Here is a 57671-nt window from a genome sequence, read left to right as displayed (position 1 = left end):
ATGCATTAATCACAGCGCTTAAGTTAAAGAAGGTACACTTGGTTGGTCATTCTATGGGGGCTATGGTAGCAGGGCTGTTTGCTAGTTGTTTTAGTGAATACGTAAAATCTGTTTCTTTTATTGAAGGTATAGGCTGTGTTACTACCGATAGCGATGAAGTGTGTTCTCAGCTAAGAAATGCCATACTAAACCGAGCAAGGTTTAGTACAAAAAAATCACGGGTATACACTTCAAAACAACAAATTTATCAAGCGCGTGCAAAAACAACTGATTTAAATGATGAACTAATCGCGTTGTTGATGGACAGAAACATAAAACAAAAGCACAGTGGGTTTGAGTTAACGACTGATCCTAAGCTTAAAAATCACTCAGGTTTTCGATTTGATGAAGTGCAATGTATTGGTGCAATAAAAGAATTAATTGCACCATGTCAATTAATATTAGGTGATAAAGGTTATCCATTTGTAAAACAAAATCTAGACAAGTATAGTAAATATTACAATAACTTGAGTGTAATAGATGTGCCTGGTGGGCATCATTGCCATATGCAAAGTAGTGGACTATGTTTTGAACACATTCACGCATTTATGGTGCAAAGTAGTGCATGTTAATTGTATATTACCGATAAATGTGGGATTATCTCTAGATTAGAGTATTTGCTCAATTGTGAAAGTGCCTTACTTAGATTAAGGTTAATAAAAATATAATTATAAACAGGGGCTAAGAGTGGAAAAAATCTGGCTTAAGCGCTACCCAGAAGGTATGCCTGAAACAATCGATCCTGAGCACTACAACTCGTTACTCGAAGTGTTTGAAAAAAGTTTTAATGATTACAAAGATTTACCTGCATTTACTAATATGGGTAAAACATTGTCATATAACGAAATTGACGCGGCAACAAAACGTGTTGCGGCTTATATTCAAAACGATTTAGGGTTAAAAAAGGGCGATAAAGTCGCTGTTATGATGCCTAACTTGTTGCAAACCCCAATTGCTATATTAGGTATTTTACGCGCAGGGTGTGTGGTGGTTAACGTTAATCCGCTATATACCGTTCGTGAGCTAGAGCACCAATTAAAAGATTCTGAAACATCAGCAATATTTATTCTTGCTAACTTTGCTGTCACGCTTGAAAAAGCACTGCCTAATACTGACGTTAAACACATTGTGGTTACGCAGGTTGGTGACATGATGGGCGGACTCAAAAAGCATTTAGTCAATTTTGTTGTTAAGCATTTCAAAAAAATGGTACCAAGCTATACGTTGCCTAACACGATTAACTTTTGTGATTTATTAAAAGCTGATCTGAATGGCTATAAGCGCCCAGAGGTTAACTTAAGCGATTTAGCATTTTTACAATACACCGGTGGTACAACCGGTGTATCTAAAGGGGCAATGTTGAGCCACGGTAATATGGTGGGTAACCTTGAGCAAGTATCTGGTTGTTTAGATAACGTGCTTGAGCGTGGTAGAGAAGTGGTTATTACCGCGCTACCGCTCTATCATATATTTGCATTAACAGCGAACTGTTTAACATTTATGAAATACGGCGGCTTAAACGTTTTAATTACTAATCCACGTGATATGCCTGGATTTGTAAAAGAGCTTAGTCAGCATAAATTTACTGCTATCACAGGGGTGAACACTTTATTTAATGGCTTATTAAATACCCCTGGTTTCTCTGAGCTTGATTTTAGTCACCTTAAAATGTCATTAGGCGGCGGCATGGCAGTACAACGCCCTGTTGCAGAAAAATGGCAAAAGGTCACTAACAGCAAACTAATGGAAGGCTATGGCCTGACAGAATGTTCTCCTTTAGTCACAATTAGCCCGTATGATTTAGAAGCTTATAATGGCTCTATCGGTCTACCTGCGCCAAGTACAGACATTAAATTAATGCTCGATAACGGTGAAGAAGCTGCTAAAGGTGAGCCGGGTGAACTGTGGGTAAAAGGTCCGCAAGTGATGCTTGGTTATTATAATCGCCCTGATGCAACGGCTGAATGTTTAAAAGATGGCTGGTTTGCAACTGGTGATATTGCCACTTACGATGACGAAGGTTTTTTCTACATTGTTGATCGTAAAAAAGACATGATTATTGTTTCAGGCTTTAATGTTTTCCCAAATGAAATAGAAGAAGTGGTTGCCATGCACGAAGGCGTCCTTGAAGTGGCTGCGGTTGGTATCCCTCATGACATTAGTGGTGAACAAGTTAAAGTTTTTGTTGTGAAAAAAGACCCTTCTTTAACTGAAAAAGATATAATAAAACATTGTCGTGATAATTTAACTAATTACAAGGTTCCTAAACTCGTTGAGTTTAAGGATGAGTTACCCAAAACTAACGTGGGTAAAATTCTCAGAAGAGCCTTAAAAGATTAGCAACTATAAAAAAGCCGACATCAGTCGGCTTTTTTATTGTAGGAGATTCAGTGCACTACCAATTGATCCAAACTCAAAATGAGCTTAATACGTTTGTAGAACAAATTAAAAACAAACCCATTCTTGCTATTGATACCGAGTTTATGCGCCGCCGTACTTTGTATCCAGAAGTTGCACTTATTCAAGTTTATGATGGCGAACATTTAGCGCTTATTGACCCGCTTACCGAGCTTTCCTTGTTTGATTTTTGGCAAATACTTAAAGATCCTAAAGTGCTAAAAGTACTCCATTCACCCTCAGAAGATATTGAAGTTTTTCAAAAGTACGCAGGGTTTGTTCCTTATCCTTTATTCGATACCCAGTTTGCACTTCAGCTATTAGGTGAGGGCAACTGTATGGGGTTTGCCTTAATGGTGAAAACATTTTTGAATATTGAGATTGATAAAAGCGAATCGCGCACTAATTGGTTACAACGCCCCCTTACTCAAAAGCAACTTGAATACGCTGCTGCTGATACGTATCACCTGCTGCCTTGTTTTGAGTTAATTATAGATAGCATTAAAGCCGCTGATTTATTTGATATTGTGATAAATGAAAGTGAATTAGTTGCCAATAAACGTGCTTTTCAAACACCAGATGAGTTACTTTATAAAGAGATTAAAAATGCATGGCAGCTTAAGCCGCATGAATTAGCGGTACTTAAAGAGTTAGCAGTATGGCGTCGAAATAAAGCTATTCGTAAAAATCTAGCGCTTAATTTTGTGCTTAAAGAGCATAATATGACCGAAATTGCCAAACGAGGCCCTTCAAGTTTAAATGCTCTGAGACAAATTCCTGGGGTAGAACCCATTGAAGTGAATCGTTCTGGGGTTGAAATTTTAAAGTGTATTGAGCAGGCCAAAGCCATTCCAGCTGAGCAACACCCGCAAGTATTAAAGCGGTTAATTGATTTTCCTACCTATAAAAAAGTAGCGAAGGAGATCAAACAAAAAATTACTAAAGTTGCTAAAGAGCATAACATTCCAGAAGACGTTATGGCCTCTAAAAAGCAAATAAATCAGCTAATTAGTTGGAACTGGAAGTTAACTGCTCAGCAAAAAGAAAAACACATAAAACCAGATTTACTCAGCTCATGGCGATATGATTTTGTTAAAGATGCGCTAAAAGAGTGGGATAATTAGAGTATTAAATAGCTTGATGTAAAAAATAAAAAAGGGCGCTTAGCGCCCTTTTTTATTATTTCTTTTCTTCGTCAGGTAATGTGACATTGAGCTCGAGTACCGCTAAATCGTCTTCATTTTGATCAAACTGAACTTGAACCGCATCGGCGCCTACATTAACGTACTTACGAATGACATCAAGAATATCTTGCTTTAATTGTGGCAAGTAATCTGGTGTTCCACGCTGAGAACGCTCGTGCGCGACAATGATCTGCAATCGCTCTTTTGCTAATGACGCACTGTTTTTCTTTTCTGAGCGGAAGTAGTCAAGTAAAGACACATTAACCTCCAAATATCCGTTTGAATAAACCCTTTTTCTCTACATCTAAAAATCTAAATTCAACCGTTTCGCCTAATAAACGACTGATCGCATCAGCATAAGCTTGACCTGCGTCTGATTCACTATCAAGAATTACCGGTTGTCCAGAGTTTGATGCACTAAGCACTGCTTGAGATTCAGGAATGACACCTAGTAAGTCTATGGCTAGGATGTCCTGGATATCTTCAACAGATAGCATTTCACCTTTTGTTACACGATCTGGATTATAGCGTGTTATTAGCAAATGCTCTTTAATGTTTTCTAAACCTTCTTCGGCACGTTTCGATTTACTGTGTAAAATGCCTAGAATACGATCCGAATCTCGTACTGACGAGACTTCAGGGTTGGTTGTAACTATAGCTTCATCAGCGAAGTACATCGCCATCATAGCTCCGGCTTCAATACCTGCAGGAGAATCACAAACAATATAGTCAAAGTCTTCTTTTAACTCGTTCAATACGCGTTCAACACCATCACGGGTGAGTGCGTCTTTATCGCGAGTTTGTGAAGCAGGAAGTAAAAATAACTTTTCTACACGTTTGTCTTTTATGAGTGCTTGATTAAGGTTAGCTTCGCCATTGATCACATTAACAAAGTCATACACTACGCGACGTTCACAACCCATGATGAGGTCTAAATTACGTAAGCCGATATCAAAATCGATGATAACAGTTTTGTAGCCTTTTAATGCTAAGCCTGTACCAATTGCTGCGCTTGATGTTGTTTTACCAACACCCCCTTTACCCGAGGTAACGACAATTATTTTTGCCATGAGATTTATCCTTTAACCAAAGCTGAAATTTCTAAAGATTCATTTTTTTGTTGTATTTGAACTGCGTTACCCCAGTGTTCACCTTGCAGTGAGTCACTGATCCAGTAATTACCATTGATTGAAACGAGTTCTGCTTCTAATTTATTACAAAATATGTATGCGTTTTCGAGCCCTTTTGCGCCGGCAATTGCACGCCCTCGTAGGGTTCCGTAAATATGTACATTGCCATCGGCAATCACTTCTGCGCCATGGCTTACCGCGCCTAACACCACCAAGTCGCGGTCTTTGGCGTAAACTTGTTGGCCTGAGCGCACCGCACCATTAATAATTTGCGCTGGTAAATACACGGTTTTTTCTACAACCGAAGTATTTGGCTCTACTCTTGCGGGTTCACTCTTAACGTCTTGTGAATAGTTTAAAACAGATAACCCTGCGGCTTTTGCCTGTTTATGCTGTTCATCCGAACCATTACATACACCTACAGCATTAAAGCTCATGCGTTCAATAAGCGATTTTAAGTGAACAAAGTCGATTGCGCTGTTTTTTACTTCAATTAAATTGACGACAATGGGGGCACCCTCAAAGAACTTTGGGGCTTGGGCAATTTTTACATACAGTTGTTCTGCTAAAAGGTTAATATCAGTACTATAAAGATGTAAAACTGATAACGTAAAAAGGTTGCCTTTTAGCTCAAAAATTTGGTCCGACATAGATGCTCAACTGGATTGTCTAGTTAGCATGTAACTTTATATAAACCTAGGCTGAACAAGGCTTTTATTACAGTTTCCACACTAATTTTTATAACTTATTATTATTGCCATGTTATAGTGTGTAGCACTGTTAAGCAAGATTTTATAGGGCCATAATGCTAACTGCGGTATATAAAAGTAAGAAAAAAGCAGATACTTTCTTATTTATTGAAAAAAGAGACGATTTTAGTAAAGTTCCGGAACCTTTAATGACCATGTTTGGTCAACCTCAGTACGTGATGATCATTAACTTAGCGAAGCGGACTCAATTAGGCGTAGCGGATTTAGACACTTTAAAACAGTCGCTTAGCGACCAAGGCTATTATTTACAAATTCCGCCACCAGAGGAAAACTTGCTAAGTCAATTAAGAAAACAAAATGGAGCAGATAGTGATTAAAAAATTAGCGGTTGTATTGTGTGGTGTGTGTTTAAGCTCATCGGTGATGGCAAAAACACAAGCTGAGTTTCAACAATATCTTACTAATTTAAAGCAAGAGGCAATAGCAAAAGGCTACGATACTCAGTTAATTGAGCAAGCATTTGCCACTGCATCTTATAAAGAAAAAGTCATTTCAGCAGACAAAAACCAGCCAGAAGTAAAAGAAACGCTGGAAACGTATTTACCAAAACGAGTACCGCAATGGAAAATAGATCGTGCGCGTAAATTGTATAAAGAAAACCAAGAAGTCTTAGAAAAAGTAGCAAAAGACTTTGGTGTTCAAGCGCGTTTTATTGTGGCTATTTGGGGTTTAGAAAGCAATTTTGGCGCTATTCAAGGCGGCCACAATGTTATTTCATCCTTAGTAACTTTAGCATTTGATGGACGTCGTGAAGCGTTATACAAACGCCAATTGTGGGCAGCACTGGATATATTAAAGTCGGGTCATATCACGCTTGATAAATTTAAAGGCTCATGGGCGGGTGCTATGGGGCAAACCCAGTTTATGCCAACCTCATTTAATGCCTATGCTGTAGATTACAACAACGATGGTCGCAAAGATATTTGGACAACCAAAGAAGACGCGTTTGCTTCAATTGCAAATTACTTAAAGCAAGAGGGTTGGAATGATAATTTAACCTGGGGTCGCCAGGTACAATTGCCCGCTGACTTTGATAAGCAGTATATATTAAAGCGCGGTACTAAAACCCGAAAGCAATGGCTAGAGTACTGGGATAAATCAGAGCGCTCTTTAGCAGATTGGCAAGCATTAGGTGTTCGTCGTGTTGATGGCAGTGATTTACCTACGGTTGCTGTAGATGCAGCACTGGTGATGCCGGATGATATAAATGGACGCATGTATTTAGCATACGATAACTACAAAGTATTTATGCACTGGAATCGTTCATACTACTTTGCAACCAGCGTAGGCTATTTGTCAGATAGAATTGCTTACCCAAAAATTTAAGCTAAAGCGAATAACTAAAAAGCCGCTCATTGCGGCTTTTTTAATGGTTTACTGCTCTTTTTTGAATATTTTATCTTTAAGGTCAATGACTTTGCCAATGCCTGAACCTAGCTTCATTAGTTTGTTGAGTTGCTCTGGGGTTAAGCGTTGTAACTCTGACGACCATTTAGTCACTGTTTCAAGTAAGTTATGAATTTCGCCCATTTGTTTTTGTGCATAAATTTCATCGTCGTTACTTGCTTCATCTAATAAGTTATCTCTGAGTAAGCTAAGCGTAGGTTCTACTTCACGCTTTTTACGTTCTTCAAACACGCGATTAGCCATATCCCAAATATCGCCTGCAGGGGCATAGTATTCTTTTCTATCTCCTGGGATATGCATTACCTTGATCAGCTGCCAAGATTGTAATTCTTTAATTCCCATACTTACGTTACCGCGTGAAATACTCAGTGCATCTGCGATTTGGTTTGCCGTCATTGGATCTTTGGTAATAATAAGTAATCCGCACATTTGGCCGATTGTACGATTAAATCCCCAGCGGCTGCCCATCTCGCCACAATGCATTACAAAGGCAAAGTTTTTTTCTGATAATGTCATTGTTACAAGTTTCAAAAATAAATGAAATCTATGCTAGCACGCTGGTTAAGTATGGCAAGCGTTTAGCTTGGATAAAAAACCACGTTTTACGACTAATGATTGATATAGATTAATATTCAAGCATTTATAGTGGGTTATGTTGCGGGTATGCAACATGACATTGTTGTTTAACGCCTTTGTTAAATAGCATAAATTTTTTATAAACGATGGAATGACTATGAAAGCAGCAATAAATACAGAATATAAAGGCAAGTTAGCGATCACCGATTTACCAATCCCAGAGGTAGGTCCTAACGATGTGCTGGTTAAAATAGCCGCTTGTGGTGTATGTCACACCGATTTACATGCGTGTCATGGTGATTGGCCGGTAAAACCAAAAATGCCATTGGTACCAGGTCACGAAGGTGTGGGTGTAATAGAAAAACTAGGCAGTAATATTAAACATTTAGAAGTGGGCGACCGAGTGGGTGTACCTTGGTTGTATAGCGCCTGTGGCCATTGTGAATTTTGTTTAGATGGACGTGAAACCCTGTGTTTATCGCAACATAATACCGGTTACTCAATTGACGGTGGTTATGCAGAATATTGTTTAGCACATGGTGATTACATCATCAAAATACCGGATGGATTAGGCTTTGCTGAAGCTGCCCCGTTATTCTGTGCCGGCGTAACAACGTATAAAGCATTAAAAGTATCAGATGCAAAACCGGGTCAATGGGTTGCTATTGTTGGTGTGGGTGGCTTAGGGCACTTAGCAGTGCAATATGCAAAAGCAATGGGCTTTAATGTTATTGCGGTAGATACTGGTAAAGAGAAAATGGCGCTAGCTAAAGAGTTGGGTGCTGATATTACGCTTGATTTTAAAGAAGTGGTGCCCAGTGAGGCTATTTTTGAGCAAGTAGGTGGCGCGCATGCTGTTGTTTGTACAGCAGTATCAAAACCTGGGTTTGAACAAGCGTATAAAAGTGTTCGTCGTGGGGGTAAATGTGTATTAGTTGGTTTACCACCTGAAGACATGCCACTGCCAATTTTTGATACCGTATTGAATGGTGTTTCAGTAGTAGGTTCTATTGTAGGTACGCGCAAAGACCTGCAAGAATGTCTTGAATTTGCTGCGCAAGGCAAAGTAAAAGCCATCATTGAAGAGAAAAAGCTTGAAGATATTAATGAAATTTTTGATGACATGCTTAAAGGCGAAATAAACGGCCGCATAGTTGTTACGATTTAATATTAAGTTTTTACATGAAAAAAGCACGGTATCTCAATTGAAATACCGTGCTTTTTAAATTATTAAACTATTAAAGTGTGTAACTAAAGCTTAGCTTTGCATTACGTTCTTCACCTGGCATTCCGCCTAAAAACATGGCTTTAGAATAGTATTTTTTATTAAACAGGTTATTAATGTTTAATTGCATTTGCCAGTTGTCTGCTTTATAGCTAACTGCAGCATCATACACGGTATAAGCAGGGACGTAGCCGTTATCAATACCGAACGAACTTGAGTTAGTACTGCGCTTATCAACAAACGTTAAGCCTGCGCTTAAATCTACTGCGTGAGGTAATTCAAATAACGCCGCAGAGTAAGTTACCCATGAGCTAGCAGTTACATAAGGCACGCCTTTTTGGCGAGTATCAAAGCTTGTGCTGTTTGGGTTAGTTTTATCTCTAGCATCTTGATAAACACCGTTGAAGTTAACTTTCCATTGATCGTTCAAATACGCATTTAAGTCAATTTCTACACCTTTGGTTTGTTCTTCACCATCAAAGAAGCTCTCCACTACGTTTGGTGCAGACACGCCTGCTTCATAAAGTGGGTTGGCGTACTCTAGGTTTGTACGTGCACTTTCAAATACTACAATTGAAGCCAGTAATTGGTCATCAAACGCTTTAAAACGAAATCCTAAATCGTTACTAACAGATTCTGAGTCTTCTCTATCGGCTTCATTACCAGCAACAGAGCCAAGTACACTGTAGGCAGTACGACCTTTTGAGTGATTTAAAAACAAAGCCATATCAGCGTTTACTTGATAAGTAGCACCTAGGTTATACGTTAAACCACTGTCTGAGGTATTTGCTTCTGGCGTTGGATTTGCGCGGCTTTTGCTATAACGAGGGTCAACACCAAAGTGCTCGTAACTTTGTTTAATACGATTATGAGCAATCCCAATACGGGTGGTGATTTTATCGTTAATGTAGGCAACATGCTGAAGGCCTACCCCCCATGCTTGTACTTTTTTATTGTAATCACTGGTTTTAAGCGGATCATAATCAGCAAATTCATCCGTTGGCCAATTTGGCTGGCGTATATCAAAAATATACGGTAGTGCACCTTGATAAATCACTTCACCGGCTTTGTTTTTAATGACCTTATCGGCATCATAAATTGAATATTGTTTAAAACGAATATCACGGTCTTCGTAGTTGGCATTAACCAGTAATTCGTTTTCTATATTGCCCAGCATAAAGTCATAACGTAAATCTAAAAAGTATTGCCATGATTTCTCATCTGCTTCTACTTGGCGATACTCTTGGCGTCTGGCTGCAAAAGGGTATAACACGTCATCAACAACTAGCGGTGCGCGTGGGTCTTGGTTGATCACGCCGTTACGTTTCCAGTAAACGTAGTTGTAAGCACCTGTTTGGCGGGCAAAACTTGAGATGTAATTACGGTACTGTAGCTGTTGATTTAAAAATAAATCATCACTAATGTAATAATTATGGGCTAATTTAAAACGCAGCTCTTCTCCTTCGTTATCCTTTGCCATCGGTGATATTATGCCATTGGTGCCAAAGTTAAAGGGTGTTAAACCATCATTGCTTGCCAAAGAGTTAGCTAGTTCATCTCGTTGTACTTCACTCAATTGTAAGCCACTTGCTGTAGGGTCATTCACTAAATCGGCGCCTGATACTTCACCAGCAGTTAAACCGTTAACCGATTCACTGTTAAAAATACGAATAGGGTGGCCAATAGAATCCACTGCAATAGCGTCTTTAATATATGCCCCAGACAATACAAAAGATTGTTGGTCATTAAGCACATATTTTAAAGACGAGTAAATTTCATCACGTTGTTTTTTTAAATCACGAAAGCCATCACTAGAGGCGGTTTTGGCCATTACTCGATAAGCTAAATCATCAGTTAGTGCATTGGTGCTATCGAGTGCAAGCGAATAACTATCCCACTGACCGATATCCATTTCTAGGGTATGTTGCTCGTTAAACTGTGGTTTTTTTTCAATCAGGTTGATCACACCACCGGCACTACCCATACCATACAGTCCAGTTGCAGGACCCTTTAACACTTCAATCGAATCAACATTGGCTAAAGAACGCGTTGGATTAAAGGTATTGCCTAAGCCTGCGCCGCCATACATGCCATCATAGGTATAATTAGCGCCCAAGCCACGAATAACTAAGTTGTCACCAATGCCATAGTTATTACCGGCTTGCGTTAGGCCACTCACATTGCGGATCACATCCTGAAGACTATCAATACCTTGTGATTCAATCAGTGCTTTATCAACAATAACCACGGGTGCAGGGGTTTCCATTAGTGACATGTCTGATTTAGTCGCTAAACCTGAATTCATCACTACTCGGTTTTGTTGCTCATAAACGCTAATTCGTTCAATATCTGAATTAACTTGTGACTCGTTAGCCATTGCTAAACTTGCGTTTAAGCACGCTAGAGTGAGGAGAGAGTATTGAAACCTTTTCATAAACTGATAACCATTCGCATTTGTTAATTTGCGTGAATGATAATGATTATCATTTTAAAATAAAATAAAAAGTTCAAACTTTTTTACTTTAATGGGTGTGTTTGCTTGATAGTTATACAATGTGATTTAAAAACAATCACATTTAAAAATATTAACGGGGTATTGCAGTCGCTAGTTGGCTTTACCAAGAGAGAATTTAAAAAAAGTGTTGATGATTAAATGGGCAGTTTAGCTACATTAGCTAAAAAATTGTTAAGGTTGAGCTGAGCTCAACCTTATAAAGATGTATCGGGTTTACTGCTTGTAAACGACACCGGCTTTCATTACAAAAGGGATACGCTCTAGTGTAGAAATATTTTTAAGTGGGTTAGCACTCACCGCTATAATATCAGCAGCAAAACCGGTTTTAATTTGCCCCAGTTGTGAATCTGCCTTTAATAATTTAGCACTATTAATGGTCGCGGCTTGAATAGCTTGTAATTCACTCATACCAAATTCAACCATACGGGAAAACTGTTTGGCATTATTACCATGTGGATAAATTGCTGCGTCAGTACCAAACACCATGTTTACCCCCGCTTCAACAGCGCGTTTAAAACTATCGCGTTGTTTTTTTGATACCAGACGTTCCTTATTTAGGTTTTCTTCATCAACACCATTTTGCTCACCAAAGCTCAGCGTATACTCTGTATTATAAATATCCATAGAAAGCCAAGTTCCATGCTCTTTTGCAAGCGCGATTGCTTCATCGTCTAAAAAGCTAGCATGCTCTACGCTGTCTACACCGGCTTTAATGGCTGTTTTAATGCCGTTAGTGCCGTGTGCGTGAGCCGCAACAGGTAATTCTCGCATGTGCGCTTCATCCACAATGGCTTTCATTTCTTCAAATGCGTATTGTTGTATGCCCACCTTTGTGCCTTTAGAAAATACCCCACCAGTTGCACATAATTTAATTGCATTAGCGCCATATTTAATATTTTCACGTACTTTAATGCGAACAGCCCATGGGCCATCAGCAACCCCCGAGGCGGTATATTTCATTTCTGGAGGCAAACGATTATTGTCACAGTGTCCGCCAGTAATCCCCAAAGAAGGGCCTGCAGCCCAGATGCGAGGGCCAATAATATCACCTGCATTAATGCCGTCGCGAACCGCAATAACACTAAAGCCTTCTGCACCTAGGTTACGCACTGTGGTAAAGCCGGCTTCTAATGTTTTTTTAGCAAAGTAACTGGCTTTAATAGCCATACGCGGTACTGATTGGCCTATACGTTCACTGCGCGAAACGGTTGGATCGCTGGTTAAATGCACATGCATATCCATCAACCCCGGCATTACGGTGAGTTCAGGTAGGTTAATCAGTTCATCATTACTGGTAAGCGTTGGCTTTTTATTAAATTGGATTTGGCTTATTACACCCTCGTCAATCGCGATTAACGGATTAGCTTTTAGCTCTCCAGTTTTTACATCAAGCAAAGCTTTGGCCGATATATAGGTGGTTGCCAGTGTACTTGCGCTGGTTAAGCTCAGTAATGCGATTGATGTAGTTAGTAAATGTTTTGTTATTTTGATCATTTTTATTATTTAATTATTTAAATTTACCTGAATGTAGCAATCATTAGCTATTGAGTAAATTATTTAGCGACGAATCCCACTCACCGTAATTGCTTTATTTAAGGCATTTAAAACCGCATAATTGGCAGGTAAAAACTAACAAGGATCTTTATGAAAGTTACTAAAATAGCACTGGTTGCCAGTAGCGTTATGTTTGCCTTAAGTGGTTGTATGAGCACCAGCTCACAATTAAACACAAATCAGCCGGTCGCACCTGTAATAAGCGAATTATCAGCCGAGCAGCAATTAGATGTGCTCGTTGCTCAGTACTACGATGAGTCATTAACCTTTAATCCCTTAAGCGCTACTTATAATGGCCGCCATGAATTTGATGATCAATTTTTGCCTGAAATATCGCAGCTTAATCGCGATAAAAAAGCCGCATTTTACAAAAAATATCAACAACGCTTAACGCTGATTGATGAATCACAACTGACCGGTCAAGCGCTACTGAATTTTGAAGTATTATCCCGAGATTTAGCCCTGAAGCTTGAGGGCATGCAATATAAAGATTATTTGTTACCGATTAACCAAATGTCGGGAGCACATAATACCTTTGCTGGATTTGGTTCAGGGCAAAGTGCACAGCCCTTTAATACTGTTGCCGACTATGAGCAATTTATTAAACGTGCTGATGGTTTCGTTAAATGGCTTGCAAGTGTTGAACAATCAATGGCGCAAGGCGTTAAACAAGGCGTGGTATTGCCTATGCCATTGGCTAAAAAATTATTGCCTCAGTTTAAAGTGCACGTAGTAACTAACGCAGAAGATTCATTATTTTATTCACCAATAAAGGCCATGCCCGACTCATTTTCTAATGCACAAAAACAGCAACTCACTGAGCAGTATAAAACGCTTATTTTAGATAAATTAGTGCCTGCTTATCAGCGAATGAGCGATTTCTTACTTAACGATTATATTCCTTATGCCCGCGATTCTGTTGGTTATGCTGATTTACCCAACGGTAAAGCGTGGTACGACTACCAAATAAAGAAAAATACTACATTAAGTTTATCAGCGGATGAAATTCATGACATTGGCTTACGTGAAGTGTCTCGAATTTTAAGTGAAATGAAAACGGTTAAAAATACCGTGGGATTTAAAGGAGAATTATCAGCCTTTTTTAACCACTTACGTGACTCAGATGAGTTTTATTATAAAACAGCCGATGAGTTAATTGCCGCCTATGAACAAATTAAAGTAAAAATAGACGCTCGCTTACCAAAGTTATTTAATATTGAGCCTAAGGCTCCTTATGTTGTTAAAGCGGTTGAAGCCTATCGTGCGCAATCGGCTGCAGGAGCGTCGTATGCAGGGCCTGCACCAGATGGTTCTCGTCCGGGTATCTTTTACATTAATGCTTACAACTTAAAAGCGCAGCCTAAATTTTTACTTGAAACGCTATCTATTCATGAAGCAGCACCAGGTCATCACTTTCAAATTGCACTGCAACAAGAAGTGGAAAGCCTGCCCGATTTTCGTAAATTTGGCGGCTACACTGTGTTTGCTGAGGGCTGGGCATTATACGCAGAGAGTCTTGGCAAAGAGCTTGGCTTATTTACCGATCCGTATATGTGGTATGGGCGTCTTAACGATGAGCAGTTAAGAGCGATGCGATTAGTGCTTGATACAGGTTTTCATGCCAAAGGTTGGACACGTCAACAGGGCATTGATTACATGCTAGCAAATTCTTCAATGGCAAAAAGTGATGTTATTGCTGAAGTTGAGCGCTATATCGCATGGCCTGGGCAAGCATTATCGTACAAATTAGGTGAGTTTAAAATTAAAGAGCTCAGAGATTACGCCCACCAGCAGTTAGGTGAGCAATTTGATATTAAAGCCTTTCATACGCAAATATTAATAGATGGCGCATTGCCTATGCCTATCTTAGAGCAAAAAATTAAACGTTGGGTTAAATCTCAGCAGTAACATAATCGCGCAAAGTCATTATTTGAACAGGGATTGGCTTTGCGCGCTTTGCTGCAATACGTTAGAATGCGCGCTCTTAAAAGGCGCGAGAACACCATGTTTGATCAACAATTAGCAAAAACCCAATTTTGGCTTAGCAAAAATCTCAATGAAATGAACCAGCAAGAATGGGAAGCCATTTGTGACGGATGCGGAAAGTGTTGTTTAAACACCTTTATTGACAGCGAAGACGAAGATGACTTTACCGCCACCGATCAGCTAAGAGAAGGTGAGCAACTTATATTTACCAATATTGTTTGCCAATACCTTGATAATGCAACCTGTGGTTGTAGTGAATACGAAAACCGCCAAACCTTAGTGCCTTCTTGCGTTAAGCTTACCAAAGAAAACCTCAAAGACATTTTCTTTATGCCGCAAAGCTGCAGCTATCGCCGACTTCACGAAGGACGTGGATTAGCAACGTGGCATCCGTTACTTAATAACGGCGATAAAACTAAAATGCACGAGCTAAACATTTCTGTTAAAGATAAAACCGTAAAAGACTGTGACGTAAAGCTAGAAGATTTTGATTTGTATATAGCCGAGTGGCCAACCAAGGATTGCAACTAATGAGTAAATTACAAGCAAGTATTGGTTTAATTAATCCTAAAAGCCCGACCAACGTGGGGGGCGTATTACGCGCTGCAGGCTGTTATGACGCACAGCAGGTTTTTTTTACTGGCAACCGTTATTTAAACGCACAGAAATTTCATACCGATACTAAAAATGTAGTGCAACGTATTCCATTAACCGCCACTGATAATTTAGCATCAAGTAAACCTGAAGGTGCTAAAGTGGTGGTGATAGAGCTAATAGAAGGGGCGACTCCCTTGCCTGAGTTTACCCACCCTGAGAACGCATTTTATGTTTTCGGCCCAGAGGATGGTTCAGTGCCAAAAGACGTTTTAAAGTGGTGTGATGAAGTTGTTTATATTCCAACCATAGGCTGTATGAATTTAGCAGCAACCTGTAATGTTGTTCTTTATGACCGACTCGCCAAGCTTGGCGGTATTCAAAGTAGTGATGAAACCATTATCACTTCACGCGATACCAATAATAAAATGAAATGGCAAAAACAACCTTAAACATATTTGCTGTTTAAGGTTTATCCCTTGCTAAATGTAAATGAAAACATAATCTGTCGATGTCAGCTATTTAACTAATTTTAATCAGGTTAAATAGCGCTTTGTTATAATAAGAAAGCTTAATTTATCACCGCCCTAGACGTTACATATCTCAGTATTTATTATTATTTTTGTTCTTTAATTTCATTGAAATCATATTTGCTAAGACATTCAGTTAAAAATTTGTTAAAAAGACACTGATAATAATGATTAATACTTAAGGTACTTATGTTTAGCTCGCTTAAATTCACCTCCAAAATCACCATTGCTGCATCATTAGTGTTAGTTTTAGTTTTAGGTGTTTTCACCATAAATAATTATTTTTCAATGCGGCATCAAACTCAAGAGCAGTTATCGCTGGTACTAGAGCAAAACTCTGAGTCTGTCTCTAAAAATATTGCAAGCTGGCTAAATAATAAATTAGCGATTGTGATCTCTATCGCAAAAACATACCAAGATGACGATGCCAAGTCTTTAACGCTTTCGCAATTAAATACCGCTGAGCTTGCGGGGGATTTTAAAAATACCTACATAGGTAAATCATCGGGTACATTTATTTTAAATGATCAAAGTGTTGTACTCCCCAGCGATTTTGACGCGACAAGTCGCCCTTGGTATAAATTAGTAGAAAATAAAACAACAACGGCTTTTACAACGCCTTATATCGATGTAACGACCAACGAACTGACAATTTCTGCGGTTGCCCCTATTAATAGTGATGGTCAATTTAAAGGGGTAGCGGGGGCAGATATTGATATGCAAACCGTCGCTGAAATTATTGGAGATATTGATTTTTTAGGACTCGGTTATGGTTTTTTGCTTGATAATAAAGGGCAAATATTAAGTCACCCTGATAGTAAATTAAATTCAAAAACAGTCGCTGACTTAATTGGTAAAAATGCACCGTTAGCAAGAGAATTCACCGAGTATCAAGTAGCAGGTGAAACCTCGCTGGTATCCTTTACTAAAATTCGTGGTATTGAAAACGTTGATTGGTATTTAGGTGTAGTAGTCAATAAAGATAAAGCGTATTCAAGTGTTTCTTCGTTTGGGCAAAAGGCAATTGTATTTTTAATTATTGGTATTTTAGTGATTGTTGCGTCACTGGAATTTTTACTGCGTTATTTGATGCGCCCTATGTATCGTCTCAATGATGCCATTAGAGATATAGCGCAGGGTGAGGGCGATTTAACCTGTCGGTTAAGCGTAGAAAACGATGACGAATTTGGTCAATTGAGCAATTCGTTTAATATTTTTATAGAAAAAATCCAAAATTCAATAATTCAGGTTAAATCTTCAACGCAGTTACTGGAAACGGCAGTTGCTAAATTGGTTACGCAGACAGACTCAACATTAACTATGTATGATGACCAAAGTGAGCGCACCAACAGTGTGGCGTCGGCAATTAATCAGTTTTCAGCTACCTCAACAGAAATTTCAACCAGCGCCAGTAATGCCTCGACGCTTGCCAAAGATGCAGATCAATACTGTGCTAAAAATCAACAGACCCTCACAAACAACGTTTCAAGTATTCATCAACTGTCACAAAATATAGAGCAAGCGCAAGAAACCATAAATAGTTTAGACTCGCATACCGCTAATATAGGAAATGTATTGGCAGTAATAAAAGGGGTGAGTGAGCAAACCAATTTGCTGGCTTTAAATGCGGCGATAGAAGCGGCTCGTGCTGGTGAAGCGGGAAGAGGATTTGCGGTTGTTGCCGATGAAGTAAGGCAACTAGCACAGCGTACTCAGCAATCAACCCAAGAAATAGAAAACACCGTCATTGAATTACAAAAAGGTTCAAGCTCTGCCGTTGAGCTTATGAAAACCAGTTTAGAAGAAAGTGAAAAAAGTGTTCAGCAAGCGGATGCGGTTGGCGATGTAATGAAACAAATAATCAGCGCGATAAAGCAAATAACCGACGCTAATCATAGTGTCGCTAATGCTACGGATGAGCAAAACCAAGTCGTTAAGTCATTACATAGTGATATTCACGTTATCAGCGACTTATCGATTCAAGGCCAATCAAACCTAAATCTTACTTTGGAAGAGTGTACCAAACTTAAGCATCAATTTAGTGACTTAGAGCGCATGGTTAAAAAATTCAAAGTATGATCAGTAAAACAAAAATAAATAAGCCAAGCTGGCTCAATTTAATCAATATTGACAGCGTTTATAGCTTTGATAAACAACGCCAAGTATTTTCGTTTATAAGTGAATATTTTCGTCACCGCAGTCATTTAGCAATTGCTGATATCACCTTAGAGCAAAAACAGCATGCTCATACCGATCAGCTTACCGGGGCGCCTAATCGTCGCTTTATTACCTCACATTTTTTAAAGCTTGCTGCTTCACGGCCAGCGCATTATTTACCGCTGTCTATTTTACTCATTGATTTAGATAAGTTTAAACAATTAAACGACACCTACGGACATGATTTTGGTGATACGGTTTTAATTGAATTTACTAAGTTATTAGAGTCTCAGTTTCCTGCAACAGCGCTTAAAGCACGTTATGGCGGCGAAGAGTTTGTGGTTATTTTACCGCAACAAACAACCCTTGAGGCCAGCATTTTGGCCAACCGTTTTTACAGAATGTGTGCAAAACCATGTGACGCTAACCGACAAACATCAGCGAGTATCATTAACGTGTAGTATGGGTATTGCTCAGACTAACAGTGTAGATGATTATAATAATGCGTTAAAGCAAGCGGATCAGTATTTATACAGCGCTAAGGCGCAAGGTAGAAATAAGGTGGTATCTGTACATGATCAACACGCCTCAGAGTAAATTAATATATGTACACGACCCTATGTGTAGCTGGTGCTGGGGTTATGCACCGACTTGGCAAAAGCTTGAGGCTGCCTTGGTAAACAAACTTCCCATTGAATACAGAGTGGGTGGTTTAGCTGCAGATACTGACTTGCCAATGAGTCAGGATATGCAGTTGCAACTACAAGCCATATGGCAAAAAATTAGCAGCCAGTTAGGCACAGAGTTTAACTTTGATTTTTGGCGAGACTGCCAACCTCGCCGTTCTACCTATCCCTCTTGCAGGGCCGCTTTAATTGCCCGCAGCTTCAACAAAGAACCACAGATGATAGCGGCAATACAGCAGGCATATTATTTACAGGCACAAAACCCATCGGATGAAGCGGTTTTAATTAAACTGAGCGAAAAAATTGGTTTAGATCCCTGTTTATTTACTCAGCAGTTACACTCTAAGGAACTTAAGCGTCGCTTTGATGATGAGCTTAACTATGTTCGCAGTTTACCTATTCAAGGTTTTCCGTCGTTAGTATTAATACATAACAATCGCGCTTACCCTATTGCTATTAACTACACAGATTGGCGACAAACCCTGATTGAAATACAATCCTACCTGTAAACTTAATCCCACTATTTTCATCCCTGAATTGTAAAATAGGCCAATAAGGCTAATTTATTACCGTTGTCATAAAAGCGACTTTTTTACGCAACACGCTTGTCATTTTTAATCTATACACTTTCGCTCATTGAAACTATCTCGCTTTAAATTGTTTTTTATAAACGAGCTAAAGCGATTAATAAACACTAGCAAATCCGCTAATTAACGAGCAAAGGTGTATACGATGAAAGGCGTTAAACCATTAATTTTAGCTGGTATTGTAGCCGCAAGTGCAGCAGTCCACGCCAATGATTTAAACACGGTAATTGATAAAAGCAGCGAAATTAATAATTTAGCTGCGCAATCACAAACAAAAATAGACAAGATTGCAGATTCAATGCAAGGGCGTTTACAGCAATTCAAAACCCTAAATAAAGAAATAGATGGTTTAGCCGTTTATAACGCACAGCTTACCAAACAGTTAAATAATCAAATAGAAGAGATGGAATCGCTTAATTTATCGATGGATCAAGTATCGATTATTGAGCGCCAAATAACCCCTTTAATGCTTCGTATGATCACTGGGCTTGAACAGTTTGTTGCCTTAGACGTGCCGTTTTTAAAGCAAGAGCGAAAGCAGCGTCTTGCATCATTAAATGCAATGATGGATCGCGCTGATATTACATCAAGTGAAAAATTTCGTCGTGTCTTAGAGGCTTATCAAGTTGAGGTTGACTACGGACGCACTATTGAAGCGTATACCGCATTGCTTGATGTGGACAATAAAGAACGTGAAGTCGACTTTCTGCGCATTGGCCGTTTAGAGCTAATTTACCTTACCCGCGATGGCAAACAAGCAGGTAGTTGGGATCAAAAATCACAGTCGTTTGTTGCACTGCCTGATTCAACCATTAGCCAAATTAATAAAGGGCTTCGCATTGCTCGCAAACAACTAGCCCCCGATATGTTAACACTGCCAATTCATGCTGCAGAATAAGAGGTTTACCATGAAATTATTAACGAAAATGACAAAAATGGCCGTGTTTGCAGCCAGCTTAGGTTTTTCAGGTGCGATGTGTGCCGCTGAACCAATGAACTTAGATGCCTTATTAAAAACGTTAGAGCAGGGTAAATCAGCGCAATCAGAACAAAATAAACAACGCGAACAAGAATTTGCAGCACGTCAAAATGAACAAGTGCAAATGCTTAAAAACACCCAAGCTAAACGAAATCAGATGCTTAGCGAGTCAGAGCGTTTAGAAACGCAGTTTGAAGAAAACGAAATTAAATTGGCTAACCTGACCGATACTTTATCAAAGCGTATGGGTTCATTAAAAGAGCTATTTGGTGTGCTACAACAAGTTGCTGGAGATTCTAGCAATAAGTTTGCAACCTCGGTGGTATCGGCTCAGTTACCTGGGCGTAGTACTTTTATGGACGAATTGGCGCAAAAAATGGGTTCTACCTCAAAGCTTGCGTCTATTGAAGATATCGAAAAGGTTTGGTTTGAGCTACAACGCGAAATGACCGAACAAGGAAAAGTAAGCCGCTTCAATACTGATGTAATTGTTGACGGTGGCAATAAAGTACAAAAAGAAGTGGTACGTGTGGGTGCATTTAACCTTATTAGTGACGGTCAGTACCTAGAGTATACGCCTTCTACCAATACTATTAGCCAGCTTACTCGCCAACCAAGTAGCCGCTTTACTGCGACTGCGGCTGATTTGCAGCAAGCAAACACCGGTGTGGTGCCGTTTGCGCTTGACCCAACTGGTGGTTCAATTTTAGGTTTGTTAGTACAAGCCCCTGATACCAGCGAGCAAGTTCATCAAGGTGGTGCAGTTGGTTACGTTATTTTAGGCGTTGGCTTATTAGCGTTATTAATTGCGTTAGAGCGTTTTGTATCGCTCCTGCTGATGGGTGGAAAAATCCGTCGTCAATTAAAAGACGATACAGCTCGTGATGACAACCCGCTAGGGCGCGTCATGAAAGTGAAAGATCAATACCCAAATGTGGCGTACGACACGCTTGAACTTAAGTTAAGCGAAGCCATTTTACGCGAAATGCCAAAAATCACCCGTAATTTAACGCTTATTAAAATTATCTCTGTGGTAGCGCCACTGCTGGGCTTACTCGGTACGGTAACCGGGATGATCAACACATTCCAAGCTATCACTTTATTCGGTACTGGCGACCCTAAACTAATGGCGGGCGGTATTTCTCAAGCACTAGTGACTACCGTGCTAGGCCTTGTGGTTGCTATCCCTACGGTGTTTTTATACACCTTATTGAATACCCGCTCGAAAGGTTTACTACTTATTTTACAAGAACAAAGTGCAGGTATTATTGCCGAGCGAAGCGAGAAAGGAGCCTAAACCATGGTGCTATTGATTGATTCAATCAATGCTATCCGTGATTTTCTCGACACGGGTGGCCAAGTGCTTTTGGTCATTGCCGTGTTAATTTTCGCGATGTGGTTATTGATACTCGAGCGATTTATGTACTTTTTTAATGGCTATCGTTACTACAAAAAAGACGTTAAAAATACGTGGAAAACGCGCAGTGAACGCAACAGCTGGAACGCAGAGCAAATACGCCAGGCCATGGTGTCACGCGCCAGTATGCGATTAAACGCAAACTTACCGCTGATTAATGTAATGGTAGCGCTGTGTCCACTATTAGGATTGCTTGGCACAGTTACAGGGATGATTGAAGTCTTCGATGTAATGGCTATTACAGGTACAGGCAGCGCACGCTCTATGGCATCGGGAGTGTCAAAAGCAACCATACCGACAATGGCAGGAATGGTCGGTGCGTTATCTGGGGTGTTTGCCTCAACCTATTTACAGCGTAAAGCAAAGCGTGAAGTTGAATTGTTGCAAGACACTATGGTGTTGGACCACTAAATAATTATTGAAAAGCGGTGAACATAATCACCGCTTGTTCTAGGAGATGTAAAATGAGAGCCCCATTAGGTAATTTATTCCAAGAAGATGAAGCAGAAGAAATAAACATGACTCCTATGCTGGATGTTGTATTTATTATGCTTATTTTCTTCATTGTTACAGCCTCGTTTGTAAAAGAAGCCGGTATTGATGTAAACCGCCCAGAAGCGGCAACTGCAGTTAAAAAAGAGCGCGCCAATATACTAGTGGCCATTTCAGATCAAGGCGAAATTTGGATCAATAAACGTCAAGTTGATGTACGCGCTGTACAAGCCAACATTGAGCGCTTAAAGGCGGAAAATCCACAAGGTAGTGTGGTTATTCAAGCCGATAAAAAAGCCACCACAGAAACCTTGATAAAAGTGATGGATGCCTCGCGTGCAGCGGGTGTATTTGATGTTTCAATAGCGGCTCAAGAAGGGTAACGAGTGATGCGTTATGTACTTGCGTTAATTATAGCGGGTGTGGTGACCTTTATGCTTTTTTTAGGTATGCAGGCATTGATCACCGGTAGCGAGGGCGCCATGACGGAGCCTGCAAAAGGGAATGTGTTGGATTTTGTCCGTTTGAAAAAAGAAGAAACGGTACAAAAAAAGGAGCGTAAACCACAAAAGCCACCGACACCTAAAGAGCCACCACCGCCAATGGAATCGCCACAAATGCAAAGTAGCGATAACAACGCTGCTAGCAACAACTTTGATTTTGCTGCCAATGTTGATGCTGATGTAAATCTAGCGGGTGGATTAGCGTTAGAAACCAGTGACGGTGAGTATTTACCCATAGTAAAAGTGGCACCGGTATACCCAAGACGTGCGTTATCGCGTGGTATTGAAGGCTATGTCATTGTTGAATTTACAGTGACCAAGCAAGGCACAGTGAAAGAGCCACAAGTTATTAAAGCCGAGCCAGAGTCATTGTTTGACAGAGCCGCGATGGATGCAGCCCTTAAATTTAAATATAAACCGCGCGTGGTTAATGGTGAAGCCGTTGAAGTAGCCGGTGTGCAAAATAAAATTTCTTTCCAAATTAATGGTTAATTCTGTTAAGTAAGCAAAGAGTGAACGTGAGGCAATTATGAAATTAAAACTAACAACCAAGCTATTAAAGCTGAGTATATTGTGCACTGTTGCAATCAGTGCCAGTGTTGTTACACCAAGTGCATTAAGTGTACTTCCGGGTGTAAATTTGGCGACAGTACAGGCCGCTGAACAGCAAAAAACAACACGAGTACCCGCACTGCGTGAAAAAGTATACAGCCAATTAGCTCGCGCCCAAAAACTTGCGGATGATGGCGACAGTAAAGCGGGCTTGGCTGCGCTTGACAGCATACAAGCGCGCTCATCAAGTATGAACTCTTATGAAATTGCGATGATGCATAACTTTTACGGGTTTATTTATTACAATGAAAACGACCTTGTAAAAGCGATTGCTTCATTTGAAAAAGTGATTGGCGAAGATGGCATTCCAGAAACGCTTCGTTTGAGCACGACATTTAGCCTTGCTCAGCTTGCTATGGCTAACAGTGACTATAAAAAGGCGATTGCATTTTTAGATAAATGGGATGCCATTAATACTAAGCCTAAAACCGACGCCTATTATTTATTAAGAGCGCAAACCTACTATCAATTAAAAGACTATGAGCAAGGCCTGAGTTACATTACCCAAGCCATTAACTTAAGTGATAGCGAAGGCAAAGTACCAAAAGAAAACTGGCTGGTACTGCAACGTGCTATGTATTACTCACTTAACCAAACGGATAAAGTAGTCAGCGTACTTGAGCGTATGGTAAAGCTATACAACAAACCTGAGTATTGGGTGCAATTAGCCAGTATGTACGGTGAAACTGGGCAAGAAAAACAGCAGCTTAGTGTTTTAGAAGCGGCTTACCAGCAAGGATTTTTAACCTCTAAATCTGACCTAAGACAGCTTGCACAGGTATATTTATATAATCAGCTTGCTTACAAAGCCGCCAGTGTAATGAGTAAGGCAATAGAGCAGGGCATTGCTGAACCAACAGCTAAAAATTATGCCTTTGTAGCCGAGGCCATGATACAAGCTAAAGAAGATGCTAAGTCGATTAGTTACTTTACCAAAGCTGCAGAGCGCTCAGAGCATGGTAAATACGATCAGCGCTTGGCTGAAGTGTATGTAAATACAGAGCAGTATGACGAAGCTACCGATTCAGCGCGAATGGCACTGGATAAAGGCGGCCTTGATTTTGAATCAAATGCGTTTGTTGCTTTGGGAATGGCACAATACAATTTACAAAATTTTGATGCGTCTATTCTTGCGTTTGAACAAGCTGAAAAGCACAAAAAATCGCAACGTTTAGCCCAGCAATGGATCAAATATGTAAAACGCGAAAAAGTGCATGCGCAAACATTAAAAACAGCACTGCTTTAATTTTTATAGTGTGATTATTAGCTCTTAATTGACGCACTAAAAACCATTTCATAATTGCACTACTCAAACCACACTAACATTCGGTTAGTGTGGTTTTTTACTTGCCTTTTAAAAGCAACCAATTGATTTTTAATTAATTAACATTGTCATTTTATGTTTATTAAAGTGTAACTTCATTGTCATATCACTCCCGTATTGTACTTCGTATTCGATAACTCAAGTGACCTTAATGCATGAGTATCGTGCCTTAAAGTGACTTAAGTTATTACTTAAAGCGCTAACACAATAATTAAATACTTTTACGGAGTGAACAATGAAATTATCTGGCTTATTCAAAATCAGCTTAGTGGCTACAGCAATAACACTGGCTGGTTGTGGTGGTGGAGATATTAACGTTACACCTACAACAGTTGATAATAGTGTAGACAATTCAGTGACTAACCCTGGTGGTGATAATGGTGGCGATACAATAAGTTGCGCCACATACACATTAGATGGAGCTACATTTACAGGTGAAGCAGAAGGCGTAAACTGTTTATACAGCCAAGCATTTGCAAGTAATGCAAAAGAAATTACTAGCTCTTTTGTTATCCCTGCGCTAGACGATGGCGGTGCCCATGTATTTGAAGGTGCTTTATTTATAGGTGACGATGTAGACACATCTACAGGCGCTACTATTGATGTTAATGGCCCAACACTGTCTATTGAAGCAGGCGCTACCATTGCGTTTACCAAGCCTGAGAGTTTTATTCGTATTGCACGCGGTGCAAATATTGAAGCAATTGGTGAAGTAGATAAGCCAATTATTTTCACAAGTATTAAAGAAGTTGATGGTGATGATTCAACAACCGCTCAAATTGGGGATTGGGGTGGTGTTCAGGTAAATGGACGTGGCCATTCTATTCGTTGTACAGCGACTGCTGCGGCACAAGACATGTGTAACCACTCAGCTGAAGGTATTGTTTCGTATTATGGTGGTAATGACCCGCAAGATAGTAGCGGTATATTAAAGCATATTGTTATTAAGTATGCAGGATTTGGCGTTGAAGGTGATGAGCTAAATGGTTTAACACTAAATGCTGTTGGATCAGGCACAACAATTGATTATGTTCATGTACATAATGGTTTTGATGATGGTATAGAGCTCTTTGGTGGTAGCGTTAATCTTAAACATATTGTTGTTACTGATACTGGTGATGACGGTATTGACTGGGATGAGGGTTGGAAAGGTTACGGACAGTACATTCTTGTACGTTCAAATGAATATGGAAATCATGGATTTGAAACAGATGGCGCAAAAGTAGATCCATTATCTGCAGACGCACAAGATTTAGTAACGACTGTTTCTAACCCAACTATTGCTAATGCAACCGTTGTTACTACTGGTGATCAAGGTGCTGAAGGGCGTCGTACTGGTGCCGGTATGGAAATGAAAGAATGGGGTAAAGCGCAATTAGCTAATATGTTGTTTGTAAACTCATCATCTGTAGATGGTGCTGGCTGTTTTGATTTATATAATGAAAAAGATAAATCAGGAGATGCTGGTGTGCATGCCAATGCAAACAACGGTGATATCGCATTTATGAGTTCAATATTTGCGTGTGGTAAGAATTTTGAAGACGTAAATACTCCTTTAACTGGCGCATTAGCAAGCTTTGATATAAATACCTGGTTTACTGGTGGCGAAAATAACCAGCTGATTGGTTTTGCTGATTTTGCAAATGTACTTGGTGCTGATGGTGTTTCAACAGCAGCAACTATTACTGATTCACAAGGTACTGCGGTATCTACAACGGCTAAAGACATGAGTGAAGTTGACTCTTTCTTTACTAACGCAGGCTACATTGGTGCACTTAAAGAAGGTGAATCAAGTGAGTGGGCTGATTTTGTAGCCGCATCTTTACAACGCGCTAGTAATTAATCTAGACCGGCTCTAATTATAAGGCGCTCTTGCGCCTTTTTTAAGGGAATTTTAGGTTTAGAGGATATAAATATGAAACATCAAAAGCAGTTTAAAACTAATCTAATAACGTTATCTCTGCTCTCCCTTTTTTCTTCATTTAATTCTTTTGCTGAACAGGCACAAGAAATAATAAATGAAGAAGCGATAGAAGAAGTTGTTGCAACAGGTACGCGCCTTAAAGGCAGTGCTAGTGCCGTAATTGATGAACGTAAAAACCAGGCATTTGTCGCTGATATAATGGGTTCAGAGCAAATATCTAGAACAGGTGATAGCGATGCCGCTTCAGCACTTCGTCGTGTTACAGGCTTATCATTAGTTAACGATAAGTTTATTTATGTACGCGGGTTAGGCGAGCGTTACTCAAGCGTGCGTTTAAATGGCGCAGTTGTTCCAAGCCCAGATCTGACCCGAAATGTAATTCCACTTGATATCTTTCCATCAAGTATTATTGAATCTTTAGCTGTTCAAAAAGCCTATTCGCCTAATATGCCTGCGGCTTTTGGTGGTGGTGACGTTAATATCAGGACGAAAAGCATTCCAAGTGATACTTTATTTAAAGTTGAGATTGGTGCTAGCTATAAAGATACAAACGATGAAGGCTATACATACAATGGCGGCAGTGATGACTGGTTAGGTAAAGATGATGGTACACGCGCATTACCTGGAGCCGTTAAAACGGCGCTAAATACCTATATCAATGGCTTGTCTGATATCTCATATAGAAATATAAGAGACGTCGAGTCAAGACGTCAGGGGGCGGATATTGGTCAAGCAGCTGCAATAGGCTTAAATAAAAGTTTATCAAAAGCACTACCAAGAGATTTTGGCTTAGAAAAAGAAAGCTTAAACCCTGATGCAGGCATTAAAGCTGTGTATGGTGACCGATTTGATAACTTATTTGGCTTAGATGGCTCTTTTGGTTTCTTAGCGTCAGTTGCTTATGAAAATGAGTGGTCTAATGCAGAGAAGTTTAGCGCTGTACTTTCTTCTGTTGACGCATCTGAATCTGAATGTTCAAAAGATAACTTTACTTGTTACTCTGCTACAGAGAAAGAAGTATCAACCAAGCATAATATAAAATTAAATAGCTCTTTAAATTTAGGTTATAAAATTGGCGGCCATGATTTAACAGCCACCTATATGATGCTACGAGATACTGAAGATGAAGCTGCTGTTGCGCTTTACCAAGAGCCTTCAAAGTCATTAAGCATTGATGCTGGGCAATTACAGCGAAGCCACTTAACCTCTTTTGAGGAACGGGAACTTGAAATACTTCAACTTCGTGGAATGCATAATTTAGAGTGGAGTTTTCTTGAGGGTGTTGGTGTAGATTGGCAGTATACTGATTCAACAGCGACGACGAGTATACCTGGCGAGCTTGAAGTAACGGTGCGTGATGAGTACGCCGATGGCGAATATCAACGTACTTTTTATAATGGTAGTTTAGGTGGTAACCCTTACTTGTATCGATTTGTTGAGCTAGAAGACGATGTAGAAAACTGGGGCGTTAATGTTAACAAAGTTTTTTACTTTGATAACGCCGAAGTTGAAATTGCGGGCGGCGGCTATTTTGTTGAAAAAACGCGTGATTACCGTACAGACTTTTTCAACTATCGCTTTAGCCAAACACAGTCTTTAGATTTAGCACAAAGTGAAGAAGAGGCGCTGTCAATTGGTAGTTTCTTTGCAAATGATGCAGTGATCGATTCAACGGATGTCGAGTTATTGTTTCAAGAACCGACAGCCGATGATTACTTAGCAGCGCAAATGATTGATGCTTATTATGGCTCTTTTGATATTACTTTTGCTCAAGATTGGCGTTTAAGTGGTGGTGTGCGTTACGAGGACTTCCGCCAAGTTGCTCTTGCTTTTTCTCGCTCAGCATTTGATCCTGCTTTATTGGCAGATAAATTAAGTGCAGATGCGATAAAACAAGCAAGTGTGATGGAAGATGAGTATTTTACTTCATTATCTATGACTTATAGTCAGCAGTCGTACCAAGTTCGCTTTGGTTATGGCAGCACGGTTGTACGCCCTGATTTGCGAGAGCTAAGCCCTGTTCAATTCCAAGATCCGCTAACCGGTTATCGAACGCTTGGTAACCCATTCTTAGAATCTAGCTATTTAGATAACTTTGATGCACGTATCGAGTTTTATATGGACAATGGTGATAACTACTCAGTTGGCGCATTCTATAAAGATATTGATAACCCAATCGAAGCACTATTAACAGAAAGTGACGGCCGTTTTACTCTTCAGTTTGACAATGCAGATACAGCCTATGTTTACGGTATTGAGGCTGAATGGTTAACGGAGTTGCACAGTGATTTATTAGGAGGTGCTTTTTTTACTTCTGGTAATTTAACGGTTAGTGATTCAGAAGTTGAAATTGCAGAAGAACAGCGCGCCGATCTTACGAATCTAAAGCGACGTATGACTGGCCACTCAAAGTATGTTGCCAACTTACAATTGAATTACGATTCGCATGATGGCATGCACCAAGCTTCAGTTATTTATAATGTATTTGGTGACCGTATTTTAGCTGCAGGTGTTAATAATTTTGATGATGCTTACGAACAACCTTTAAACTCGTTAGACATGGTTTATAGTTACTACCCAACGTTTAATACCACGTTAACACTTAAAGTGAAAAATATGTTGGGACAAAACTTTAAAGTAGAACAAAATGATGTGCTAATTCGTTCTCAAGAAACGCCTAGAGAATTAAGCGTGAGCTTTAGTTACGAGTTTTAAGTAAAAGCCCAAGGATAGGATTTATAACAACGCCTAACTATTCATTAGCCCTGTATTTTATACAGGGCTTTTTTATGTGTATGAAAAATATTTAAGTTACAGTTTATTGACTAGTTTTAGCGTGCTGGTGGTGTTAGCTTAGGGCTGTAAAAATTAAATCTCACGCAATGAATTTTTAATTTTTAATGTATAGGCTCCTTTTATGAATCAAACAGTGGAACAAACAATGAAAAAAGTAGGATTAGTCGGATGGCGCGGCATGGTAGGCTCAGTGTTACTCGAGCGAATGGAACAACAACATGATTTTGCACATATCGACACCACCTTTTTCACCACCTCACAAGCAGGTCAGCTTGGCCCTGAGTTAGCGGGTGCAGCTAAACCGCTTTTAGATGCCAGCGATATTTCTGAGCTTGCAAAAATGGACATTATTGTTACCTGTCAGGGTGGCGATTATACCAATGCGGTGTACCCAAAATTACGTGAATCGGGTTGGGATGGCTATTGGATAGATGCGGCCTCTGCCCTGCGTATGAGCGACGACAGTATTATCGTACTTGACCCCGTTAACAAAGATGTCATTGAACAAGGGCTAGAGCAAGGCGTTAAAACCTTTGTAGGTGGTAACTGCACAGTTTCACTTATGCTACTAGCGCTGGGTGCTTTATTTGAGCAAGACCTAATCGAATGGGTAAGCCCAATGACCTACCAAGCAGCATCGGGCGCCGGTGCACGCAATATGAAAGAACTCATAGCTCAAATGGGGGCTATTCATGCAAGTGTTTCACAGCAACTAGATAACCCAAGTTCAGCTATTTTAGAAATTGATAAAATAGTCAGCGAAAAAATGGCATCAAGCGATTTGCCACAAGACCAGTTTGGTGTGCCACTGGCGGGTAGCTTAATCCCATGGATTGATGTGCCTATGCCAAACGGTCAATCAAAAGAAGAGTGGAAAGCGCAAGTTGAAGCCAACAAAATCTTAGGCTCATCTAAACAACCTGTGCCTATTGATGGTTTATGTGTACGCATCGGTGCAATGCGTTGTCATAGCCAAGCGATGACCATTAAATTACGTGAAGACATTAGCGTAGAAAAAATAGAAGAAATTTTAGCCTCGCACAATGAGTGGGTTAAAGTTATTCCTAATCAGCGTGATATTACCAGTACCGACTTAACTCCAGTTAAAGTAACCGGTACGCTGAGTATTCCTGTTGGCCGTATTCGTAAACTCGCTATGGGGCCAAAATACATTAGCGCCTTTACCGTGGGTGATCAGCTTTTATGGGGTGCAGCGGAGCCACTTCGCCGGATGTTACGAATTATTGTAGACGGTGAGTAATTTTCTAGCCCATCAAGTTAAAGGGTTAGCTAATTGCTAACCTTTTTATTGCCTCTTCGAAACATTCTCATATTATTTCTTGCTCAACCCCTTTAGCCACACTATATTCTTAAGAGTGTTTTTAGAGGTTAACTTCATGAATATATCAAAAAATTAAAGCTCTCCTTTGCATCTGCAATTGCCTTGCGGTTATTAATTATAGCTGCTTTAGTTATTTCCCAAACACAGCTTGATAAATTGCGCACTATGTCATCTATGGTATTTAAAGACATGGAACGCAGTATAGAAACCACTAATAAAACTGTCGAGCTTGCGCATTCGGCGCAGCAACAATTTAGTGAGATCACGGCATCTATCGTTCATATTAGCGATTTAAATACGCAAATAGCCACTGCTGCTGAAGAGCAACAACATGTAGCTGAAGATATAAACCGCAATGTTACTGAAATTAAAAATGCGGCTGATGAGGTGAGTGATATTGCCGTGAGCACCAGTGAAAACGGCAACGAAATGAATCGCCTTTCGTCAATTTTAACGGGATTGGTGGGTAAATTTAAAGTGTAAGGGCAAGCAAATGCATGCCCTTTTTATCCCTGCTACCTATTTTTAAGTAGCTCTTTTAATTCTGCTAGTTGTGCTTTTAATTCGTTTACTTGGCCTTGGGTGGCAGGGAGTGAGTCTATATCGGCTTGCTCTTCTCGTGCATTGCGATGCTCTTCACTCATCACTTCTAAAATAGCGCCAACCATCATATTTAAAAACACAAATGCAGTTAAAAAGATAAAGGTTAGGTAAAAAATCCAACTTAATTTGTACACGGCCATGGTTTCGTACATGACGTCAGTCCAATCTTCAAAGGTGGCTATTCTAAACAGGGTGAGCATAGAAATAGACACATCGCCCCAAAGTACCGGATTTATATCAGCAAACAACATACTGCCAGTGGCGGCATAAATATAAAATATAACGAACATGAGTAGTGCTATGTAGCCCATTTGAGGTATTGCTTTTATTAGCGAATTTACTAATAAGCGCAGTTCTGGGATCATTGAGACTAATCGTAACACGCGGAAAATACGCAGCAGTCGAGCAATAAAAATAGTAGAGCCTGCCGCGGGGTATAAACTTCCGATCACGATAATGAAGTCAAAAATGTTCCAACCTTTGGAAAAAAAGTTCTTGATACCTTTGCTGGCAATATAGCGAATAATCAGTTCAATTAAGAAAAACACCGTTATGCCTATATCCATCCAATGTAGAACGAGTTCGGCGGTTGGGTGCAATGAATAAGTATGTGCGCCCACAGTCAATGCAGAAACAACAATAACTGCAATAACAAATGATTGAAATAGTTTACTTTTATCGATACGCTGGAACAGCTCTTGTAACTGCGACAACATCATAACGTGCCCTTAACGGTTATAAATACAAAACCAGTGCAATATACAGCAAAAATAACGAAAATCAGTAGTTTTCCCGTTAAAATAGTAGGAATTTTGAATGTTAAATAATAAGTTAAAATATATACTTTCGTTATCCGCATTATTGGTGTTAGCGGGATGTAGCAGCGATAGCCGCTACCATGAAATTCAATCAGCGCGGTTGGGTGAATGCAGCTACATGGCAGATAAGGAATACCATGAGTGTGTTAAACAGCAGCAAGACAGTTACAAAGAATTTAAAGAACAACAAGCTCGCGAGCAGCAATAAACGATGACCAAAACCCAAAAGCAGCTAGATAAACGTATTCGTCAGCAATTAACGCTCGCTTGTGAGCAAATAAAAGATACTGTGGAGGACTTTAGCTTTCTTACCCATTCAGCAGACTTAAACAATTTACCTTCTAAGTTTAAAGTAAGTTGTTATTTTATTGATGATATTGCACTAGAGCAGGCTAAACAAAAAAATCAGTTTGATTACATTGAGCAGCTTATTTGTAATGCGTTAGCCAGCTTGAACATACACATTAAAGCCAATGCCATTTCATTTTCTAAGCAGCCATAATGTGTACGATGGGTTTTGTTTATTTTTCACATTAGCTTGAATTAGGCATTTATAGAGCCTTTAAAAGCTTTAATATGGAGTGATTTTATTAAGCAGGCTATAATCCCCAAAAATAGCAAAAGAGATTATATATGGCTGTTCCAACACGTTCACAAATAACACCCGGCACTGAGGTTAATATTGTGCTTAAACAAGATCAACGCAGTGGTACTTTAACCAATGGTATAGTGTCGCGTTTATTAACTAAGTCACCTAATCATCCGCACGGTATTAAAGTACAGTTAGAAGATGGTCAAGTAGGTCGGGTAAAAGAGATCATTGCATGAGCGATTTAACCTTAACTGATTTTTGGCGATTGGTAACGGTAAATGACAGAACCGCAGAGCCTGAGTCTGTATGCCAATCCCTTAAGGCTGCATTGAGTGATTTATCCGACGAGCAGCTAATTGAATTTGATAAACAGTTTAGTATTTGTATGCGCCAAAGTTATACTTGGGATTTATTTGGTGCGGCGTTTGTAATGGCTGGTTGTAATGATGAATATGGTTTTTCTGAATTTCGTTGTTGGCTCATTTCTCGGGGGGAAGCGGTATTTAAAGCCGCACTAGAAAACCCAGATAGTCTAGCTCAGTGCACACCACTTTATTTTTTAAACGAGCAACCTTACCCGTACTTAGATGAGTATGACCTAATTGCAGGTTTGTTATATGAAGAACGTAATGACGATGAGTTACCGTTTATCCCATCAGGGCTTGAGCAACCTAAAGGTAAGCGCTTTAAAGACAAGCCTAAGTTTTTAAAACAAAATTACCCGCAATTATTTGCTAAGTATTGGCAGTAATCGCCCACTTTTGACTATGAATGCATTACTTTGGGTTAGGGGTAATGCATTTTACGTTGCTTAGATTTTGATCCAGCTTGCGCTATTATTCACATCCTCTTATTTCACTAACTGAACTGTTTTAAAATCTAATCGTATTTGCTGTGAGCTACGTATTTTTAAATACAGTTTAAAGACGTGTTTATGGTATAACGACTTCACATCTTTTATAGTAAATCTCTGTTATAGTTAGAAATAGCTAAGCATAGTCACAGTGCTTGATCATATTTGATACACGAGGATAGAGCCTATAATGAAATTTTTCACACTGGTTTTACTTATCATAAGCCTTTTTAGCTGTTATGCAGTGGCAGGCCCAAGTAATAAAACTCGCTTTATTCCGCTGTTACAAACTAAGCTGGGTAATTACGAAGTGACCTCCAGTAATTCTGGGTTATGTACTAATAGCCGATTACAATTTAATAACCCTGAAGATCCTGGGCAAGGTTTTAGCTTAGGCAAAGAGATTTTGTTTAACTCCTTACACAATGGTACTCGTACCATTGAAAAACCAAATTATTGTTTTATTACCAGCTCGCTAAAATATAAAACAGATGGCCTAGAAAATAGCTTACGCATGAGCCGCTGTGATAATCCTATCCATGAAGGAACGATTAAACAAAGCATTACTTTTTTAACCAGCAATACGCTTAAATACACATTGGACAATCCGAGTGTAGAATGTGAATTTATTAAAGTTGCCGACTAACACTGTATTTTTGGAATATCACGCCAACGAGTCGTGTATTGCGGCGATAAAAAAGCCCTGTTCATATGCCAATGATCATTTAATTGACTGCTCGCCACGTTAAGCATTCCTTTACCGTATCTATAATTAATAGCATCTAAACAGTTCATTAACTGCGGGTTATCGGTTTGCTTATCAAATAAATGATGTTGTTGAAACTGCTGTGGGCTGAGCTCTAATGCGCCCACACCACATTTATAAAATCGAATTCCCGGTTGATATATTTGCTCAAAACTCTTTGATACCGCATTGGCCATAACGCGGGTATCGTTAGTGGGCGGATCAAATTGATACATAACTGACTTTTTATAAAAGGCGTGTTCATGTGATGAGCTGGCAGCAAAAATATAAATACGATGAGTTAGCGACTGTTGAGCTCTTAATTTTTGTGCAACTACACTAGCATGATTTATTAGGGCGGTTTTAACTGCATCGGGGTCGCAAAGTCGCTGACCAAAACTACGTGTTGAAAAAATAGCTTGTTTATCTTGGCGTACATCATCCCAGTTTAAACAGGTAATGCCGTTGAGCTCGTTAATTGTGCGCTCAAGCACCACACTAAATTGGCGACGAATAGTTTTTGGGCTTTGCTCAGCCAGTTGCCACGCGGTATGAATGTCCATGAGAGCCAGCTTTTTAGCTAAACGTTTGCCCACCCCCCAAACATCTTGGCATTGCATTCGTTGTAAAATAGTGCGGCGACTTACTTCATCGTCAATCACTGCAACACCATTAAAGCCAGTTAGTTTTTTAGCTGCATGGTTAGCGGCTTTGGCTAAGGTCGGTGTTGGGCCAAAGCCAACCCCAACAGGGAGTTTGGTTTCGCGCCATACAGTACGCCTAATTAGTTGCCCGTATGCTTGCCAATCGTTAATTAAAGGTTGATAACCATTAAAGTGTAAAAACGATTCATCGATACTGTAAACATGCTGGGTGTCACAAAAGCGGCCAATTACACTCATCATCCGGTCGCTTAAATTAGCGTATAGTTCATAGTTACTAGAGCGTACAACCACATTGTTTTGTTCTAGTAACTGCTTAACTTTAAAGTAAGGGCCAAATTTAGGAATATTAAGCTTACGCGCAATTGGGCAGACCGCACACACACAGCCGTCGTTATTGGTAAGCACCACTACCGGCTTTGAGCGAATGGCGGGATCAAATACCTTTTCAGCACTGGCGTAAAAAGCAACGGCATCAACTAAGGCATACATGAAAGTAACTCAGGGCTTTGGCGATGCAGCCTAATAGAGCGAGTTACCACACCTTCAAGCTGAAACTCATCTGACTCAGTTAATTGCACCGGCTTATAAGCAGAAGAGGCTGATAGCAAGCGTGCATTGGTCTTATCAAGCAGCTTACACACAAATAAACCATTTAAGTTAGCCACAATAACATCGCCATCTTTTGGTATTTCAGCCCGGTCAACCAACAGTAAGTCGCCCTCAAAAATACCAATTTCTTGCATAGAGCACCCAGACGCTATCCCAATAAACGTGGCATCAGGGTGCTTTATTAATAACTCATCAAGTGAAACGCCAAGCTCTGTATATTGTGCTGCAGGTGACTCAAATCCGCATACACCGGCCTCTATATAAATGGGAATAACAAACATAACACAACCTAAAACGAATATACTGTATAAATGTACAGTATATTCGTTTTATATAAGTTATGCCAAGTAATGGATCTGCGATCAATCCATATTTTTGATCATTTGCTGAGCTGTATCTAAGAAGTCATTGATTTGCTGTGGGTTTAAGTTTTTACACATTTGCGCATTTACATACTGCTCAGCGTTTAATAATTTGTTGTAAAGCGTGCACCCTTGTGCGGTAAACGACAGAATAAAACAACGCTTGTCATGCTCACTGGCATTTTTATGAATTAAGTTTAGCGTGAGCAGTTCTTTCACTAATCGTGCTATTTGGGCTTTGTCGCGTTGGGTTTGATTCACAATATCGTTAGCAGTGCACTGAGGTGTCGCTGCAATAATATGCAGACAACGTACATGCATCGCGTTTAATCCAAGCTCACCTGCATTAATGGCTTCGCGTATGGTAACGCGATAACTTTGCATTAAAGCAAATAATGTATTGGCCAATGAAGAGTTCATAATAAATCCATAATAGTTGACAAAGTCAATTAAATCACTATAGTTGATTTTATCAACCAATGGGGCGTTGTGCAATTCATCATTTTAGTGAGGTAAATTTACATGGGTAAAAAAGTACGCAAAGCAACCGTATTAAGCACAAAGCAAATAACCCCACATTTACAACGCATTATTGTCGGCTCATATGAGTTTAACGACCTGAGTGAGCAATACATTGGTAACTACGTTAAGGTGCTTATTCCACAAAATGGCCGCGTTGACTTTAATATTAAAACTACGTGTATGCGTTCATACACTATAAGGCATGTTGATGAGCACACTGGTGCACTTACCCTCGACTTTGTGATAAATATGCACCAAGGCCCAGCCACTAATTGGGCTAAAGAAGCAAAAGTAGGCGATGAAGTGGGTATAGCAGGGCCAGGCCCTAAAAAGTTGGATAACTATGATCATTCATATTATCTATTACTTGGCGATTTAACTTCGGTTAATGCAATTAAAGGCTACGTGCAACAATTGCCTATAAACGCAAAAATTGACGCGATTATTCATGCACCAACAAAAGATGATGTGATTAGCTTAGACTCCTCGCGTGATATAACTTGGTTAATAACAAATAACCCCGATACAGATATGATAAACGCATTAAAATCGCTACCACTTAGTGAGCAACAACCTATTGTATTTATGGCACTTGAAGCCGGATTAGTCCGTAAAGCAAAAACCATATTAACTGATGAATTAGCTATACCGCGCAGTCAAATTGTTGCATCGGGCTATTGGAAAAAAGGGCTTGATTCAGAAGCTTATAAACTAAAGCGTCAACACGCTGCGGCTAAAAATAGCTAACTTAATTGTTGTTCAATCACATCGCTATTTAGCTTTTAAAAGGCAAGGCGCCTTGAATTGACTGTCATACACACCCATCTCTTAGCGTAGACTCATTATTTATGGCTAGCGCTATAAATCGCTATTTAATTTGGAGGTGCTACTTTGTTATCAACCATTCCTTTTTCGTTATTAGAACTGGCGCCTATGCCTAAAGGTGCCACTGTGAGTGACACCTTAAATAAAAGTACAGCCTATGCGCAAAAAGCTGAGGAACTCGGTTTTAATCGTTTTTGGTTAGCCGAGCATCATAATATGCCTGGGATTGTTTGTGCGGCTACTTCAATTTTGGTGGGGCACATAGCCGGTCACACTAAAAAAATACGCGTAGGGTCGGGTGGAATTATGTTACCTAATCATGCTCCTTTAGTTGTTGCTGAGCAATTTGGCACCTTAGAAAGTTTATACCCAGGTCGAATTGATTTAGGGTTAGGGCGCGCCCCAGGTAGCGATCCTGTGACAAGTCGTGCATTAAATAACGATATCAGCCGTGCTGAAAACTTTCCTAATGAAGTGAGCGAGTTACAAACATTATTGGGCCCTTATGAGGGAACTAAGCGCGTGCGAGCAATACCTGGTGAAAACACCAATGTTCCCATTTGGCTTTTAGGTTCAAGTTTATTTAGTGCGCAATTAGCTGCACAAAAAGGATTACCCTATGTATTTGCGGGGCACTTTGCACCGCGTTTTGTGCATGATGCAGTAGCCTTGTATAAACGAGAATTTAAACCATCAAGTGTATTAGCTAAGCCTTATGTCATGTTGGCATTACCTTTAGTGGCTGCCGATACAGATGAAGAAGCACAGTACTTATCAACTACATCTAAGCAGCGAGTGTTATCGTTAATTAGAGGCGACGAGTTGTGGTTAAAACCCCCAGTAGAAACAATGGAAGGTTTGTGGAGCGAACAAGAGCGCGCTCATGTTGAGAGCTTTTTAGGGTTAAGTGTTACCGGTGGGCCAGCCAGTATTAAACACAAGTTAGAAATGATCGTAAATCAATTAGGGGTCGATGAGCTTATATTCACCAATGACTTATTTGATAATGAAAAACGCCATAAGGCGCTTGAAATTTTAATGCAAATAAAACACGGATAAGCAATTGGTTAAGCAAGCGTACACTCAACGCTTGTTATGCTATTAAACAGATTAAAGTTGATTACGTCGGGGCCATTTTACATTATTTTAAAAAGTGGCAATGAAAAAGCTTGTTCTGTTTTTTCAATAGAACTGATTTAAACAATCAATTTTAATTATGAATATTGAGCGATTATTATAAGGGTATGCAACACAATTCAGCTAAATAAATAGGAAGGTAAAGCGTGAAATCTCAAAACAGTACGACACCCCATTCATGCAACGACTCAGTGCAGCCAAAAGTAGCGCTGATAGCAGAAGGTGGCGGACAACGAGGGATATTTACCGCGGGTGTACTCGATGCTTGGTTGGAGCAAGAGTATGATCCATTTGACTTGTTTATTGGCACATCTGCAGGCTCTCAAAACTTAACGAGCTATTTGGCACGTCAAAAAGGCTATGCTAAACGCCTGATCAGAGGCCTTTCGCGTCATAAACGTTTTTTTCAATTAGGTCGCGGCCTAATGGGCAAACATATTGTTGACCTAGATTGGTACTTTGATAAAACTACCGAAGTGAACAGAGCGCTTGATTTTAAAACCGCAAAAGCCAGTTTAGGTGACCGTGAGCTATTAATTACCGCAACTAATGCCCGTGATCGCAAACCTTATTTTTTATCCCCAACAGGGGAAGGCCAACAATGGCGAGAACTATTAAAAGCGTCAAGTGCACTGCCATTTTTATATAAGCAAGGTGTAAAATTGACGCCGTGGTTAAATGCATTAGCCGCAAATGAATTAGGTAAAACCGAGATACAGTCAGAGTCTGATTTTTACTTAGACGGTGGCCTTGCCGCACCGCTTCCTGTACGCGAAGCCTATAATCGTGGCGCACGCAAAATTGTGGTTATACGCACCGTTGATGAAGCTTTTCAGGCTCAATCAGCATGGATAAGTAAATTAAAATCATTTGTTGAAGTATCTGGCTATTGCCCAAAAACAATAGATTACTTATTACAACATGAGCAAGCCTACGAAGATGAGTTAGCATTTATTGCTAACCCACCAAAAGATGTAGAAATAATCCAAATTTTTGCAAATCAAAAGCTTTATAGTAAGTTATTAGGCAGCTCAAATGATGACTTACGATTTGACTATAAACTTGGTTTAGCAGCAGGTCATAACTACTTAAAAAACCATCACCCAGCTCAGGATGATTATAAACACAGCTACATAGCGTAGCTGTATATTAACGCTTAAACTTAAATTACCACTTAAGTTTAAGCGTTGGTAAAATACCTCGGAAAATTAAAACTATGCTTTTTTTAAACTTATCGATGGCTTTTTATTGCTAATCGTCGCCCCTAATAAAATAAGTACTAAAGCTATAAATACTGAGCAACTAAAGGGAGCCTGCGAGGCGAGTATTAAAATAAAGGTAGAGAGCACCGGCGTTAAAAAACTCAATGAGGCTAATAGCGATCGGTTACCAAATTTTAAACCATAGTCCCATAAATAAAACGCCCCGCCTACAGGGCCTAATCCCAATAAAATAGCACCTAGCCATTGTGAGACAGACAATCTAATAACGGTTGTTTCAAAAAAAAAATGTGCAAAAAGGGCAAGCACTGCCACAATAAGTGAAAGCCAGCCTATGTCATCTACATGGCTATCAAATTGCGACATTAAATAAGAATAACTAGACCACAGTACCGCGCAGCAACCTGCAAAAAAATACCCTAAGTAATACTCACTATTGATAGATAATCCACTGCCATCGGTAATTAAACTAAGCGTACCTAAAAACCCCAATAATCCGCCCAATATTGCTTTAAATTTAGACCCTGGGGTAGCCACAAATACACCCAGTAATAATGGCCAAAGATACACTATTAAACTTACCTCAATTAAAGGGCCGTATTTTAAAGCCATAAAATAACAAAAGTGAAAACCAAATAAGCCAGTAACACCTATTATAAGTTGTTTTTTAGAAAGCTTAGGAGGGGTTAATAATGGCTGTTTTGAAGCAAAACGTTTTACTAATAAAATAATAAAAGAGAGTGCAAAGCACATAAAAAGTAACTGAAAAGCCGGGAGTGCTTTGGTTAAATTACCCAGTAAAGCTAAAAGCCCCCACGAAAATATTGCTAAAAAACCTATGTATGTTGCCATTAATTACCCTCCGTAAATACTATTTACTAAGTGTATCAGTTGAGGCTTTTAAAAATGTGCTAAAAAGACGGTGCTATTGTTTGTTATGACGCAATTTAACCTAAGTTATGCTTAAGCTTGATTTATTATCTCGTGTTTAGATTATCTACATTACTGCTTTTCAAATGCTTTAGGTGGCTGCCCAAAGTATAAATTAAACCGGCGGCTAAACGCAGAGGCATCGTTATAACCAATGCGCTCGCCTACTAAAGCAATCGGTAAGTCTGAATGGGTTAAAAGGGCGCGAGCGTGCTGCATTCGCAACATAGTTAAATATTGCAGTGCACTCATAGTGGTACTTTTTTTAAATACAGTTTTAAATTGCGTAACGCTTAAACAGGCTATATCAGCCAGCTCTTTTAACGTGTAGGGGTACGCTAAATTTTGCTTAACAATGGTTATTACATTATCTATTCGCTTATCAATATTACTGTGGCTACTTTGCTCACAAAGTAATAAGTAAAATAAATCAAAGGTTGAACTAGTAAGCTTGTCGTCGTTAACAAAAAGCAATTGCTGCTCTATAAATTGTAAGTAACTTAATAAACGGCTATCTATTGAGATTTTAGGGCATAAAAGATGAATAAGGTTTTGAGGTAGCGCGTCTAAATCTGCCACAATAAAACGCGCGGATTCATCGGCCGTAAAGGCATGCACCACGTTTTTCTCTATAATGATACAACTACCCGTACTAACCGTTGTTTTAAAGTCATTATTTAATGTTATGTGTATTTCACCGTGTAGGGGTAACACGAGTTGATGGTAATTATGCTGGTGGCGCTTTATATCTTGCGAATAATACCGAATAGAAAGCTTATTCATTGCGTACTCCAATATCTAATACATAAACCGAGTATTGCCTAAAATACTTTTAGTAAAACATAGCGTTAATAAACCTAAGTAGATGATAATAATATACTGGTTTCGCTATTTAAAATGCCTTCTATTTCGCGTACTTGCCTGAGTATGCCATCAAACTCACCTAAATTTGCCGCCTGTATTTCAGCCACTAAATCCCAAGCGCCATTGGTGGTATGTAACTTTGTTAGCTCGGGTATACCGCGCATGGCTTTAATTACCTGCGATGTAGATTTACCAACCACTTCCACCATCATAATGGCTCTTACCGCTTCGGTTTCTATGTGTTCGTGTACACGCACCGTAAAGCCTAATATAGCACCCGATGAAACCAAACGGTCTAAGCGGTTTTGTACCGTCCCGCGCGACACTTTTAAAACATCAGCTAAAGCAGAAATAGAAGCACGGCCATCTTTTCTTAATTCAGCTATTAACGCGTTATCTAATGAGTCGTAAATATAAGGGGTCATAAAAAGTCTCGCTATTTTTCGATACAAATTACTAAATTTGCACATTAAAGCATAGCAAAATGATAAAAAATAATATCATTTGTATAAAATATTGGCATTTTAACTGGCATCTGTAGTCGATAAACTTATTTCAATTAGTTCATATTTTTATTACAGAGGTATACATGAGTCACTTTATCGTACAGCCAAAACAAGGTGTTCCATTTGTTAGCGTACAGGCAATGGCTAAACTTATAAATAAAGTAGGCATAGAAAATGTGCTATTAGAGCTCACCCAAAAATTAAAGCAAGACTTTGCTCGCTGGCACGAATTTGATAAATCACCACGTTATGCAGCGCACTCTCCAGATGGCGTAATAGAGCTTATGCCCGTAAGCGATGGCAAAATGTTTAGCTGTAAATATGTAAATGGCCACCCAAAAAACACCTTTAAGGAGCTTCAAACCGTCGCGGCCTTTGGTATTTTATCGGATGTTGATAGTGGCTATCCGGTTATGATCAGTGAAATGTGTTTACTGACTGCACTACGTACCGCAGCTACATCAGCATTGGTGGCTAAATACTTGGCACCTAAAAATTCAACAACGCTGACATTAATTGGTAATGGTGCACAGTCTGAGTTTCAGGCACTCGCTTTTAAAGCCGTATTAGGTATTACTCACATTCGCTTATACGATATTGATAAAAATGCCTCACAAAAAGCCTACAACAATTTAATTGACTATGGCTTAAATGTAACTCTATGCAATAGCGCAGAAGAAGCCGTGCAAGGCGCGCACATTATTACCACCTGCACAGCCGATAAAAAAAATGCCACTATTTTAACCAGCGATATGATCCCCCAGGGCGTGCATTTAAATGCCATTGGTGGCGATTGCCCTGGTAAAACAGAGCTTGATTCACAATTATTAGCGCGCGCAAATGTGTTTGTAGAGTACGAACCGCAAACCAGAATAGAGGGCGAAATACAGCAAATGAGCGATACCTTTGCCGTAACAGAGTTTCATAAAGTAATTAATAAACAAGCACCTGGGCGTACAAGTAACAACGAGCTTACTATTTTTGATGGGGTAGGTTTTGCAAGCGAAGACTTTACCGCGCTGGTGTATATTAAAGACGCGCTGGTGGCTGCTGGTGAGTTTGAACTACTTGATTTAATTACACAACAAGCCGATCCCCGTAATCTATTTTCGGTACTAAATACGGCTGATACACCTAGCATAACCAAGCAAGAGCAAGTGGCATGAGTTATATAAAGCAAGCACCAAGCGCTGTGGTTATGGTGCGACCGCATCACTTTACATCTAACCCACAAACTATGTTAGACAACACGTTTCAAAGCACCTGTAACTCAAAAAATCAGGGGCAGCTCGCTTTTGACGAAGTTACTAATGCGGTTAAATTATTACAAAACGAAGGCGTCACTGTTCATTTATTTGAAGATGAGCATACACACACGCCGGACTCAGTGTTTCCTAATAACTGGTTTTCAACACATCAAAGTGGTGAGCTAGTTGTTTATCCAATGTATGCAGAAAACAGAAGATTAGAATATCGAAAAGATATTATTGATTTTTTGACTAATCACTATAAAGTGTCATCTCTGACTGATTATTCGTTTTTAGTGAAAGAAAATGCGTTTTTAGAAGGCACCGGGTCGCTTGTTATTGATCACCCACATAAGCTTGCTTATGCAGTAGAATCTAAGCGCACTACAAAAACTGTGGTAGATACAGTGTGTGAACAACTTAAGCTCAAACCTGTTGTATTTAATGCTTATGACGAACAAGGCACTGCGATTTATCATACTAATGTATTAATGTGTGTAGCAACAGAGTTTGCCATGATCAGCCTAGATATGGTGCCAATAAGTCAGCATAAACAATTAACTAGCCATTTTTTACAAAGCCATTTAGAAGTTATCAACTTAACAAATGAGCAAATAAATAGCTTTTGCGGCAACGCAATAGAGCTACAAGGTACAAATGGCCGTATTTTAGCACTCTCACAAACGGCGTTTAATGCACTTACAACCGAACAAAAAGCAGCAATACAACAAACAGCTAAACTTGTTTCGTTACCTATACCAATCATAGAGTCGGCGGGAGGTTCGGTTAGATGCATGATTGCTGGCATACACCTGAAAAGTAAATAACCTACCACTAAGTCTACATATTTAAGGCAGCTAAGCTGCCTTAATCTATGGCTAACATGCATAATAAAATGCCTCACACTCTAAAAAGTTTGAGTAAAAACATAATAAATACAAAAGGATTAGCCCATGTTCGATACCGTTGTAAAAAGTGTAAATGGCCTACTATGGGGAGACGGTCAAATACTGATTTACATACTACTGTTTGCAGGTATATGGTTTTCGGTACGGTTAAAAGCAATTCAACTAATAAAATTTAAACACATGTTTAGCCTTTTAAAAGGCAGTAGCAAGTGTAAAAAAAACGACATTTCATCATTTCAGGCATTATGTACCGGGCTATGTGCACGAGTAGGTACAGGTAATTTAGCTGGGGTAGCCGTTGCCATATCACTAGGCGGAAGCGGCGCCATATTTTGGATGTGGGTTATTGCCATACTTGGCATGGCAACCGGCTTTGCCGAAAGTGTATTAGGACAGGTGTATAAAGTACGCGATAGTAGTGGCGAGTTTAGAGGCGGCCCCGCATATTATATTCAGCAAGGTTTAGGCAGCCGTGCCTTTGCCATTGTGTTTGCCGCGTGTTTATTTTTAGGTTATGGTTTTACCTTTAGCGCCATGCAAACCAACACCATTACAGACGCACTTAACTATGCATTTGAAGTACCTACCTTTTACTCTGGTTTAGTTATTACTGTATTAGCAGGCTCAATTATACTTGGCGGCTTTAAAGCAATAGCTCGCTTTGCTGAACGTGTAGTGCCATTAATGGGCATATTATTTGTTGCCGCCGCCGTAATTATAACGCTTATAAATTTACCGCAAGTACCTGCCATGCTCAAAGATGTGTTTTTATCAGCGTTTGGCCTGCAAGAAGCCGGCGCAGGTGCAATGGGCGCAGCCATTAAAAATGGTATTCAACGTGGTTTATACTCTAACGAAGCCGGCGCGGGGAGTGTGCCCCATGCTGCAGCAAGCGCAAGCCCGATTCCTAATCACCCAGTAACACAAGGCTATATACAAATGCTTGGTGTATTTTTTGACACCATTGTACTTTGTAGCTGTACAGCCGTTGTTATTTTATTAGCAGATATAGATATTAGCGGCGAAATGGAAGGCATACGTTTAACGCAAAGCGCCATGACCGCACACTTAGCACAAGGCGGCGTATATTTTGTTGCGGCAGCCATTACCTTATTTGCTTTTACCTCGGTGGTGGCCAACTACGCTTACGCCGAAAGTAACCTGCATTTATTTAAGCTCGACAACAAAGTAGGGCGCACAATTTATACATTACTTTATTTATCAATGATGCTTTGGGGCGCATCGGCATCATTAAAAGAAGTCTGGGACTTAGCCGATATTGCATTAGGGTTAATGACAGTGGTTAACGTAATCGCTATTATATTGCTCACGCCAACTATTTTGTCTGTTACTAACGACTACCACACACAAAGAGACAAAGGCATAGAGCCAGAGTTTAAGGTAAAAAACGTAAAAGTGCAGGGCGAATGTGAAGACGGAATTTGGGATTAAGGTTAAAGTTTAAAAGTTTTATATTGCATAAGTATTCACTTTTAAGTTTGGCTTAAACAACATTAAGCTGCGACTCTACAGGTAGTATTTTTAGATGATCGACATTTATGCAGGTAAAACTGCAGCAAAAATAATAAACGAACAAGGGTTTAAACCTGAGCTTTTTACCTCGTTTTTAGGGGCAAGTGGTGGCCCTAAATGGTTTACCTTGTTTGGTTTAGATAAATATATATTTGGCGAATTTTTTAAACACCGTACTCAACCGCTTAATTTAATTGGATCATCGGCAGGGGCTTTTCGTTCTGCGTGTTTTGCACAAAACGAGCCTGTTGCTGCCATTGAGCGTTTAGCAAAATCGTATTCGCAAACGCGGTATTCTAGTAATAAACCAACACCCGCTGAAATTACACTAAAAGCTCGCTCATTATTAGATGATGTATTTGGGGAGCATGGCGTAACCGAAATTTTAAATAATCCTATTTTTAAAGCGCATTTTATAGTGGCAAAATCGAATGGCTTTATTGCTAGTGAAAATAAATTAATTCAACTTTTAGGTTTATCAAAAAGTTACATGCTTAATCGGGTTAACCGAAAATTATTAGGCTCGCAGTACGAGCGATTTATTTTTGGTGCGCCAAACAGCAATTTATCAATAACCGACAGTTATAATTTTAAAACGCAAAACATACCACTTAGCCAAACAAATTTAAAAGATGCCTTATTGGCATCGGGCTCTATACCACTAGTAATGCAAGGCATAAAAAATATTGCCGGTTCGCCACCAGGAATTTACCGCGATGGCGGCATTATTGATTACCACTTTGATTTAAAAATTAATAACCCAGGCTTAATTTTGTATCCGCATTTTAATTCAGATCCAAAAGCAGGGTGGTTTGATAAAAATTTAAAACGTAAAGTGGCGCCACAAAATTACGATAACATGGTGATGATCTCCCCATCAAAAGAATTTATAGCCGGCTTACCTTACGGAAAAATCCCAGACAGAAACGATTTTACCGATCTCGATGCAGACACACGTATTAAATATTGGAATACCGTTTTTAGTGAAACTGAAAAATTGGCTGAAGCGTTGGATAAGAGATTATTTAAAGATAAATTTGATTGGAAGTCGTATTTGTAATTTATTATATGAAATTATAGTACCCATCAATTCCTGTTCGTAAAATGAAAACTAAAGGTGTAGAGCTTTTTTACTAATAGATTTAGTTAATTTTAAATTCACTAAATATCATTAAATGGGTACCTGCTAAAAATTCTTTTTAATAAATAATTTATCATGAAGTAAAAATTGCCATTTTACTGTAAAAATAATTAGTAACACAGGCAATTGCAAAATAAGCTGTCCTATTTGCCATGTTTACAAAAACATAAAACCAAGAAGTTTCATTGTACAGGTAAGCAATTTTCAAAGATAATTTGCTAGAGCTATAATGTAAATAAACAAATAAACTATTACCTAACAACGAAATAAAAAATAAAAATGTTAGCAATCGATAGAGCAAAGCTGTTGTCGATAATATTAATTTTATCAATCATAGTGTAAAAATATGCGAGAGAGATTGCAGCAAGGCCTGAATGAGGAAATTTGAAATATTCAGATGTTTGTTTGTGTTTTTTATAATCTGTTAAGCTTCCTGTTAAACTCAATATCTAGTAATTAATTTGTAAATCAAATGACTATTGGTCTTATGCTTTAACTTACAATAAGCTGATGACATTATACTGTTATAATAGAAAATCATATAATTTTTTCAATAATTCTATTGATGGAAGTAAATGTGTATATTTTTGATCACCATTTTAATGGCTGTTATTGACGTATGCTAACGCTCAATAATGCATTTAAATAATACAACCCATAAATTACGTTATGTTAAATAGTTTAGTTTATAAGAAAGCGAGCGTGATTATACAAAACAGCCCGCTTTTAGGAGAGTCATTAAGTGTTAATTTAGTTCAGAATCTACCCAAAATTTAGTACCTTTTAAAACGGCTTGCAGTGCAAGGCCGCTTTCGGTTAAAGAGTAAACAGTTACTTGGTCAGCAATAGCTTCGGCAACTAAAGCGCCACCTTTATCTTGGTATTTTGCAGCAGCATCGGCATTACCACCAAACGCCCAACCATGTTTAATAAATCTATTTAACGCTGCTTGATCGTGAAAAACCATCACAATATTGAAATCTTTAACACCTAAACCTAAGCCTAAACCAGCTTCACCCATATTCATATAGGTAGATTTTCCGGTTAGGTTGTTTTTTACTACACCGTACCCACCACCAAAACTGGCTAAAATAACATTTACATTGGCATTATCAAAAACAGCATATCCGGCAGAGTTGGCGATTTGGGTTTTAACATCTGGTTTTTTTTCGTATAGAGCAGTTAGTGTATTCGATTTCATACTTTGTACTAAAGCACGTTTTTCTCCAGGGGAAGCACTGCCTGTAGTAGCACAACCTGTTAGTAATACACTTATTGTAAGTAGGCCTAACACTATAAACTTTTTCATAAAACTTTCCTTGATAAGATTCATACCAAAACACAACAATGTTTAAATAAATACACTTTTACTATGTCCAATACTAGACAGTATCGGACTTTAAGGTTAACCTATAAGTCTATTATTTTCTTATATATTTTACTATTATGCTTGTTGCTCTGGTCGATACATTTAAACAATTACGTTATCAAATAGCTCATCTTGAAGATAATACACTCTCATCAGAATATCCAGAACTAGCCTCTTTTATACAGCAAGTCAGCTTGACTGTAACTGAATCAAAGGCTGATCTTAATTTTTTATACCAGTTTTTATATGTTTATGGCCGAAAATCTGAGGCAACCTATAGCCGTTTTCGTAATGAGTTGGAACGGTTTTATTTATGGTCATGGCTTATAGCTGAAAAATCTGTATTTGAACTTAAGCGTGAAGATATTGAAGCCTATATTGATTTTATGGTTGAACCGGATAAAAAATGGGCATCTACATCTGTTCAATGGCGTTATAAAGATGAGCAAGGAATTCGTCGGTTAAATCAAAATTGGCGCCCTTTCATGTTAAAAGAATCTATTGCGAGTCAGCAAACATTATCGGCCATGTTTACTGCCCTCAATGTATTTTATAAATTCGCTATTTTAGAAGAAAAAACCTTTGCTAACTTTGTACCTGTTGTTAAAAAAAATAGTCCCTACTTGGTTGTGCAATCGCAAATACAAATCCCCGATACATTAAGTGATATTCAATGGGAATATGTATTTGGCGTTACCCGAGATATATGCGAAAAAAAACCAGAGTATGAAAGAAACTTATTTACCCTCGCCTGTTTAAAAGGACTCTACCTTCGTATTTCAGAATTATCAGAGCGACCACAATGGTCACCTGTTATGTCTCATTTTTGGCAAGATAATGATGGCTTTTGGTTTTTACGAATAATGGGTAAGGGTAATAAATTACGAGATGTAACTTTAAGTGATGATTTTCTTGAGTATTTAAAACGTTATCGGTTATACCGTGGTTTACCTGCCCTGCCCCGGGTTGACGAATCCGACCCGTTAGTTCATAAAATTCGTGGCCAAGGTGGTATGACCGTAAGACAAATTCGCAGATTGGTACAACAAAGTTTCGATATTGCGCAACAATCTTTACTTGATGATGGATTTAAAGATGACGCGGAACAATTAGAAGCAGCCACTGCGCATTGGTTACGCCATACGGGGGCAACGCATGACGCACAAACTCGACCTTTAAAACATTTATCTGAAGATTTAGGCCATGCAAAAATTGCTACAACCGATCAAATTTATATTCAAACAAATATAAAAGAGCGGGCTAAATCTGGAATTAAAAGGAAAATTTAATGGAATACTTAGTTATTGCTTTTATTGGTGCATTATTTTTAATTTATTCTATAACACTACGCCAATTAGAAAAAGCAGAAATTACCGGGCCGATGTTTTTTGTTATAGGGGGGATACTGCTAGCATTGATAGCTCCGAACGAAAGTGAAAATTTTAAAAATGGCTTACGGTATTTACTACCCTTTATAGAATTAACGCTCAGTATCTTTTTATTTACCGATGCAGCAAAGTCAAAATTAGGAGTGTTAAGGCATAGTTTTCAATATCCAAGTTTACTTTTATTTGTTGCCTTACCATTAACTCTATTACTCGGGGTTGCTACCGCATTATTTTTATTTGCTGAGCTTTCATTAATTCAAGCAGCACTTATCGCAATTATATTAACCCCAACCGATGCGGCTTTAAGTAAGGGATTATTAAGCAATACAAAAGTACCTGAAAAAATTCGTGAAGGAATAAATACCGAAAGTGGTTTGAATGATGGTTTATGTGTTCCTATTTTTTTAATATTTATACTGCTGGCAAAAAATCCAGAATCTGCAATTACAGCAACGCAAGCGTTAAGTGTGTTTGGCAGAGAACTTGGTTTAGCCTTATTAATTGCTTTTACAAGTATTGCTGTTTTTATTCCGTGTTTAAATTTTGCAATGAAGCGCCATTACTTTGCGCAAAACACGAGTCCGTTTTTACTATTGGGTTTTGCTATGGCTGTATTTTCACTTACGCAATATGTTCATGGCAGTGGATTTATTGCGGTGTTTGTTGCGGGTTTATTATTTGATAAATACGCGAGTACTAAAATAAACAAAGAGCTGATTGAAGACTCAGAGCATATAGCTGACTTTACTTCTTTAATGATCTGGTGTTTGTTTGGATTTGTATGTGTTTATTTAGTTTTACCTAAATTAAATTTAGCGATAATAACGTATGCATTATTAAGTACGACTTTAATTAGAATAATACCGGTTATGCTGTCATTGCAATTTACAGCACTAACAATTAAAGAGCGTTTTACATTTGCTTGGTTTGGGCCAAGAGGATTGGCCTCAATTGTTTTTACCTTAATGGTAATAGACACACAAATAGAAAATAAATTTCAAATTGCGACCATTGCCATGACAACAATTTTATTTAGTGTATTTATTCACGGTATTAGTACAAAACCTATAGCAGACAGTTTTTCTAAAAAAAACTAAATAAATATAAACAAAAAGGCGTAACTTAATAATAAGTTGCGCCTTTTTATTTTCAGCTCAATTAATTAAATTATTAACTAAGTACATTTGCCAGTAACTCTATTGGATGCTTGGGTTTAAACTTTTCAAAACGTTTAACTTGGCTACGACATGAGAATCCCGTTGATAAAAGTTGCTCAGGTTTATTTTTATCAATAATAGGTTTCCAACTCATTTCGTAAAGCGATCGAGAGTTATCTTGGTTTTGTGCTTCGTGGCCATACGTACCTGCCATTCCACAACAACCCGTATTTGTAGTGTTTAATGTTAAACCAAGTTCATCAAAAATAGTTTTCCACACACTTGCCGCTTTTGGTAAAGCGGTTGTTTCAGTGCAGTGGCTCAATAATGTAAATTCAGTATTTAAATTTTGTTTAGCCGTTAACTGTTTAAACGATTGTGTTTCTAGCCATTCATGGGCAAGTAGCACATGAAAATCACCACGGTTATTTTCTAAAATTGTATTATATTCATCGCGATAACACATCACTAAAGAAGCATCTAAACCTACTAATGGCGCATTGATTTCGTTAAGTTGATTTAGAAATTCTGCAGCATTTTTAGCTGTCACTTTAAACTCATGTAAAAAACCTTTTACATGTTGGGGCTTACCATTGGGTTTAAATGGTAACAACATGGTTTTTTTTCCAAGCTGTGTGATCAGTGTAATAAAGCTCTCAACCAATTCAGCTTCGTAAAAGCTGGTGAATGGGTCTTGAACAATGAGTACATACTCATTTTGCTCATTGGCGCTTAACTTTTTAAGTAATTCTAAATTAAATTTTTGCGCTTTGTTTACACGTTTGTTGAGTGCAGGAATACTTAGCTGAGGGGTATCAACATAGCCTACGGTTTTTTTAATGAGGCCACTAACTAATGATGTTTTTACAATTGGATTAATAACCCTAGCAAATTTTGCCATTAACGGTGCACTGTTTTCTATATTACCCACTAAGTAATCTTTGAGTGGGCGGGCATAATAACTGTGATAATAATTTAAAAAACGGGCACGGAAAGTTGGCACATCTACTTTTATTGGGCAAGCCGTAGTACACGCTTTACACGCTAAACATTCATCCATTGAGGCTTTTACTTCATGTGAAAAATCGTAAACGCCTTGTTTTTTCTCTCTGCTATGAACAAAGCGCTCCCACCAAGTAATTACTTCACCTTTGTTAAGTTCTTTTTCTACCTCAAGTAAATTAACATCTTTTGACTCTTGAAGACGTAACCATTCACGCATTAGCCCTGCTCGACCTTTTGGCGAATTACGGCGATCGCCAGTTACTTTATACGACGGGCACATTGGAGAGTTTTCATCATAATTAAAACATAAGCCGTTACCATTACAGGTCATTGCATTGTTGAAACTGGTCTTAACATCAATAGATATTTGCTTGTCGAAGTAAGAGCGCTTTTGCCCATCAACGCTAACTAGTGAGTCTTCACTTTCAAGCGGGGTACATATTTTTCCGGGGTTGATTTTATTATTTGGATCAAACGCCGATTTTATTTTTCGTAATTGCGTAAATAAATGCTCACCAAAAAATTCAGGACCGTATTCACTTCTGTAACCTTTACCGTGCTCGCCCCACATCAAACCACCGTATTTTGCGGTGAGTTTTACTACTTCATCTGAAATAGTGCGCAGTAATTTTTCTTGTTCAGGGTCGCACATATCCAGTGCTGGCCTAACATGTAAAACGCCAGCATCAACATGACCAAACATACCGTACTGTAAATTATAGCTATCAAGTAGCGCTCTAAATTCAACAATATAATCGGCTAAATTTTCTGGTGGAACGGCGGTGTCTTCTGCAAACGCGAGAGGTTTTTGGCTGCCTTTTACATTCCCGAGTAAACCAACTGATTTTTTACGCATTGCATAAATTTTCAGTATATCGCTTTTATCACTGGTTAACTGATAGCCAATAACGCCATTAGTTTGGTTAGCTACACACTCATCTAATAATTTACATAATGTGTCTACTTTGTCTTTTATGTCTTCTGGTGATACGGCATTAAACTCAACCATGTTGAGTCCTTGCATATCTTTATTTGGTATATCAGTTATTAAGTCCGATACTGAATGCCAAATAATATCTTCGCGGGCAAGATTTAATACTTTGCTGTCAACGGTTTCAACTGAAGTTGCGCGGGCATCAACTAAAAATGGTGAATGGCGAAGCGCAGAATCAAAACTGTCATATTTTATATTTATGAGGGTTTTAAATTCTGCGATAGGTGTTAGGTTTAATTTTGCTTCAGTAACTATGCCTAAAGAGCCTTCTGATCCGGTTATTAAGCGGCTCATATCAAAAGTTTGTAAGTCTTCACTTAGCACATGCTCTAGGTCATAACCGGTTAAAAATCTATTTAACCGTGGAAATTTGGCTAATATAGCGTCGCGTTCATTAAGTGTTATGTCTAATACTGTTTTGTAGAGTTTGCCAATTAAGGATTCCTGAACGGCAATTATTTTTGCTTTTTCAATGTCTATTGGACTGGTAGACATTGCAGTGCCATCAACTAAATAGGTGGTTAGCCCTAAAACATGGTCGCTGGTTTTGCCATAAACTAAGGAGCCTTGCCCCGATGCATCAGTACTGATCATGCCGCCAATAGTGGCGCGGTTACTGGTAGATAAATCGGGTGAAAAGAAAAATCCATACGGTTTTAAAAAGTCGTTAAGTTGATCTTTTATCACACCGGTTTGAACTCGTACCCAACCTTCTTCAACATTTATCTCGAGGATTTCACGCATATAACGTGATAAATCAACCACAATACCTGGGGTTAAAGACTGTCCGTTTGTGCCTGTGCCGCCACCGCGAGGACCAAAAGTTAACGATAAAAAAGGGTCTTGCGATGCTATTTGCAGAGCAACTTGAATGTCTTTTTCGCTTTTAGGAAAAATAACACCTTGCGGAAGCTGCTGGTAAATACTGTTATCAGTTGATGCTGTGAGTCTGGTTGCATAACTTGCGTCTGTATCTCCAGTAAACCCTTGATTTTTTATAGTATTTAAATAATTTGCGACAAGCTCGGTCGCGGCATCTTGTTGTGTAATAGTTGCTATCATGGCGGCGCTTATTAATGCATTTGTGTAATTATATCATGGCGATGGCTAATAGAAATTGAAGATTTTACAGTTTGTAACACTCTTTTTATCGATATATGAGCAGCTGCAATTATAATCAAGTTAAACGCCTACTATGAGCTTTATATGAAAAAACTACTAATGCAGATCAGCGGAACACTGTTTATTTTACTCGGATTATTGTTTGCTGTGGTGCCAGGGCCATCGTTAATATTTTTTATTGCAGGCTTATTCTGCTTTTCTATGTATTACCCTAAAGCAAGAGGGTATTTAACTTGGTGTCAAAAAGCACTGACTCGTTCATGTGCCTATTTAGATAAAAAATTAGTAAAACACACATTTTAATAAGCCATAAAAAATGCCAGCAGATGCTGGCATTTTTTTAACAAGGTAATTTATTTAGCAAGTTTGTCTGCTAAATATAACCATGTTTCTAGTACTGTATCTGGGTTTAGCGAAACAGAGTCAATGCCCTGCTCTACTAACCATGCTGCAAAGTCTTCATGATCTGAAGGACCTTGACCACAAATACCTACGTACTTACCTTTTTCTTTTGCTGTTTTAATAGCCATCGAAAGAAGCTTTTTGATTGCAGGGTCCCGCTCATCAAATAAGTGCGCAATTAAACCTGAATCACGGTCAAGACCAAGCGTTAACTGAGTTAAATCATTAGAGCCAATAGAGAAACCATCGAAGTATTCTAAAAATTCTTCAGCCATTAATGCATTTGACGGAAGCTCACACATCATAATTACTTTAAGACCATTTTCACCACGTTTAAGGCCCTGCTCTTCAAGTAATTCAATCACACGTTTACCTTCTTCAAGGGTACGTACGAATGGGATCATGATTTCAATGTTAGTCATATCCATGGTATTTCTAACACGTTTTATTGCTTCACACTCAAGGGCAAAACAATCACGGAAATCTTCAGAGATATAACGCGCAGCGCCACGGAAACCAATCATTGGGTTTTCTTCTTCTGGCTCGTATTGCTGGCCGCCCACTAAGTTTGCGTATTCGTTTGATTTAAAATCAGACATACGAACAATTACACGCTCTGGAGCAAACGCACAACCTAGGGTAGAAATACCTTCAACAAGTTTGCCAATATAGAATTCAACTGGTGATTCGTAACCGGCAATCATGTCAGTGATTTCTGCTTTTAATGCATCAGTTTGTGCATCAAAATTTAATAATGCTTTAGGGTGAACACCAATCATACGGTTGATGATAAACTCAACGCGCGCAAGGCCAACACCTGAATGTGGTAAACGTGCAAAATCGAATGCGCGATCTGGGTTACCTACGTTCATCATTACTTTCATTGGAAGTTCAGGCATTTCGTCTACACGTGAAGTTAAAACTTCAAAGTCTAAAATACCTTCGTAGATGAAACCTGTATCGCCTTCGGCACATGATACCGTAACTTCTTGCCCTGCTTTAATTAAATCTGTGGCATTACCACAACCAACAACGGCTGGAATACCTAACTCACGGGCAATGATTGCAGCATGACAAGTACGGCCACCACGATTTGTAACAATCGCTGCTGCACGTTTCATGATAGGTTCCCAATCTGGGTCGGTCATATCGGTAACTAAAATGTCACCTACTTGTACTTGGTCCATCTCTTTGATTGAATCAAGTACGCGCACAACACCGGTACCTATTTTGTGACCAATTGCACGGCCTTCAACAACAACATTGCTGCTGCCATTAAGTTGAAAGCGTTCCATTACGTTAGTGTCTTCGTTTGAACGAACTGTTTCTGGACGCGCCTGAACTATATATAGTTTGCCATCGTTACCATCTTTTGCCCATTCAATGTCCATTGGACGGCCGTAATGTTTTTCAATGATTACAGCTTGTTTGGCAAGGTTTTGCACTTCTTCATCTGTAATCGAGAATTTGTTTGAAAGTGCTGGATCTACATCAACAATTTCTACTTGTTTGCCGTGAGCTTTGTCTTGAGAGTAAATCATTTGAATGGCTTTAGAGCCAATATTACGACGAACTACTGATGGCTTGTTTTTAAGCAGCGTAGGTTTGTGAACATAAAATTCATCAGGGTTTACCGCACCCTGTACAACCATTTCACCCAAACCATAGCTTGATGTAATAAATACAACATCTTCAAAACCAGATTCAGTATCAATACTAAACATAACGCCTGATGCTGATTTATCTGAGCGAACCATGCGTTGAATACCTGCTGATAAGGCAACACCACGGTGATCGTAGCCTTGGTGAACACGATAAGAAATTGCACGGTCGTTAAATAATGAAGCAAATACGTGTTTGATGGCTGTCATTACAGAATCAATACCAACAACGTTTAAAAACGTTTCTTGTTGGCCTGCAAAAGAGGCATCTGGCATATCTTCAGCGGTTGCTGATGAACGAACAGCGAATGAAACATCTGCAGTTGTGTCGCCATGTAGCTGGCTGTATGCATCGCGGATTGCTTTATCGAGACTAGGTTGGAATGGGGTATCGATAATCCACTGGCGGATATCGGCGCCGACTTTGGCGAGCGTGTTTACATCATCAACATCGAGTGTATCTAAGATGTCATGAATTTTTGCGTTGAGTCCTGATTGTTCTAAAAACTCGTTAAAAGCGTCTGAGGTAGTAGCAAAACCACCTGGGACTTGCACGCCTGCGTTAGCTAAGTTTGAAATCATTTCACCAAGTGAGGCATTTTTACCACCAACTCGAGGAACATCTTGCATACCAAGCTCTTGATACCAGAGAACGTATTCTTGCACGGATCTTTCTCCAAAAAACAAATTGTAGTACTAACTGTGAGAGTTAAGAAAGAAAACCTTTCATAAAGGTCGCCCCCATTCTACACTGGCAAACGTCCTCACGTAAACCGTGATACACTTATTTTAAAATTAAATGTAATAAAAAAGAGGCTTTATGAGAACTGCGTTTTATATTTCAGATGGCACGGCAATCACATCTGAAGTGTTTGGTCATGCGACCTTATCTTTATTTCCTGTCGAATTTAATCATAAAACAATTCCTTTTGTAGAAACCGAAGAAAAAGCGCATGAAATCAAAGCGCTTATTAACGCCACATCGTCAAAGCAAGGCGAGAAGCCTCTAGTGTTTTTTACTTTTGTGAACCATAAACTATCTGAAATTATTCGCTCTGCAGATGCTGTCTCGTATGACTTTTTAACAACGTATAGCGAAAAAATTGAAAGCGAATTAAAAGTAGCCCCAGTACCCAAAGTACATAGAACCCATTCAATACACGAAAAAAGTTATGACTTTAGAATTGATGCAGTTAACTATGCTTTAATGAATGATGACGGCGGCAATATTAAAAATTTTGCTGAGGCTGATATTATTTTGGTTGGCGTTAGTCGAAGTGGTAAAACACCTACAAGCCTCTATTTAGCCCTACAATACGGTATTAAAGCAGCTAACTATCCAATTACAGAAGACGATTTAGAAAGCGAAGGGTTACCCAAGTGCCTAGTGCCTTATAAACATAAATTGTTTGGTTTAACTATAGACCCTGAGAGGTTGGCTGCAATCAGAGATAGGCGTATGGCAAATTCAAAATATGCATCAATTAGGCAGTGTCGTATTGAAGTACGCGAAGTAGAAATGCTTTATAAAAAGCATAAAATCGCATATTTAAATTCTACCCACCATTCGGTTGAAGAGATCTCAGCTAAAATTATTTCTGATACGGGTCTTGAGCGTCGTAAGTACTAACAAACTAACATATGATTTAAGCATGTAATTACACTCAACACACAAAAAAGCCGCTAAATAATAGTAATGCGGATCGTTTAAGTTAATTGAACGATCTTTCAGAGGCTTCATAATAGGCTACAACAAAAGTTGTGGCC

53 protein-coding genes and 1 pseudogene (1 of these 54 running past the window's edge) are annotated in these 57671 nt (G+C 39.0%); 38 read left to right on the top strand and 16 right to left on the bottom strand.

Annotated elements, in window-relative coordinates:
• From MTN97_RS14130 to rnd, 3 genes are all read left to right on the top strand, one after another.
• Positions 1–611 carry the 3' portion of an alpha/beta hydrolase gene (locus MTN97_RS14130; protein ID WP_248474669.1) on the top strand. It extends 241 nt beyond the left edge of the window, so the window shows 611 of its 852 coding nt (coding positions 242–852); its start codon lies off the left edge, out of view; its stop codon occupies positions 609–611.
• Between the two features lie 115 nt (positions 612–726).
• A complete protein-coding gene (gene fadD, locus MTN97_RS14125) occupies positions 727–2379 on the top strand; it encodes a long-chain-fatty-acid--CoA ligase FadD (RefSeq protein WP_036984013.1) in 1653 nt (550 codons plus the stop codon).
• 50 nt (positions 2380–2429) lie between these two features.
• Entirely contained in the window at positions 2430–3560 is a 1131-nt protein-coding gene (gene rnd, locus MTN97_RS14120; RefSeq protein WP_248474668.1) for a ribonuclease D, read from the top strand.
• Positions 3561–3615: 55 nt separating this feature from the next.
• Here rnd and minE read toward each other — a convergent pair whose 3' ends face one another.
• Genes minE through minC form a run of 3 tightly spaced genes read right to left on the bottom strand, consistent with a single transcriptional unit; the run spans position 3616 to position 5400 of the window.
• Positions 3616–3879 carry a cell division topological specificity factor MinE gene (gene minE, locus MTN97_RS14115; RefSeq protein ID WP_008111532.1) on the bottom strand — a complete coding sequence of 88 codons (264 nt, stop codon included), beginning with the start codon at positions 3877–3879 and terminating at the stop codon, positions 3616–3618.
• A gap of 1 nt (position 3880) precedes the next feature.
• A complete protein-coding gene (minD, locus tag MTN97_RS14110) occupies positions 3881–4690 on the bottom strand; it encodes a septum site-determining protein MinD (protein WP_138626463.1) in 810 nt (269 codons plus the stop codon).
• Positions 4691–4695: 5 nt separating this feature from the next.
• A complete protein-coding gene (gene minC, locus MTN97_RS14105; protein ID WP_076923225.1) occupies positions 4696–5400 on the bottom strand; it encodes a septum site-determining protein MinC in 705 nt (234 codons plus the stop codon).
• A gap of 155 nt (positions 5401–5555) precedes the next feature.
• On the opposite strand from minC, the gene MTN97_RS14100 reads away from it, so the two are divergent.
• Both MTN97_RS14100 and MTN97_RS14095 read left to right on the top strand, forming a co-directional pair.
• A complete protein-coding gene (locus tag MTN97_RS14100) occupies positions 5556–5837 on the top strand; it encodes a YcgL domain-containing protein (protein ID WP_076920217.1) in 282 nt (93 codons plus the stop codon).
• A complete protein-coding gene (locus MTN97_RS14095; RefSeq protein WP_016900168.1) occupies positions 5830–6846 on the top strand; it encodes a lytic transglycosylase domain-containing protein in 1017 nt (338 codons plus the stop codon). The genes MTN97_RS14100 and MTN97_RS14095 overlap by 8 nt, the downstream gene beginning before the upstream one ends.
• Before the next feature lie 48 nt (positions 6847–6894).
• Here MTN97_RS14095 and MTN97_RS14090 read toward each other — a convergent pair whose 3' ends face one another.
• Positions 6895–7443: a GbsR/MarR family transcriptional regulator gene (locus tag MTN97_RS14090; RefSeq protein ID WP_013463314.1), complete on the bottom strand. Its 549-nt coding sequence runs from the start codon at positions 7441–7443 to the stop codon at positions 6895–6897.
• 217 nt (positions 7444–7660) lie between these two features.
• Between MTN97_RS14090 and adhP the strand changes: the two genes are divergently transcribed.
• Complete coding sequence (gene adhP / locus MTN97_RS14085) at positions 7661–8671, top strand: alcohol dehydrogenase AdhP (RefSeq protein WP_076923224.1); 1011 nt, start codon at positions 7661–7663, stop codon at positions 8669–8671.
• A gap of 70 nt (positions 8672–8741) precedes the next feature.
• Here the strand turns inward: adhP and MTN97_RS14080 are convergent, their stop codons facing one another.
• Positions 8742–11162 (bottom strand): TonB-dependent siderophore receptor, encoded by a 2421-nt coding sequence (locus MTN97_RS14080; protein ID WP_248474667.1) that lies wholly within the window; start codon positions 11160–11162, stop codon positions 8742–8744.
• 294 nt (positions 11163–11456) lie between these two features.
• Entirely contained in the window at positions 11457–12728 is a 1272-nt protein-coding gene (locus tag MTN97_RS14075) for an amidohydrolase family protein (protein ID WP_248474675.1), read from the bottom strand.
• A 159-nt stretch (positions 12729–12887) separates the two neighbouring features.
• Here MTN97_RS14075 and MTN97_RS14070 point away from each other — a divergent pair, with 159 nt between their 5' ends.
• The 16 genes and pseudogenes from MTN97_RS14070 to MTN97_RS17925 all read left to right on the top strand — a co-directional run bounded on the left by MTN97_RS14070 (position 12888) and on the right by MTN97_RS17925 (position 31209).
• Positions 12888–14705, top strand: a complete 1818-nt coding sequence (locus tag MTN97_RS14070; RefSeq protein ID WP_248474666.1) for a DUF885 domain-containing protein — start codon at positions 12888–12890, stop codon at positions 14703–14705.
• Positions 14706–14801: 96 nt separating this feature from the next.
• Positions 14802–15314: a YcgN family cysteine cluster protein gene (locus tag MTN97_RS14065; RefSeq protein WP_076922781.1), complete on the top strand. Its 513-nt coding sequence runs from the start codon at positions 14802–14804 to the stop codon at positions 15312–15314.
• Positions 15314–15829, top strand: coding sequence for an RNA methyltransferase (locus MTN97_RS14060; protein ID WP_064663205.1), 516 nt, complete (start codon positions 15314–15316; stop codon positions 15827–15829). The genes MTN97_RS14065 and MTN97_RS14060 overlap by 1 nt, the downstream gene beginning before the upstream one ends.
• 267 nt (positions 15830–16096) lie before the next feature.
• Positions 16097–17986, top strand: a complete 1890-nt coding sequence (locus tag MTN97_RS14055) for a methyl-accepting chemotaxis protein (protein ID WP_248474665.1) — start codon at positions 16097–16099, stop codon at positions 17984–17986.
• A gap of 83 nt (positions 17987–18069) precedes the next feature.
• Positions 18070–18661 (top strand): annotated as a pseudogene (locus MTN97_RS14050) (GGDEF domain-containing protein); the annotation flags it as partial.
• Complete coding sequence (locus MTN97_RS14045; protein WP_248474664.1) at positions 18639–19259, top strand: DsbA family protein; 621 nt, start codon at positions 18639–18641, stop codon at positions 19257–19259. The pseudogene MTN97_RS14050 and the gene MTN97_RS14045, both read left to right, overlap by 23 nt.
• A 223-nt stretch (positions 19260–19482) precedes the next feature.
• Complete coding sequence (locus tag MTN97_RS14040) at positions 19483–20235, top strand: DUF3450 domain-containing protein (protein WP_248474663.1); 753 nt, start codon at positions 19483–19485, stop codon at positions 20233–20235.
• A 10-nt stretch (positions 20236–20245) separates the two neighbouring features.
• Positions 20246–21613 carry a MotA/TolQ/ExbB proton channel family protein gene (locus tag MTN97_RS14035; RefSeq protein WP_138570563.1) on the top strand — a complete coding sequence of 456 codons (1368 nt, stop codon included), beginning with the start codon at positions 20246–20248 and terminating at the stop codon, positions 21611–21613.
• Between the two features lie 3 nt (positions 21614–21616).
• Positions 21617–22144 (top strand): MotA/TolQ/ExbB proton channel family protein, encoded by a 528-nt coding sequence (locus tag MTN97_RS14030; RefSeq protein WP_036984024.1) that lies wholly within the window; start codon positions 21617–21619, stop codon positions 22142–22144.
• A gap of 53 nt (positions 22145–22197) precedes the next feature.
• The gene (locus MTN97_RS14025; protein WP_036984025.1) at positions 22198–22608 is read left to right on the top strand and encodes a biopolymer transporter ExbD; all 411 of its coding nucleotides are present in this window, start codon (positions 22198–22200) and stop codon (positions 22606–22608) included.
• A 6-nt stretch (positions 22609–22614) separates the two neighbouring features.
• Positions 22615–23220, top strand: a complete 606-nt coding sequence (locus MTN97_RS14020; RefSeq protein WP_248474662.1) for an energy transducer TonB — start codon at positions 22615–22617, stop codon at positions 23218–23220.
• Positions 23221–23257: 37 nt separating this feature from the next.
• A complete protein-coding gene (locus MTN97_RS14015; protein WP_248474661.1) occupies positions 23258–24586 on the top strand; it encodes a tetratricopeptide repeat protein in 1329 nt (442 codons plus the stop codon).
• Between the two features lie 313 nt (positions 24587–24899).
• The gene (locus tag MTN97_RS14010) at positions 24900–26507 is read left to right on the top strand and encodes a hypothetical protein (RefSeq protein WP_214551893.1); all 1608 of its coding nucleotides are present in this window, start codon (positions 24900–24902) and stop codon (positions 26505–26507) included.
• A 72-nt stretch (positions 26508–26579) separates the two neighbouring features.
• On the top strand, positions 26580–29303 hold the full coding sequence (locus MTN97_RS14005) for a TonB-dependent receptor domain-containing protein (RefSeq protein ID WP_248474660.1): 2724 nt from the start codon (positions 26580–26582) through the stop codon (positions 29301–29303).
• 202 nt (positions 29304–29505) lie between these two features.
• Complete coding sequence (asd, locus tag MTN97_RS14000) at positions 29506–30645, top strand: aspartate-semialdehyde dehydrogenase (protein WP_248474659.1); 1140 nt, start codon at positions 29506–29508, stop codon at positions 30643–30645.
• A gap of 183 nt (positions 30646–30828) precedes the next feature.
• Complete coding sequence (locus MTN97_RS17925; protein ID WP_282447390.1) at positions 30829–31209, top strand: hypothetical protein; 381 nt, start codon at positions 30829–30831, stop codon at positions 31207–31209.
• Positions 31210–31241: 32 nt separating this feature from the next.
• On the opposite strand, the gene MTN97_RS13990 is transcribed toward MTN97_RS17925, so the two are convergent.
• Positions 31242–32045, bottom strand: coding sequence for an ion transporter (locus MTN97_RS13990; RefSeq protein ID WP_171034682.1), 804 nt, complete (start codon positions 32043–32045; stop codon positions 31242–31244).
• Between the two features lie 100 nt (positions 32046–32145).
• On the opposite strand from MTN97_RS13990, the gene MTN97_RS13985 reads away from it, so the two are divergent.
• The 5 genes from MTN97_RS13985 (at position 32146) to MTN97_RS13965 (ending at position 34238) form a co-directional block, all read left to right on the top strand.
• Entirely contained in the window at positions 32146–32355 is a 210-nt protein-coding gene (locus tag MTN97_RS13985; RefSeq protein WP_248474658.1) for a hypothetical protein, read from the top strand.
• Between the two features lie 3 nt (positions 32356–32358).
• Entirely contained in the window at positions 32359–32649 is a 291-nt protein-coding gene (locus tag MTN97_RS13980; protein ID WP_024601009.1) for a hypothetical protein, read from the top strand.
• Positions 32650–32780: 131 nt separating this feature from the next.
• Complete coding sequence (locus MTN97_RS13975; RefSeq protein ID WP_008468098.1) at positions 32781–32975, top strand: YwbE family protein; 195 nt, start codon at positions 32781–32783, stop codon at positions 32973–32975.
• Complete coding sequence (locus MTN97_RS13970; protein WP_024601008.1) at positions 32972–33490, top strand: DUF4240 domain-containing protein; 519 nt, start codon at positions 32972–32974, stop codon at positions 33488–33490. The genes MTN97_RS13975 and MTN97_RS13970 overlap by 4 nt, the downstream gene beginning before the upstream one ends.
• Before the next feature lie 292 nt (positions 33491–33782).
• Entirely contained in the window at positions 33783–34238 is a 456-nt protein-coding gene (locus MTN97_RS13965) for a hypothetical protein (protein WP_036984033.1), read from the top strand.
• Here MTN97_RS13965 and MTN97_RS13960 read toward each other — a convergent pair.
• The 3 genes from MTN97_RS13960 to MTN97_RS13950 all read right to left on the bottom strand — a co-directional run bounded on the left by MTN97_RS13960 (position 34235) and on the right by MTN97_RS13950 (position 36393).
• On the bottom strand, positions 34235–35491 hold the full coding sequence (locus MTN97_RS13960; RefSeq protein ID WP_248474657.1) for a Y-family DNA polymerase: 1257 nt from the start codon (positions 35489–35491) through the stop codon (positions 34235–34237). The genes MTN97_RS13965 and MTN97_RS13960 overlap by 4 nt on opposite strands.
• Positions 35479–35892: a LexA family protein gene (locus tag MTN97_RS13955; RefSeq protein ID WP_013463339.1), complete on the bottom strand. Its 414-nt coding sequence runs from the start codon at positions 35890–35892 to the stop codon at positions 35479–35481. The genes MTN97_RS13960 and MTN97_RS13955 overlap by 13 nt, the downstream gene beginning before the upstream one ends.
• Positions 35893–35973: 81 nt before the next feature.
• Entirely contained in the window at positions 35974–36393 is a 420-nt protein-coding gene (locus MTN97_RS13950; protein ID WP_138626449.1) for a MarR family winged helix-turn-helix transcriptional regulator, read from the bottom strand.
• A gap of 102 nt (positions 36394–36495) precedes the next feature.
• Here MTN97_RS13950 and MTN97_RS13945 point away from each other — a divergent pair, with 102 nt between their 5' ends.
• The 3 genes from MTN97_RS13945 (at position 36496) to MTN97_RS13935 (ending at position 39599) form a co-directional block, all read left to right on the top strand.
• Positions 36496–37242 (top strand): siderophore-interacting protein, encoded by a 747-nt coding sequence (locus MTN97_RS13945; protein WP_138626448.1) that lies wholly within the window; start codon positions 36496–36498, stop codon positions 37240–37242.
• A 144-nt stretch (positions 37243–37386) separates the two neighbouring features.
• Positions 37387–38379: an LLM class flavin-dependent oxidoreductase gene (locus MTN97_RS13940; protein ID WP_036984037.1), complete on the top strand. Its 993-nt coding sequence runs from the start codon at positions 37387–37389 to the stop codon at positions 38377–38379.
• 224 nt (positions 38380–38603) lie between these two features.
• Positions 38604–39599: a patatin family protein gene (locus tag MTN97_RS13935; RefSeq protein WP_069439753.1), complete on the top strand. Its 996-nt coding sequence runs from the start codon at positions 38604–38606 to the stop codon at positions 39597–39599.
• Positions 39600–39671: 72 nt separating this feature from the next.
• On the opposite strand, the gene MTN97_RS13930 is transcribed toward MTN97_RS13935, so the two are convergent.
• The 3 genes from MTN97_RS13930 to MTN97_RS13920 form a co-directional block, all read right to left on the bottom strand.
• Positions 39672–40529: a DMT family transporter gene (locus MTN97_RS13930; RefSeq protein ID WP_248474656.1), complete on the bottom strand. Its 858-nt coding sequence runs from the start codon at positions 40527–40529 to the stop codon at positions 39672–39674.
• Positions 40530–40679: 150 nt separating this feature from the next.
• Positions 40680–41390: an AraC family transcriptional regulator gene (locus MTN97_RS13925; protein WP_248474655.1), complete on the bottom strand. Its 711-nt coding sequence runs from the start codon at positions 41388–41390 to the stop codon at positions 40680–40682.
• Between the two features lie 74 nt (positions 41391–41464).
• The gene (locus MTN97_RS13920) at positions 41465–41896 is read right to left on the bottom strand and encodes an Lrp/AsnC family transcriptional regulator (RefSeq protein ID WP_069439756.1); all 432 of its coding nucleotides are present in this window, start codon (positions 41894–41896) and stop codon (positions 41465–41467) included.
• A 164-nt stretch (positions 41897–42060) separates the two neighbouring features.
• On the opposite strand from MTN97_RS13920, the gene MTN97_RS13915 reads away from it, so the two are divergent.
• The 4 genes from MTN97_RS13915 to MTN97_RS13900 all read left to right on the top strand — a co-directional run bounded on the left by MTN97_RS13915 (position 42061) and on the right by MTN97_RS13900 (position 46725).
• A complete protein-coding gene (locus tag MTN97_RS13915) occupies positions 42061–43143 on the top strand; it encodes an ornithine cyclodeaminase (RefSeq protein WP_248474654.1) in 1083 nt (360 codons plus the stop codon).
• Entirely contained in the window at positions 43140–44051 is a 912-nt protein-coding gene (gene ctlX / locus MTN97_RS13910; protein ID WP_248474653.1) for a citrulline utilization hydrolase CtlX, read from the top strand. The genes MTN97_RS13915 and ctlX overlap by 4 nt, the downstream gene beginning before the upstream one ends.
• Before the next feature lie 126 nt (positions 44052–44177).
• The gene (locus MTN97_RS13905) at positions 44178–45584 is read left to right on the top strand and encodes an alanine/glycine:cation symporter family protein (RefSeq protein ID WP_248474652.1); all 1407 of its coding nucleotides are present in this window, start codon (positions 44178–44180) and stop codon (positions 45582–45584) included.
• A gap of 94 nt (positions 45585–45678) precedes the next feature.
• Positions 45679–46725 (top strand): patatin-like phospholipase family protein, encoded by a 1047-nt coding sequence (locus MTN97_RS13900; RefSeq protein ID WP_248474651.1) that lies wholly within the window; start codon positions 45679–45681, stop codon positions 46723–46725.
• 826 nt (positions 46726–47551) lie between these two features.
• On the opposite strand, the gene MTN97_RS13895 is transcribed toward MTN97_RS13900, so the two are convergent.
• Entirely contained in the window at positions 47552–48115 is a 564-nt protein-coding gene (locus MTN97_RS13895; RefSeq protein WP_036984047.1) for a YSC84-related protein, read from the bottom strand.
• Positions 48116–48252: 137 nt separating this feature from the next.
• Here MTN97_RS13895 and MTN97_RS13890 point away from each other — a divergent pair, with 137 nt between their 5' ends.
• A complete protein-coding gene (locus MTN97_RS13890; protein ID WP_036984048.1) occupies positions 48253–49464 on the top strand; it encodes a tyrosine-type recombinase/integrase in 1212 nt (403 codons plus the stop codon).
• Positions 49464–50660: a cation:proton antiporter gene (locus tag MTN97_RS13885; RefSeq protein WP_248474650.1), complete on the top strand. Its 1197-nt coding sequence runs from the start codon at positions 49464–49466 to the stop codon at positions 50658–50660. Before MTN97_RS13890 ends, MTN97_RS13885 begins: the two co-directional genes overlap by 1 nt.
• A gap of 73 nt (positions 50661–50733) precedes the next feature.
• Here MTN97_RS13885 and MTN97_RS13880 read toward each other — a convergent pair whose 3' ends face one another.
• Entirely contained in the window at positions 50734–53781 is a 3048-nt protein-coding gene (locus MTN97_RS13880) for an FAD-binding and (Fe-S)-binding domain-containing protein (RefSeq protein WP_248474649.1), read from the bottom strand.
• Between the two features lie 144 nt (positions 53782–53925).
• On the opposite strand from MTN97_RS13880, the gene MTN97_RS13875 reads away from it, so the two are divergent.
• Positions 53926–54144 (top strand): PGPGW domain-containing protein, encoded by a 219-nt coding sequence (locus tag MTN97_RS13875; protein WP_248474648.1) that lies wholly within the window; start codon positions 53926–53928, stop codon positions 54142–54144.
• A 50-nt stretch (positions 54145–54194) separates the two neighbouring features.
• On the opposite strand, the gene ppsA is transcribed toward MTN97_RS13875, so the two are convergent.
• Positions 54195–56570: a phosphoenolpyruvate synthase gene (gene ppsA / locus MTN97_RS13870; RefSeq protein WP_036984052.1), complete on the bottom strand. Its 2376-nt coding sequence runs from the start codon at positions 56568–56570 to the stop codon at positions 54195–54197.
• 154 nt (positions 56571–56724) lie between these two features.
• On the opposite strand from ppsA, the gene MTN97_RS13865 reads away from it, so the two are divergent.
• A complete protein-coding gene (locus MTN97_RS13865; protein ID WP_036984053.1) occupies positions 56725–57534 on the top strand; it encodes a pyruvate, water dikinase regulatory protein in 810 nt (269 codons plus the stop codon).
• Positions 57535–57671: the final 137 nt, after the last annotated feature.

It is taken from the genome of Pseudoalteromonas sp. 2CM36K, from assembly GCF_023161865.1.
Lineage (GTDB): Bacteria > Pseudomonadota > Gammaproteobacteria > Enterobacterales > Alteromonadaceae > Pseudoalteromonas > Pseudoalteromonas tetraodonis.
Note: the sequence above shows the minus strand (reverse complement) of the source record. Positions and strands in the feature narration are given on the sequence as shown.

Excerpts from the sequence above, each read along its gene's own strand:
- MTN97_RS14015 (WP_248474661.1), top strand. The coding sequence starts at position 23,258 with ATGAAATTAAAACTAACAACCAAGCTATTAAAGCTGAGTATATTGTGC.
- MTN97_RS14020 (WP_248474662.1), top strand. The coding sequence starts at position 22,615 with ATGCGTTATGTACTTGCGTTAATTATAGCGGGTGTGGTGACCTTTATG.
- MTN97_RS14100 (WP_076920217.1), top strand. The coding sequence starts at position 5,556 with ATGCTAACTGCGGTATATAAAAGTAAGAAAAAAGCAGATACTTTCTTA.
- MTN97_RS14055 (WP_248474665.1), top strand. The coding sequence starts at position 16,097 with ATGTTTAGCTCGCTTAAATTCACCTCCAAAATCACCATTGCTGCATCA.
- MTN97_RS14070 (WP_248474666.1), top strand. The coding sequence starts at position 12,888 with ATGAAAGTTACTAAAATAGCACTGGTTGCCAGTAGCGTTATGTTTGCC.
- MTN97_RS14090 (WP_013463314.1), bottom strand. The coding sequence starts at position 7,443 with ATGACATTATCAGAAAAAAACTTTGCCTTTGTAATGCATTGTGGCGAG.
- MTN97_RS13980 (WP_024601009.1), top strand. The coding sequence starts at position 32,359 with ATGACCAAAACCCAAAAGCAGCTAGATAAACGTATTCGTCAGCAATTA.
- adhP (WP_076923224.1), top strand. The coding sequence starts at position 7,661 with ATGAAAGCAGCAATAAATACAGAATATAAAGGCAAGTTAGCGATCACC.
- minD (WP_138626463.1), bottom strand. The coding sequence starts at position 4,690 with ATGGCAAAAATAATTGTCGTTACCTCGGGTAAAGGGGGTGTTGGTAAA.
- MTN97_RS13875 (WP_248474648.1), top strand. The coding sequence starts at position 53,926 with ATGAAAAAACTACTAATGCAGATCAGCGGAACACTGTTTATTTTACTC.
- MTN97_RS14060 (WP_064663205.1), top strand. The coding sequence starts at position 15,314 with ATGAGTAAATTACAAGCAAGTATTGGTTTAATTAATCCTAAAAGCCCG.
- MTN97_RS13925 (WP_248474655.1), bottom strand. The coding sequence starts at position 41,390 with ATGAATAAGCTTTCTATTCGGTATTATTCGCAAGATATAAAGCGCCAC.
- MTN97_RS13985 (WP_248474658.1), top strand. The coding sequence starts at position 32,146 with ATGTTAAATAATAAGTTAAAATATATACTTTCGTTATCCGCATTATTG.
- MTN97_RS13955 (WP_013463339.1), bottom strand. The coding sequence starts at position 35,892 with ATGTTTGTTATTCCCATTTATATAGAGGCCGGTGTATGCGGATTTGAG.
- MTN97_RS13970 (WP_024601008.1), top strand. The coding sequence starts at position 32,972 with ATGAGCGATTTAACCTTAACTGATTTTTGGCGATTGGTAACGGTAAAT.
- MTN97_RS13880 (WP_248474649.1), bottom strand. The coding sequence starts at position 53,781 with ATGATAGCAACTATTACACAACAAGATGCCGCGACCGAGCTTGTCGCA.
- MTN97_RS13890 (WP_036984048.1), top strand. The coding sequence starts at position 48,253 with ATGCTTGTTGCTCTGGTCGATACATTTAAACAATTACGTTATCAAATA.
- MTN97_RS13945 (WP_138626448.1), top strand. The coding sequence starts at position 36,496 with ATGGGTAAAAAAGTACGCAAAGCAACCGTATTAAGCACAAAGCAAATA.
- MTN97_RS14045 (WP_248474664.1), top strand. The coding sequence starts at position 18,639 with ATGATCAACACGCCTCAGAGTAAATTAATATATGTACACGACCCTATG.
- MTN97_RS13975 (WP_008468098.1), top strand. The coding sequence starts at position 32,781 with ATGGCTGTTCCAACACGTTCACAAATAACACCCGGCACTGAGGTTAAT.
- MTN97_RS13990 (WP_171034682.1), bottom strand. The coding sequence starts at position 32,045 with ATGTTGTCGCAGTTACAAGAGCTGTTCCAGCGTATCGATAAAAGTAAA.
- MTN97_RS13930 (WP_248474656.1), bottom strand. The coding sequence starts at position 40,529 with ATGGCAACATACATAGGTTTTTTAGCAATATTTTCGTGGGGGCTTTTA.
- MTN97_RS13900 (WP_248474651.1), top strand. The coding sequence starts at position 45,679 with ATGATCGACATTTATGCAGGTAAAACTGCAGCAAAAATAATAAACGAA.
- MTN97_RS13965 (WP_036984033.1), top strand. The coding sequence starts at position 33,783 with ATGAAATTTTTCACACTGGTTTTACTTATCATAAGCCTTTTTAGCTGT.
- MTN97_RS13895 (WP_036984047.1), bottom strand. The coding sequence starts at position 48,115 with ATGAAAAAGTTTATAGTGTTAGGCCTACTTACAATAAGTGTATTACTA.
- MTN97_RS13905 (WP_248474652.1), top strand. The coding sequence starts at position 44,178 with ATGTTCGATACCGTTGTAAAAAGTGTAAATGGCCTACTATGGGGAGAC.
- MTN97_RS14040 (WP_248474663.1), top strand. The coding sequence starts at position 19,483 with ATGAAAGGCGTTAAACCATTAATTTTAGCTGGTATTGTAGCCGCAAGT.
- MTN97_RS14035 (WP_138570563.1), top strand. The coding sequence starts at position 20,246 with ATGAAATTATTAACGAAAATGACAAAAATGGCCGTGTTTGCAGCCAGC.
- MTN97_RS13950 (WP_138626449.1), bottom strand. The coding sequence starts at position 36,393 with ATGAACTCTTCATTGGCCAATACATTATTTGCTTTAATGCAAAGTTAT.
- MTN97_RS13920 (WP_069439756.1), bottom strand. The coding sequence starts at position 41,896 with ATGACCCCTTATATTTACGACTCATTAGATAACGCGTTAATAGCTGAA.
- asd (WP_248474659.1), top strand. The coding sequence starts at position 29,506 with ATGAATCAAACAGTGGAACAAACAATGAAAAAAGTAGGATTAGTCGGA.
- MTN97_RS14030 (WP_036984024.1), top strand. The coding sequence starts at position 21,617 with ATGGTGCTATTGATTGATTCAATCAATGCTATCCGTGATTTTCTCGAC.
- MTN97_RS13915 (WP_248474654.1), top strand. The coding sequence starts at position 42,061 with ATGAGTCACTTTATCGTACAGCCAAAACAAGGTGTTCCATTTGTTAGC.
- ctlX (WP_248474653.1), top strand. The coding sequence starts at position 43,140 with ATGAGTTATATAAAGCAAGCACCAAGCGCTGTGGTTATGGTGCGACCG.
- MTN97_RS14080 (WP_248474667.1), bottom strand. The coding sequence starts at position 11,162 with ATGAAAAGGTTTCAATACTCTCTCCTCACTCTAGCGTGCTTAAACGCA.
- MTN97_RS14065 (WP_076922781.1), top strand. The coding sequence starts at position 14,802 with ATGTTTGATCAACAATTAGCAAAAACCCAATTTTGGCTTAGCAAAAAT.
- MTN97_RS13960 (WP_248474657.1), bottom strand. The coding sequence starts at position 35,491 with ATGTATGCCTTAGTTGATGCCGTTGCTTTTTACGCCAGTGCTGAAAAG.
- MTN97_RS14010 (WP_214551893.1), top strand. The coding sequence starts at position 24,900 with ATGAAATTATCTGGCTTATTCAAAATCAGCTTAGTGGCTACAGCAATA.
- minC (WP_076923225.1), bottom strand. The coding sequence starts at position 5,400 with ATGTCGGACCAAATTTTTGAGCTAAAAGGCAACCTTTTTACGTTATCA.
- MTN97_RS13865 (WP_036984053.1), top strand. The coding sequence starts at position 56,725 with ATGAGAACTGCGTTTTATATTTCAGATGGCACGGCAATCACATCTGAA.
- MTN97_RS14025 (WP_036984025.1), top strand. The coding sequence starts at position 22,198 with ATGAGAGCCCCATTAGGTAATTTATTCCAAGAAGATGAAGCAGAAGAA.
- MTN97_RS14005 (WP_248474660.1), top strand. The coding sequence starts at position 26,580 with ATGAAACATCAAAAGCAGTTTAAAACTAATCTAATAACGTTATCTCTG.
- MTN97_RS13885 (WP_248474650.1), top strand. The coding sequence starts at position 49,464 with ATGGAATACTTAGTTATTGCTTTTATTGGTGCATTATTTTTAATTTAT.